The organism is Leifsonia sp. NPDC102414 (genome assembly GCF_044765685.1).
GTDB lineage: Bacteria > Actinomycetota > Actinomycetes > Actinomycetales > Microbacteriaceae > Leifsonia.
Genome location: NZ_JBIWKN010000006.1, coordinates 1 through 57671, shown reverse-complemented (window position 1 = coordinate 57671; position 57671 = coordinate 1). Strand labels below are relative to the sequence as shown.

48 protein-coding genes and 2 pseudogenes are annotated in these 57671 nt (G+C 65.0%); 25 read left to right on the top strand and 25 right to left on the bottom strand.

Annotated features, from left to right (window positions below; genetic code table 11):
- Positions 1-296 precede the first annotated feature (296 nt).
- The gene (locus tag ACIRCZ_RS18745) at positions 297-653 is read left to right on the top strand and encodes a hypothetical protein (protein ID WP_402855908.1); all 357 of its coding nucleotides are present in this window, start codon (positions 297-299) and stop codon (positions 651-653) included.
- Between the two features lie 3013 nt (positions 654-3666).
- Here the strand turns inward: ACIRCZ_RS18745 and ACIRCZ_RS18740 are convergent.
- The 7 genes from ACIRCZ_RS18740 to ACIRCZ_RS18710 form a co-directional block, all read right to left on the bottom strand.
- Positions 3667-4029 carry a hypothetical protein gene (locus ACIRCZ_RS18740; RefSeq protein ID WP_402855905.1) on the bottom strand — a complete coding sequence of 121 codons (363 nt, stop codon included), beginning with the start codon at positions 4027-4029 and terminating at the stop codon, positions 3667-3669.
- Positions 4030-4295: 266 nt separating this feature from the next.
- Positions 4296-5189 carry a ParA family protein gene (locus ACIRCZ_RS18735; RefSeq protein ID WP_402855902.1) on the bottom strand — a complete coding sequence of 298 codons (894 nt, stop codon included), beginning with the start codon at positions 5187-5189 and terminating at the stop codon, positions 4296-4298.
- A gap of 2118 nt (positions 5190-7307) precedes the next feature.
- Entirely contained in the window at positions 7308-9293 is a 1986-nt protein-coding gene (locus ACIRCZ_RS18730) for a hypothetical protein (protein WP_402855899.1), read from the bottom strand.
- An 890-nt stretch (positions 9294-10183) separates the two neighbouring features.
- Positions 10184-10456, bottom strand: a complete 273-nt coding sequence (locus tag ACIRCZ_RS18725) for a hypothetical protein (protein ID WP_402855896.1) — start codon at positions 10454-10456, stop codon at positions 10184-10186.
- A gap of 240 nt (positions 10457-10696) precedes the next feature.
- Positions 10697-11809, bottom strand: a complete 1113-nt coding sequence (locus ACIRCZ_RS18720; protein WP_402855893.1) for an alpha/beta hydrolase family protein — start codon at positions 11807-11809, stop codon at positions 10697-10699.
- Positions 11806-12783, bottom strand: a complete 978-nt coding sequence (locus tag ACIRCZ_RS18715) for a hypothetical protein (protein WP_402855888.1) — start codon at positions 12781-12783, stop codon at positions 11806-11808. The genes ACIRCZ_RS18720 and ACIRCZ_RS18715 overlap by 4 nt, the downstream gene beginning before the upstream one ends.
- Positions 12784-13426: 643 nt before the next feature.
- The gene (locus ACIRCZ_RS18710) at positions 13427-14023 is read right to left on the bottom strand and encodes a hypothetical protein (RefSeq protein ID WP_402855885.1); all 597 of its coding nucleotides are present in this window, start codon (positions 14021-14023) and stop codon (positions 13427-13429) included.
- A gap of 140 nt (positions 14024-14163) precedes the next feature.
- On the opposite strand from ACIRCZ_RS18710, the gene ACIRCZ_RS18705 reads away from it, so the two are divergent.
- The 3 genes from ACIRCZ_RS18705 to ACIRCZ_RS18695 all read left to right on the top strand — a co-directional run bounded on the left by ACIRCZ_RS18705 (position 14164) and on the right by ACIRCZ_RS18695 (position 19110).
- The gene (locus tag ACIRCZ_RS18705; RefSeq protein ID WP_402855882.1) at positions 14164-15240 is read left to right on the top strand and encodes a hypothetical protein; all 1077 of its coding nucleotides are present in this window, start codon (positions 14164-14166) and stop codon (positions 15238-15240) included.
- Positions 15237-16106 carry a hypothetical protein gene (locus tag ACIRCZ_RS18700; RefSeq protein WP_402855878.1) on the top strand — a complete coding sequence of 290 codons (870 nt, stop codon included), beginning with the start codon at positions 15237-15239 and terminating at the stop codon, positions 16104-16106. The genes ACIRCZ_RS18705 and ACIRCZ_RS18700 overlap by 4 nt, the downstream gene beginning before the upstream one ends.
- A 283-nt stretch (positions 16107-16389) precedes the next feature.
- Entirely contained in the window at positions 16390-19110 is a 2721-nt protein-coding gene (locus ACIRCZ_RS18695) for a hypothetical protein (RefSeq protein ID WP_402855875.1), read from the top strand.
- A 68-nt stretch (positions 19111-19178) separates the two neighbouring features.
- Here the strand turns inward: ACIRCZ_RS18695 and ACIRCZ_RS18690 are convergent, their stop codons facing one another.
- The 5 genes from ACIRCZ_RS18690 to ACIRCZ_RS18670 form a co-directional block, all read right to left on the bottom strand.
- The gene (locus tag ACIRCZ_RS18690; RefSeq protein WP_402855872.1) at positions 19179-20456 is read right to left on the bottom strand and encodes a hypothetical protein; all 1278 of its coding nucleotides are present in this window, start codon (positions 20454-20456) and stop codon (positions 19179-19181) included.
- A gap of 36 nt (positions 20457-20492) precedes the next feature.
- Positions 20493-20714: a hypothetical protein gene (locus tag ACIRCZ_RS18685; protein WP_402855869.1), complete on the bottom strand. Its 222-nt coding sequence runs from the start codon at positions 20712-20714 to the stop codon at positions 20493-20495.
- Positions 20715-20986: 272 nt separating this feature from the next.
- Positions 20987-21154: a hypothetical protein gene (locus tag ACIRCZ_RS18680; protein WP_402855866.1), complete on the bottom strand. Its 168-nt coding sequence runs from the start codon at positions 21152-21154 to the stop codon at positions 20987-20989.
- 11 nt (positions 21155-21165) lie between these two features.
- Positions 21166-21381, bottom strand: coding sequence for a hypothetical protein (locus ACIRCZ_RS18675; RefSeq protein ID WP_402855863.1), 216 nt, complete (start codon positions 21379-21381; stop codon positions 21166-21168).
- 471 nt (positions 21382-21852) lie between these two features.
- Positions 21853-22197, bottom strand: a complete 345-nt coding sequence (locus tag ACIRCZ_RS18670; RefSeq protein ID WP_402855860.1) for a hypothetical protein — start codon at positions 22195-22197, stop codon at positions 21853-21855.
- A gap of 242 nt (positions 22198-22439) precedes the next feature.
- On the opposite strand from ACIRCZ_RS18670, the gene ACIRCZ_RS18665 reads away from it, so the two are divergent.
- The 11 genes from ACIRCZ_RS18665 (at position 22440) to ACIRCZ_RS18615 (ending at position 33774) form a co-directional block, all read left to right on the top strand.
- Positions 22440-23642, top strand: coding sequence for an IS110 family transposase (locus ACIRCZ_RS18665; protein WP_402855857.1), 1203 nt, complete (start codon positions 22440-22442; stop codon positions 23640-23642).
- 434 nt (positions 23643-24076) lie between these two features.
- Complete coding sequence (locus ACIRCZ_RS18660; protein WP_402855854.1) at positions 24077-25381, top strand: hypothetical protein; 1305 nt, start codon at positions 24077-24079, stop codon at positions 25379-25381.
- 37 nt (positions 25382-25418) lie between these two features.
- Positions 25419-25955 (top strand): hypothetical protein, encoded by a 537-nt coding sequence (locus tag ACIRCZ_RS18655; RefSeq protein ID WP_402855851.1) that lies wholly within the window; start codon positions 25419-25421, stop codon positions 25953-25955.
- A gap of 31 nt (positions 25956-25986) precedes the next feature.
- Positions 25987-26508, top strand: a complete 522-nt coding sequence (locus ACIRCZ_RS18650) for a hypothetical protein (RefSeq protein ID WP_402855848.1) — start codon at positions 25987-25989, stop codon at positions 26506-26508.
- Positions 26505-26996 (top strand): hypothetical protein, encoded by a 492-nt coding sequence (locus ACIRCZ_RS18645; RefSeq protein WP_402855845.1) that lies wholly within the window; start codon positions 26505-26507, stop codon positions 26994-26996. The genes ACIRCZ_RS18650 and ACIRCZ_RS18645 overlap by 4 nt, the downstream gene beginning before the upstream one ends.
- Positions 26993-27547 carry a hypothetical protein gene (locus tag ACIRCZ_RS18640; RefSeq protein ID WP_402855842.1) on the top strand — a complete coding sequence of 185 codons (555 nt, stop codon included), beginning with the start codon at positions 26993-26995 and terminating at the stop codon, positions 27545-27547. The genes ACIRCZ_RS18645 and ACIRCZ_RS18640 overlap by 4 nt, the downstream gene beginning before the upstream one ends.
- A gap of 23 nt (positions 27548-27570) precedes the next feature.
- A complete protein-coding gene (locus tag ACIRCZ_RS18635; RefSeq protein ID WP_402855839.1) occupies positions 27571-28377 on the top strand; it encodes a hypothetical protein in 807 nt (268 codons plus the stop codon).
- An 8-nt stretch (positions 28378-28385) separates the two neighbouring features.
- Positions 28386-29822 (top strand): hypothetical protein, encoded by a 1437-nt coding sequence (locus ACIRCZ_RS18630; RefSeq protein ID WP_402855836.1) that lies wholly within the window; start codon positions 28386-28388, stop codon positions 29820-29822.
- Entirely contained in the window at positions 29819-31327 is a 1509-nt protein-coding gene (locus ACIRCZ_RS18625) for an SCO6880 family protein (RefSeq protein WP_402855833.1), read from the top strand. Before ACIRCZ_RS18630 ends, ACIRCZ_RS18625 begins: the two co-directional genes overlap by 4 nt.
- Before the next feature lie 174 nt (positions 31328-31501).
- Positions 31502-32968, top strand: coding sequence for a hypothetical protein (locus ACIRCZ_RS18620; RefSeq protein WP_402855830.1), 1467 nt, complete (start codon positions 31502-31504; stop codon positions 32966-32968).
- A complete protein-coding gene (locus ACIRCZ_RS18615) occupies positions 32965-33774 on the top strand; it encodes a hypothetical protein (protein ID WP_402855827.1) in 810 nt (269 codons plus the stop codon). Before ACIRCZ_RS18620 ends, ACIRCZ_RS18615 begins: the two co-directional genes overlap by 4 nt.
- Here the strand turns inward: ACIRCZ_RS18615 and ACIRCZ_RS18610 are convergent.
- Entirely contained in the window at positions 33704-34474 is a 771-nt protein-coding gene (locus ACIRCZ_RS18610; RefSeq protein WP_402855824.1) for a hypothetical protein, read from the bottom strand. The two genes, ACIRCZ_RS18615 and ACIRCZ_RS18610, sit on opposite strands and share 71 nt — an antisense overlap.
- Before the next feature lie 195 nt (positions 34475-34669).
- Here ACIRCZ_RS18610 and ACIRCZ_RS18605 point away from each other — a divergent pair, with 195 nt between their 5' ends.
- From ACIRCZ_RS18605 to ACIRCZ_RS18590, 4 genes are all read left to right on the top strand, one after another.
- Positions 34670-35008, top strand: a complete 339-nt coding sequence (locus tag ACIRCZ_RS18605) for a hypothetical protein (RefSeq protein ID WP_402855821.1) — start codon at positions 34670-34672, stop codon at positions 35006-35008.
- A complete protein-coding gene (locus ACIRCZ_RS18600; RefSeq protein WP_402855818.1) occupies positions 35005-36708 on the top strand; it encodes a type IV secretory system conjugative DNA transfer family protein in 1704 nt (567 codons plus the stop codon). The genes ACIRCZ_RS18605 and ACIRCZ_RS18600 overlap by 4 nt, the downstream gene beginning before the upstream one ends.
- Positions 36705-37388 carry a hypothetical protein gene (locus tag ACIRCZ_RS18595; RefSeq protein ID WP_402855815.1) on the top strand — a complete coding sequence of 228 codons (684 nt, stop codon included), beginning with the start codon at positions 36705-36707 and terminating at the stop codon, positions 37386-37388. The genes ACIRCZ_RS18600 and ACIRCZ_RS18595 overlap by 4 nt, the downstream gene beginning before the upstream one ends.
- Before the next feature lie 730 nt (positions 37389-38118).
- A complete protein-coding gene (locus tag ACIRCZ_RS18590; RefSeq protein WP_402855812.1) occupies positions 38119-40143 on the top strand; it encodes a NucA/NucB deoxyribonuclease domain-containing protein in 2025 nt (674 codons plus the stop codon).
- Positions 40144-41054: 911 nt separating this feature from the next.
- Here ACIRCZ_RS18590 and mobF read toward each other — a convergent pair.
- Positions 41055-45026: a MobF family relaxase gene (gene mobF, locus ACIRCZ_RS18585; RefSeq protein WP_402855809.1), complete on the bottom strand. Its 3972-nt coding sequence runs from the start codon at positions 45024-45026 to the stop codon at positions 41055-41057.
- Between the two features lie 676 nt (positions 45027-45702).
- On the opposite strand from mobF, the gene ACIRCZ_RS18580 reads away from it, so the two are divergent.
- Positions 45703-46197, top strand: a complete 495-nt coding sequence (locus tag ACIRCZ_RS18580) for a hypothetical protein (RefSeq protein ID WP_402855806.1) — start codon at positions 45703-45705, stop codon at positions 46195-46197.
- A 63-nt stretch (positions 46198-46260) separates the two neighbouring features.
- Here ACIRCZ_RS18580 and ACIRCZ_RS18575 read toward each other — a convergent pair whose 3' ends face one another.
- The 10 genes and pseudogenes from ACIRCZ_RS18575 to ACIRCZ_RS18530 all read right to left on the bottom strand — a co-directional run bounded on the left by ACIRCZ_RS18575 (position 46261) and on the right by ACIRCZ_RS18530 (position 53603).
- Positions 46261-46746, bottom strand: coding sequence for a hypothetical protein (locus ACIRCZ_RS18575; RefSeq protein WP_402855803.1), 486 nt, complete (start codon positions 46744-46746; stop codon positions 46261-46263).
- Positions 46746-47846 carry a M23 family metallopeptidase gene (locus tag ACIRCZ_RS18570; RefSeq protein ID WP_402855800.1) on the bottom strand — a complete coding sequence of 367 codons (1101 nt, stop codon included), beginning with the start codon at positions 47844-47846 and terminating at the stop codon, positions 46746-46748. The genes ACIRCZ_RS18575 and ACIRCZ_RS18570 overlap by 1 nt, the downstream gene beginning before the upstream one ends.
- A gap of 52 nt (positions 47847-47898) precedes the next feature.
- Positions 47899-48201, bottom strand: coding sequence for a helix-turn-helix domain-containing protein (locus ACIRCZ_RS18565; RefSeq protein WP_402855797.1), 303 nt, complete (start codon positions 48199-48201; stop codon positions 47899-47901).
- A gap of 199 nt (positions 48202-48400) precedes the next feature.
- Positions 48401-48916 carry a hypothetical protein gene (locus tag ACIRCZ_RS18560; protein ID WP_402855794.1) on the bottom strand — a complete coding sequence of 172 codons (516 nt, stop codon included), beginning with the start codon at positions 48914-48916 and terminating at the stop codon, positions 48401-48403.
- Positions 48917-49431: 515 nt separating this feature from the next.
- Positions 49432-49701 carry a hypothetical protein gene (locus ACIRCZ_RS18555; RefSeq protein ID WP_402855791.1) on the bottom strand — a complete coding sequence of 90 codons (270 nt, stop codon included), beginning with the start codon at positions 49699-49701 and terminating at the stop codon, positions 49432-49434.
- Positions 49702-49824: 123 nt separating this feature from the next.
- A pseudogene (locus tag ACIRCZ_RS18550) lies at positions 49825-50157 on the bottom strand (DUF3560 domain-containing protein); the annotation flags it as partial.
- Between the two features lie 317 nt (positions 50158-50474).
- Positions 50475-50678 carry a hypothetical protein gene (locus ACIRCZ_RS18545; protein ID WP_402855788.1) on the bottom strand — a complete coding sequence of 68 codons (204 nt, stop codon included), beginning with the start codon at positions 50676-50678 and terminating at the stop codon, positions 50475-50477.
- A 695-nt stretch (positions 50679-51373) separates the two neighbouring features.
- Positions 51374-51550 (bottom strand): hypothetical protein, encoded by a 177-nt coding sequence (locus ACIRCZ_RS18540; RefSeq protein WP_402855785.1) that lies wholly within the window; start codon positions 51548-51550, stop codon positions 51374-51376.
- Between the two features lie 59 nt (positions 51551-51609).
- Positions 51610-53112, bottom strand: a complete 1503-nt coding sequence (locus tag ACIRCZ_RS18535; protein ID WP_402855782.1) for a ParB/RepB/Spo0J family partition protein — start codon at positions 53110-53112, stop codon at positions 51610-51612.
- A gap of 95 nt (positions 53113-53207) precedes the next feature.
- Positions 53208-53603: a DUF3846 domain-containing protein gene (locus ACIRCZ_RS18530; RefSeq protein WP_402855779.1), complete on the bottom strand. Its 396-nt coding sequence runs from the start codon at positions 53601-53603 to the stop codon at positions 53208-53210.
- Positions 53604-54070: 467 nt separating this feature from the next.
- Between ACIRCZ_RS18530 and ACIRCZ_RS18525 the strand changes: the two genes are divergently transcribed.
- Positions 54071-54310, top strand: a complete 240-nt coding sequence (locus tag ACIRCZ_RS18525) for a hypothetical protein (protein ID WP_402855776.1) — start codon at positions 54071-54073, stop codon at positions 54308-54310.
- 349 nt (positions 54311-54659) lie between these two features.
- Here the strand turns inward: ACIRCZ_RS18525 and ACIRCZ_RS18520 are convergent, their stop codons facing one another.
- On the bottom strand, positions 54660-54917 hold the full coding sequence (locus ACIRCZ_RS18520) for a hypothetical protein (protein ID WP_402855773.1): 258 nt from the start codon (positions 54915-54917) through the stop codon (positions 54660-54662).
- 97 nt (positions 54918-55014) lie between these two features.
- Between ACIRCZ_RS18520 and ACIRCZ_RS18515 the strand changes: the two genes are divergently transcribed.
- From ACIRCZ_RS18515 to ACIRCZ_RS18500, 4 genes and pseudogenes are all read left to right on the top strand, one after another.
- On the top strand, positions 55015-55869 hold the full coding sequence (locus ACIRCZ_RS18515; RefSeq protein ID WP_402855770.1) for a hypothetical protein: 855 nt from the start codon (positions 55015-55017) through the stop codon (positions 55867-55869).
- A gap of 10 nt (positions 55870-55879) precedes the next feature.
- Positions 55880-56113: a hypothetical protein gene (locus tag ACIRCZ_RS18510; RefSeq protein WP_402855767.1), complete on the top strand. Its 234-nt coding sequence runs from the start codon at positions 55880-55882 to the stop codon at positions 56111-56113.
- A gap of 959 nt (positions 56114-57072) precedes the next feature.
- A pseudogene (locus tag ACIRCZ_RS18505) lies at positions 57073-57537 on the top strand (SOS response-associated peptidase family protein).
- A gap of 10 nt (positions 57538-57547) precedes the next feature.
- A partial coding sequence (locus ACIRCZ_RS18500) for an SOS response-associated peptidase family protein (protein ID WP_402856064.1) occupies positions 57548-57671 on the top strand: 124 nt, incomplete at its 3' end.

Genomic DNA, 57671 nt, shown 5'->3' with positions numbered 1-57671 from the left:
CGCTGCAAAGTAGAGGCCAGTGGCCACTCGAGTTCTGCGATGAACTCGCACGGGCAAGCCACACATGCGAGCTGGCGGTGGGCACTCAACCCCGCAGCTAATGGGTATGAAGGGCACCAGGTCACGGACGCACAGGCCAAATTCGTTCGCGATAGCGACTACCCATCGACATTCGTTGATGACTTCGCAGACTTCCTGTGGGCAATTCGCGCTCACATCATCCAGGGACCCGACGTCAGCGATTCTGATCGGGCGAACCTCTCACAAGCACGCATCGACCAAATCCTCAGTAGGTCATGAGCAGTCGTCGCTGGGCACGTCTGTTGGGCGCCGCCATGATCATCCTCGGCCTCACAGGAGTCGCGGTCTGGTGGGTGTACGCATTCATCCACGTTTGGCCGTTCATGGAGGGTTCCGCAACATACAAAGCGGTCACACCACCCGGCGCCATACCCAACGGCTACCACAGCAACATGTTGCCTACCGAGCTCTCCTGCCAATACCTCAACCTGGGTAGCGTCGTCGCAACACCTCAAGGAACTGTGATCACCCTAACAAGCCTGTTCATCGCCTCATTGCTCTCAACGCTGGCCGGGATCGCGATCACAATTGCCAGCTTCGTCCCTCAACCCACGCAAGCCCCACCAGGATGAGGAGCCGACCCATGACCGCCTCGCCAGGCGATCCCGCTGATCTAATTGCCGGGCTGATCGATTACATCAAGAACAACCCCCAACACTTGGCACCGTACGATTTCGGTACGACGTATTTCGGGACAATCGCAGGTGACAGCCTTTCCTTTGGGTGGGACGACCTCACCCAGGACATCGATGCTCTAAACCTCGGAGCAGAACTCCTAAGGGCCGACCCTCCCCCAGTATCTCGAGCGCTATCCGTCAGTACTACACACCAAACGGACAATCCGCTTCGCGATACGACCTTGCCCTCATTAGGCGATTCAATAGCGATCGTCAGGCCCTTGCCGATGCTCTCCATGAGGCGCTGGCGTATACGGTCCAGGACGCGGAGTTCGGCCTGCTACGGACCGGCCTGTTGACCAAGGCGGGCATCAGCATCACGGACACGAGCGACGACGAGCGTGCCGAGCTTTCCCGAGCGCTTATCCACCAAATCACTATCCAGCTTTGAGGACATCCATCCGCCGAAGGTCAACCGGCATAGGCCTGATTCTTTGCAGCGTCGCGTTCCTCGCCATCTGGTGGGCGTCATCGACGTTGGCGCTGTATCCGTTCTCGCTCCATCCCGCCACCCTGGCACAGACATGCGGATCGCCATTGGGGGTCGCCACCGGGCAGGTGACCATTTCGCGGCAGCTCTTCCCCACGCAGCTTGTATGCAGCTCAGCGAGCCCCCCTCTCTCATATGCGGCCACCTCATCGTTTGACATGGTGCTGCTGTCCAACTGGCTCCTCACCAGCATCGGCGCCCTCATCACCGGAGTAACCCTCCTGGCACGTACCGGCAAGCAAGCCGCATCGTCCGAGCTCGCGAAGCGGAGATCGACCACCCTGTTGGCTGTGACCGCGGGAACGTGTCTGGCGCTTTGGCTAGCACTTAGCTTCACCGTTGCATGGAAGGACGATGCAGCGAAAGACTGGGCCGCAACGTGCGAGTCGATACATCCATCCGTTTTTCCTACGGGGCTTGAGTGCTCTACAGGTAGCAACGATCGCTCATACACACTCACGCCGTCGTGGTTGGTGCTCCTTGTCACGGATACGCTGGCGGTCGCAGCCATCTGTGCCATTGCATCAGCTATCCGTGCCAGCTGGCCGGCTCTCCGCCGCTGGATCCTCACCCCGCCCGGGGACAGCAGGGACGACTGAGCTCGTGGGAACAGCTTGCTCATCAGCCCCACCCAGAACGAATGAACAGCCGCCACCCCCGTACATCATCCTGCCGATGGAAGGAGCCGCCGCCTGTCGCGGTGTAGCGCTAGCCCGGGGCATCGTGCACGGGTACTACTCCGGCGTTAACAGCGTTCACTGAATTCACCTGCTGGGCGCAGTGACTAGCGGCCACCGATGACACAGGACACAACAAATGGTGCAGCAACACCGAACTGTTTCTGGAAGACGTCAAACAGGAAACCCTGTCTACTCCTTCCGAGCAGAAGCAGCGTGGGCGGCCGACGGCGACCACAAACTAATCACCGCGCTCCCCAGCAGCCGACAAGTCTGCTGATCTCGATGGGTTCGGGCGGCGCGACGAAATCTGGCTCGTTCCGCCCGAGCACATCGCTCAAGCTGGACGAAACCTTTGTGACAACCCTTGCGAAATCCCATACCTCGCGCTGCACCCACATAACCAACACTTCGCCCTCACGCTCCCCCCGCAACCGGGCCTCGTCACTGTCCCAGCCAGCGTCCCACGGCGTGTGATTCCAATCCCGCACCCACGCCTCAAGCGTCGCTATCAGCTCAGCGCACAACCCATACTCGGCGGTCTCAACCGTATCCTGACCCACCTCCCACAACGGCCACGGATATCCGTACTCAGGAAAGAATCGGATTCTTTCCCAGTAACCCCGCACGTTCACATGCCGCCCTTTGGATCGTGGCATCCACAGTCGAATACTCCGACACCCACAACTCCACCTGCGTCACCGGATCAACAACCCACACCCCACTCACATCCACACAACAACCATACGCACACGACACAATCCACATTCCGTCCAAGCACAACTCGACACGCTATTCACGACCACAGAAGAAGACCGCATACATACCGCCCACACACGTGCACCCTTCCTACCAGCGCTACCGCACTTGGCTGTGCAGGGTGCCCCCTGAAAGGGGACTATCGGCGACACATTGGATAGAACGATGGTTCCACCAAGAGGTTTCATCATCGGAACGGAGTGCGATGACGCTGACCGGCCCCGATCACAGGGCCAGAACCACCCTCGCAGACACGGCCGCGCCGCGCCTGCTCGAGGAGTTGAGGCAGCGACACGAAGAACTCGGCATCCGTTCTGTGGATGCCTCCCGGATGGCCCAACTAGAAACCTGGACCATCCAAACCGCCCTGCACGGTTCGGGTCCTGCAGGCCACCCAACAAGGGTGGGCGCTGGTGCAGGCCTTAAGGCGTCGGGCCCCATCAAGGGTCTGCACCAGCGCGCCCACACTACCTCCCCCGAAACCCCCGCCGCTCCCCCAATCCGGGTCCCCCTGCCTCCCATCGGCTGGAGCGTTGGCGGATTCACCGCCAGCATCGGCACCATCACGGCGCTAGCCTCCCCCACCACCTACTACGCGGCCGCCGGCGCAACCCTCGTCCTCGCAGCATCCATGGCGCCGCTACTCAACCGACGCATCGCCACACGAATGGACCGTGCAATCCACCACATCCTTGCCGACTCGCCCGTTGGAGCCCCTAAGCAGGAAGGCCCTTGAGCGGTCAGTTACCTAGGGGCCACACCCGGGTCACACCCTGTTCTGTGATCTCGAACACCACTCCCCCGTTGTACCTCGGACGACTGCGACATTCCCTCGCGCCGCTAGCAACTCGTTCTTAGGACAACCCGCCTGGCTTTCAGGAGTCGAATTCAAACCTCCCGCACCGCAGATACCGCCGCTGGTCCACGTTCGACCTCCGCACGACAACGTGTGGAGTTCATGCTGCAGCGACGCTACAACAAACTAGTCTCGGCGATGCAGCTGAACGTTGCGGTCCTCAAAGAAGAGCTCGAAGACCTTCGCGACAAGCGCCGAGCGGGATGGTGCTCCCACAACTTCTTCCTTTCCACTGAGCCATTCGACCTGAGCGGCATTGAGGCGAAGGTTGATCTGCAGTCCCTCTCCGCCCCGCTGCACGGTCGTCGCGACCGGCATGCCCGACTTCGAGATTCGTGGTTGCACTGCGAATGCGTCGATCAGTTTGGCATCGTCGATGTTGTCAAACGCCTCTACGAGGATGTCGGCATATGTGAGGCCGGTGGACCGCTTGTAGATACGCAAGCTCTCCAGAAGGGTCGGACGGAGGTAGACGGCCTTATTGCCCACTCCCCCAGTCGATTCCGAACTCGCTGCCTTCTGAGTGCGAGCCGGCTTGCGTGATGTGGTGGCACTCGACTGGGTAACACTCGGGCTGTCCGACTGTGGCCGGACCGCGTCGAAAGTCACATCTCGCTTCGGTCGTTTGCTCTCCACACTGCCTGCTCCACGTCTAGGTGTGAGGAGTGATGCCAGGCCCTCGGAACGCGGTGGCTTGGAGTCTTTCCGTGTCGGGCTGAACGCGTCTGCCAGGCTCTCTCGCTTCGATCCCTCGGTCATGCTGCGTCAACCTCTGCCTGAATGCGGGCAACGGCGCGGATGATCTCTCGCGTCAACTCCTGGTAGTCCTCTGCAAGCCCGGTCGCGTCGCGCGTGTACATGCCGTCCACGGGTTTCTCCCCTGCCCGCAACGCCACAAGTCGCTGCTTCCGATCGGCATCAGCGGCGTCTTCCAGCTCGTGCGCCAACAACCCTCGCGCCCTTGCATCCTTGGCCGGGCTCTTCGCATGGCGGATGCGCCGCTGGAAGACTGGGGCCACTCCCCCAAGCATTTCCTCGAGATCTCGCCTTACACCTCGTTCAAGACGCATCGCGCGGTGCTCCATGTCGAACAGGACCACACCGGCGAGCTGGAGTTCGGGATTCCGATCACGTACCGCGAGGAACCGCTTGGCCACTGCCATCACCCCATCGAGACTCCCGTCGTCTGACTGGGTCGGTATTACGACACTTGTCGCCACGACCAGTACGCCCTCGCTGATGATGCGGTCACCTGGCGGGGTGTCAATGAGGATCAAGTCGTACTCCCCCGCGATGTCGTCGAGCTTCGCGTGGAGCCGATCGGCAAAGTCGCCAGCTCCTCGCTGGCTCCATGCAAACGACATGGCAGGAATATCGCCTACCTGCTCTCCCCCAACGACCACATCTAAGTTCGGCCTCACATTCCGGAGGATTGGAAGCGGCGCGTCTGTTACGAACGCGTTGAAGAGCGCGGCCCCATCCCCCATTGGATAGCCGAGGTCCTTGCTGGTGTTGTTCTGGGGATCAAGGTCAACGATCAATACACGAGCACCGTCGGCGGCAGCTAGGCCACCCACATTGCAGATGATCGAAGTCTTTCCAACTCCGCCTTTACCGTTCTCAATTGCGCACGCTCTCGCAATACTCATTGCAATCTCCCTTGCACTGTTCCTAGCAGCGGTTGCAGCGAGTCACCTCGCAACAAGCCAAGCTATTTCTATCGTTTACTTGCTTGCTAATTTAGTAGCGACACGCCGTGCGTTGGGAATAGCCATACGCCATGCTCAAATTACCGCACCATATATCGCTAGAACGCTAGCTATATCACTTGCTATACTTATAGCTACACACGTTGCGGAGGGCTCATTAATCCTTACGCTGTGAAGGGCGTGGATATGCCGCGAGAGCCCGGAATGTAGATGCGGAGCGAACTACGATGAACGGCAGACAGACAAAAGGCACAGCGAGAACAGCACCGCGTAGCAGTTCCGGCCACAAGCCAACGTCTCTCAGCACTAAACTCGCAGGTGCGTTAACGGCGGGGAGTCATGGTGCGGTCGGTCGAAACTCGTACCTCAGGTTGACTGGAAGGACCCGTGAGGAGGATGTGACACATTGAGTGGTTTGGGTGTACTGGACGTATGAACACGAACTCGTCGTCACCTTCCGTTATTCATTGGTCCATTCCCGGTGCGATCCAGGTCGATATCACTCCCGCCGTTACCCGCGCCCTCTCACGATCCGGGCGGTAGAGGGCGAGGCCGCCGAGGTTCAGAACCTATCGTCGCGGTCCGCGCCCGTGTGCGGGGGAGTGAACAGTGGGCGCGGGTGTGACGTTCACCGCCCGCTTGTTGGGGAGATCGGCGCACGCTGTCACGCTCGTCGGGTAGCCCATGCTGCGACGCTGTTGTAGTCCTCGAGTTGTATTCGAGTCGGAACCTGCGGCGGATGTGGCTATCCGTGAACTGACCTTGACTGGAACACATGAACCAGACACACAAGTCGTCTCAGCTCACAGAAGCTGCTGGGCGCGATCTCACCGCTTGGATCCGCGCCTGTGCCAAAGCCTCCGAAACCTTGTGACTCACGCTGCCCACAGCGGGCTGGCAACTGGAACGTCACTCGCCATGGCGCAGGCAGCAGCTCACAATGCCGAGCTGCTGCGTCGAACGATCGGGAAAGGCCCCGACGAACGGACCTCGAGCGATTCGGAATGAAGTTGCTTCCGCTGCGGTGTCTCCTTCGCCTTGCCGTGGTTAGTGATCGCACTGGCCGCTCCCGTCGGGATCGCACTCGGGGCAGGGGCAATCTGTCGCAAAAGGAAGCTGTGCCCCCACTGCGCTGCAGGTCGACTGTGACCCTCCAAAATGAGCGACCAGCGCGTTGCTGAACCACCCATCGTGATCTTCTCGGGCGATGCGCCTATCGGGGTGGGTTGTCAGGTCCGATTTCCTGGACTGTCCACCAGCATCCGCGTGGGCTGGCCGCAATAGTCTGACGCTGCTTCTCGGTGCGGCGAGGTGTGACGGGCGCGGCGTAACGACCAGCGGGTACGTAGAACACCTCGAACGAGACCCGCGGTTCTGCTGGAATCGCGATCAAAGGCTGGACCGCGACGTGACGGCCACGAGGCCTCCGCGGGGGAGTGGGACGTTTCATTCACCGGTTCCCTTCACTCGTAGCCATCTTCCCCTGTGCACGGCATTTCGGCTAACGGCCGTCCTCGAGCTCTGTGGGCGGCGAGGCGAGGGTGGTGCCGCCCCTCCCTGCACCGGGTGTGGGGTCGGCACCACCGTGGTGCGGTGATCGCTTGCAACAGAGTGACGCACCGGCGCTAGCCAATCAGGCCGGGCTCGGCGCGTCGGGCCGGGTTTCCGTCTGTTCCCCGATTTCACCCGCGAAAGCGCGGATGCGCGATCTTCGCAACTGGGGTTGAGGGCAAGCTCCTTCGCCTGTGGGTGCCCGCGGGCGAGAGCGTTGCTAGTGCTAGCCACGTTCGCCTGCGCACAGCGTTTCTCGCGACAGCCGCGCTCGTCGAGTTTGACGTGGTGGCGCCAACTGCCCCTACGAAAAGACTGCGACGCCACCACGATGGGTGCTGACCATTGAAAACCCCACACCCACCAACGAGTGGACAGCCTGTCAGGTGCTGGCGCCTATGCATCGCAGCAATTGGCAGCTAATTTCACCCTTCATCTCCCACACCTGACCGGGCGCACCTCCGATGAAGACTGGCGCTGTCCATCGCCGAGTCATCAGCGTTCGCTCTACGCTGCTACGTAATCGGCGGGAGTCCACCGTGAGCCTGGCTCGAGTAGGCCGGCGTCGACGTCAAGACGCGCTCGACGATGGTCCGCGCGAGCTCGAGGGTCATCGCCGATCCTCGGGTACATCGGCCACTCACGTTCTCCGCCGCGAGCTGGTGCTTCGGCCCAGGTGAGGGGCCGGTCGGTGATGTGTCTGCGTTTGGGCCTGCGCCGTGGGGGAGAGGTCATCCGTTCGTACTCGCTGCGCCACCATCGCCAGAGTTCTCGGTCCACTTCGTGGCCGGCCATGCGCTCCTCGAGCACGCCGACCACGCCCAGCCGGCCCGCGGCCGAGCGTCGAAGATCCCGGCGCCCACTCGTCCAGCCTTCCGATGTAAATCGGATGAGCTTCACGCGTCTCAGCCGAGACAACAGCTTGGTCGCATGCTCGTGAGTCATCTGGAACGTGCGCGCGACGCCGTCGACCGTCCAGATGGCGCCGGCCCGCATCAGCGCCCACAACTGGCCAGCCTGATGACCCAATCCGCGGTAGCTGAAGACATCATGCTGCACGCCGCTCAAGAACCCTTCAAGCTCCTCGAGAAGCGCGGCCCGGCGCGCATACAACAACCGCGGCTCTGCCAGATCTGACGGGGGGCGGGGTGTGATGTTTAGGGGTTGTGTCGCACCAAGATCTGGAGTTGTGGAAAAGTCGCGGGTCGGGGTGAGGGACCAGGTCGCGGCGTTGAGTCCTTTAGCGTCCTGGATGCGCTGCACCAGGCCGTCGTCTTCGAGGGCGAGGAGTGCTCGGGCGGCGGTGGAGTGGTCGATGTTGCACAGCTCGGCCAGGGTGCGTGTGGCGGCCGCCACGGCATTCTTGCCGGTGCGCAGGGTCAGGTAGGCGAGCCCGGTGAGGACGGTGCGCCGGGTCGGGGCGCCGTAGTGGCCGCCCCACCGGCCGGGGTTGATCCGGAATCCGTCGAGGAGGTCCTCGGCGATCGCCACCTGCCGGTGCAGGGTGGCCCAGTCCTTCGGCTCGGCCGACGGCGCCGCACGGCGTACGCGGACGTGCTTCTGCACCTTCTCCCACGCGTCCTCGAGCCGGGTGCGGGTCTCGGCCGCGGTGCGCGGCCGCCGTTCGCCGCGGTCGCCTGCCCGGCGGGTGCGGAAGTGCTCCAGGCTCGGCGCCGTCGCGGCCGCGGCCGCCGCTTCCTCGAAGGTGAATCCATTCGAGGCGAGGATCAGCAGGGCGTGCCAGGCGGTGCGGGACGGGTCATCGCCGCCGCGGTGAACCTGCAGGGCAGCCTCAGCCTTGGGGGAGAGGTGCCGGCGGCCGATGAACGCCACCGGGCGCCTCTCACCGGCGAGAACCGTGTCCGCCGGATCCAGCGCCGGCGCCCGCTCGAGGAGCGCCGCCACGAGGGCTCGGAGATCTTCGACGGTCGTCGACGGCATCACCAGGGAGTCGACCGTGCCACGCAACACCCGGGAGAACGACCCGTTGCGATGCGGCGACAACGGCGGACGTGCGCCGCCGCGGCGCGGATTGGAGAGCATGCCGCGGTCCAATGCCGGCAGGACCGCCTTCGCCGCCCGGCCGAGCTCGTCGATCAGGCCCGCCGGCGCCGGCTCCGCCAACCCCACCCACACGTGCCGGCCTCCCTTGGACGAGGACTCGCACACCACGTGCGCGATCGACAGCTGACCCAGCAAGATCGACAGCGCATCCGCATGATCCTGCGCCTGCTCCACCCCATCCGCATCGCCAGGGACCACGTCAAAGTCGAACGGCACCAACCAGTACCGGCCCTCCAGATCCGCCAAGTGCACCAGCCACGGCGACATCGGCACCACCGGGCCCACACCGTGCGCGAGCGTGTACGAGTTGATCGCTTCCCCGTAGGCATCCCGCTCCGCCTTGTGCACCTCCGGGCGCGGCGAAATCAGCCGCGTCAGCTGCCATGCAGCCTCCCAACGCGATGAAACAGACGTCTGCTCGATCATCACGGGCGATTCACCTCCAACTCGAAAATGGGCACAACAAGACCGCCGACACTCAATCGGCGTTCGATCGATGCGATGTGCCGGGCCCATCAAGGGGCTCCGACCGGTGCGGGTGAGGGCGTGCGTCTGGCGCCGGCCACGGTCTCTGCGCTACTCGGGGATTGCCGGCCTCCCCATCGTTGAGAGCTGCACGCACCCACCGCCGACGAAGTCGACGACGGATGCAAGTTGGCGGCGGCTGACAGTAAGGCACGACGGTGTGTGGCTGCAGCGGGTCAGTAGCGGGGGAGAGGGAGCGCGTCAGCTCAACGCCGGTGGGATACGCGACGGAGCTAGGGGCCGGCGGAATAGCGACACGCGGACTACGTGCGAGCGTGCGCGAACCAGAAATCTGGGTTACGATGCTGCCAACTCCTCTCAGTGAGAACGACGAAGCCACCGGCGTGTTACCGGTACTGACTCCTCTAGGTGAGGGAAGAAGCTCGAACCTCATTGCTGCCAGGCGGAGAGGGTTTGAGCTCCAGAGTGAATTTCTGGGACGGGCCGCCGAAAGGCGGCCCTTTCTCATTAAGCGCTGCTCATCAGCGACTCCCCTCCGTGGTTGAGGAGGGCGCTCGTCAGCGATCGCCGGCGAGAAATCTGGAGGGCGTGGGAAGTGGTAGATCCGTGGGCAACGGTCGCGCGACACGCCGACGGCACGTTTAGATACGTGCGCAAGCAGGCGTTGGGGGTTACCATGTGATCACTCCTAGTTCTTCCCGGTTCTAGGTAAAACAGAGCCCCAGGTTCTTCCTGGTTCTCCTTCAAATCGCTTCTCACCGTCCCGGTCGCCAAACTAGTCAGGTGTGAAGCATCAAGCTTCGGCCCGTCACCCAGGTGGCGGGCCATTTGATTTACGCCGCTGAGGATCTGGCCTCCCCGAGTAGTTCGAGCTCTCTCGACAGAACAGGCAATGATCCATTCGTCGCGCGGATCTGGTTGAGAAGCGTCTCGAGGTAGTAGGACTCGTTGATTCCGGATTGGGCGGAAGCCAGCTTGACCTCTTGCACCAGGGTGGGAGTGAGGCGAAACTGCTTGGGAGTGGTTACGATGCCCGTTCGCCGTTCCTGCTTCTTGTCGTGCGACGCGGGACTCGCTTGCGCTGAATGCCTGTTCGTCTTCGCCATGTTCACATACTTCCGAGTTAACACATGCGTTGCGGGAGCCACGCCGATCAGAGGCGAACCAATCTCGAAACGGGAATGTGGTCACGGGCGTGATCGACTCACTCGGCCCTCCGTCACAGTCCTCTGAGACTGGGGGATCTAAGCGATTCATCGCGTGCCGACCTCAAGCAGATCGCAGGCGCGGCCAACCGGGTGTGCGGAAAACATGCCAAAAGCATACCCGAATAGGTTTTATTCAGCCTATTTTGGTAGATTATTCCACCAGTCGATGATGGCAGTGTTGAACGCAGTCGGGTCGACATTGTATTCGGCGCAATGCGGCGCTGGCGGCAGCACAATGAGTGTTGCGTCTGGCGCTTGCGCGCTCACAAAGCGTTCGGAGAACCTCAGCGGGATATCCCCGTCGCCCGGCGAATGGAGCACTAAGGCGGGGACACCAAGCCGCTTGCTGATGCTCCAGTCGAGGCTTCGCATGTCAATCGGCTGAGGAGCTCCAGCAAGCTGTCGAAGCGCCGGCGCACGGAGCGCCAGCATCGTCATCGCGCCGAATATGCCGGGCAAGCCAGCACGTCGGACAGCGTGTCGAAGGATGTTGGGCCAAGTCGTCGCAGGGCCAACTAGGACAAGCCCGGCAATGAGGGCCCCGCGCGTTTCGCACTCCGAGGCAAGGAGCGCTGCGGTTGCCCCCATCGACCATCCGAAGAGCACGACTCGGCGGGCTCCATGAGTAACCGCGAATTCGACAGCAGCCAGAACGTCATCGGACTCGCGGATGCCGAGCGTCGCAGAAGGCCGCCGTCCAGCCTGGGCGTGATGGCCGGTGAACGAAATCACCAGAGAGGTCATTCCGAGAGCGGAGGCTGCGGGCACCGATCGCAGGGCACCCTCTCGTGACGACCGGAGGCCATGAATGTGGATAGCCCAGGTGTCAGGCTCCCCGCGAACCGCAGGATGGATAACCCACGCTTGAGCTGTGCCATGTGGGGTACAAATCGAAACGTCGTCCAGTTTGCCGAGATCGCTAGCATCCAGTATTTCGCCTGTCCATGCGGCTGCGGAAGCTTCATCGCGGAAGACACCAACACGGCAGACCACTTTGCGGGTGACGGTTTGCAACGTGGACTCAAGTATCGGTCCAACGATCGCCTTCGCGCCGTCGGCCAGGACGAGCGCGAAAATGCCGGGAGCCAACGTCCTCGCGGTAGCCCGCACTGTAATTGAATCTCCGGTATCCCAAAGAATCGGGGTCGCGGAGCGCTTCCGATCCCCAATGACACGACGCGCAAGTAGCACTGCAATCGCGCTGACAATGACAACAAGGCCGACCGAGGGCAAAATGATCAGTACGATCACGAAGCCGCCATAGCGTTTACGACCGTGACACGCACCGCACCAAGTTCCAGCAAGTCGCCGAACTCGCGCTCAAGGTATTCCTCTGCCTTGTTGAGTTTCGCGATCTCAGCCGGCGTATAGGCAACCGCCTGGCCTACGTGGGCATCGCGAACGACCGTGGCAAGTTCAGCCAGGTCCGGTCCCTCCACTGTCGTTGGTCGAGTCAAAGGCGAGAGCCGGTGCGCCTCGCAGATCAGGACGAGCTCGCCATAGTACTTACGCAGGTGGTGCCGGCGGCGCCAACGAGTCGTCGTGAAATAGGCAACCGTAGCGATGATGGCCAGTGCGCCAGGGTAGAACAACGGATCGAAGAGGGCTCTCCCGATTCCTATCATGGGGGCCAACGCCGGAATATGGCTACTGCACAGATCGAAGAGCTCTGCCAAGCAAGCCGCTATGACCAGCGAACAGCCGATCCTGAACCAACGATATGGTCGTGCCCGGTGCCCTCGAATTGCCACGAGCAGAAGAATCGAGATGAGCAGCATCTCGATCATGTAGATCGCCGCAAATAGCCAGACATCCTGTCGGCCCTGATTGTTCTCTACGAAGTAGTAGTCAGTACGGCCCGGATTTTCGATCATGACAAAACTCATGACCAGAGCCGCTTGCATCGCCACCGTTAGCAGCCAACGAAATACAACCTTTGAAGGGATAGGCGGTCTTGGTGCGCTCAAATCGATGGCATTCCAGACGAGCAGCGTGAAGGCAGCCACCGTAAGCATGTGCTGAATCAGTTTCAGAACATTCGCGCCACCAAGCGGGGCATCGAGAGTCTCTTGCGGCCAAATTGCGCCTTGCGTGAGGATCGCCAGTGCGCCGAGCCCGCACGCTAGCCAGGGATAGATGCCCCTGCGGGAGAAGAAGGCACGCTGTCCGCCACTCAAGTCAAGTAGCAGACGGAAGCGAAGAAGGAACGTCAGGGTCAACGCCACGAGCGCAACGTCTTGCAACACTCTCATCCGACTGCCCAGGCGAGCTCGTCTCGAGAGCTTGCCGGCCTCAGAAGGTGCGCTTCACCGATTCGCGCGACTTCTTCCGCCTCGCTTTCATTGAGCAGAGAGCGGACCGGCCGCTCGCACATGGCTGACGCAGCTACGGCCGCTGTCGGGCGGCCTCGCAACAGATCGAAATAGTAGCTCGAGTCGTTGAAGACAGGCTCGCTGAATGCAACGCATTCGCGATGGCCGCACAGAAGGTGTCCCAGCTCGTGGAGAATGCACCGATTCCGATAAGTCAGGGGATCGGTCTCGCGCACAAGTATCCGCGCTTGCTTCGGCGTTACAACAAGGACTCCCGTAAGCGCACCCCATCGGGAGTCCCCGACGCGCTCAACAGTTAGGGACAGGTCAAGTTCACGCGAGACAAGTCGCAATAGCGCCGGAAGCGTGGAGCCCGACGGCTGCGAAGTGATGAGGTTCCGCGCCTTCGCTATCACGTCCCACCGAAGCTGGGAACGCATGTCTTCAACGTCCGAGTACCCCAATTGCCCACCTCATGATCTAGCAGTAAAATCTAAGGTGATACTATAGATTACTTATTGGAATACATAGGGAGCGTTGTCGATGCGGCCGAAGCTCACGAACGACCGCGAATCGCCTCGGCGACCGCCCGTAGCGCCTCCGGCGATACGGCGCCGAGGGCGCGAGACGACATCGAATTGGCGCCCACTTCGCGAAGCGCTGCCTTGAACTCCAGCTCAGCCTCAACGCGATCAGCGACATCGTCGAACCTGGTTTCGAGTAAATACCGCGGATCTACCTTAAAGAACTCTGCAATCGCGACGAGAGTTACCTCCGACACGAGATCCGGACCGCCCCCGGAGCAAAGGCCGTTCCAGACTTCCTCGGTAACGCTGACTCCCACTCGGCGAAGCTCGCGATCCAGAACAACGTAGCTGAACGACTTGTCCGCGCTCTCGACGAGTTGACCGAGACGTTGCGCAAGCTTTTGGCCGTCAAACTTAGCCTGGCTCGCGTGGCCCTGTGGGTGGTCCGCGGTGAGCACATCGACGCTCACGTTCAACGTCGTTGCGAGTCGTCCGAGATCGTCGGTCGTAAACGGTTTCTCGAGGCGTAGGCGCGTGTAGTAGTAATTGCCCGAGAACCCCGAGGCATTGAACACGTCCGCGTTTGAAAGATTGGCCTCGTCGCGAAGACGCTCAAGGTTTGCCACCACTCGACGCGAGAATTCCCCCGGCTCTCCAGTGCCCACTCGTGCGCGTCCCACACCCCCAGCGTACCGGTCAAGGCCAGCTTGTGACACACTCGCGACCCATATAGACATGTCAGACCCTATTTAGGTAGGCTAATGGCATGACGAACCTATCCGCGTTCGACGCTGTGGAGTCGAGATCGATGGGACGAGGCGAGGCGGGCGGATCAATGATTGAGGACTTTCCAACGGCCGCGAGTTCCCGTTGGACGGTGCGTGCGCTGTCGGATCTGCGGATGCAGCATCCCGTCGCCGATGAAGCGATCGACGACGCCGCCGAGAAGGCCGCATTGCTGATCCCTCCAGCGATAACGCCGTCGGGTGTCGTGCTCGCGGGGGAGCGGCAGTTGAAGATCGCAATGGCGTTGGGTTGGTCACACCTCGGGGTTAGAGAGTTCGCCGAGGCGGACGATCCTGCCGTGATCGCTCAGATCGCGATGGATCGCGCACTCGAGTCCGGCTCGCTCCCGACGTTGTTGGACGAGTTGGCGTACGTGGAGGAGGTCGTGCGGCCGGCGTTCGAGGCGCGACGTGAGGTCTCGAGGCAGCAGAACGCTGCGAACGCTCGGAGCGCCAAGGCGCAGTGCACCCTCGGTAAGAGCAACGCGAGCGTTGAAGTGGCGGATTCCGCCAGTTCAACACTCGCACGCGCGCAAACGGTGTCCGAGAAGAGCATGCCTCTTGAACTGGCGGAATCCGCCACTTCAACGGTCGGGGCTGGGTCGTGGCGCGATGTTGTGGCGGCGAACTTGGTTGGCGCGAGCCGTGACCAGATCGAGAAGATGCAGAAGATGCAACGCCTGGCGGCCGATCCGGACCTTTCGGAGGTTGGCCGTCGCCGTATCCAGAAGGAGATCGAAGCAGCTAACACCGACCGCAAGGTGACCCCACATCTCCTGGCGGCTCAGAAGATCCATTTGGCAGACACGGCATCGGAAGAGGATCGGCAGGCGGCGCTCCGATTCCGGACGCTGCGAGAGTTCGATGATGCGGTGTCGGCCCTGGACCGGTTCATTGCACAACACGGAGCGGCGGAGTTCGCGGAGTTAGTTCGCTCGTCGGCGTTGGATGTGGAGGCATTCGAAGACGCGCAGGTGCCTGCCGCGTACAGGGCTCTGGCGTGGGTGGATGAAGTTGCCGAGCTCGTCCGCGCGATGAAACGAGCTGCGACAGCATGAACGTTCACCCGACCGACGATGCTGACGAGTTTCTGATCCGTGAGTACGCCCGCCGTCTCAGCGTCGATCCACGTGTGTTCTTCCAGAACAAGGAAGACTTGGAGGGCATTCGCGAGCTGGTCAGTCGCCGATTGGCACCGCAAACGCGCGCATACGCCGCGAGCAAAGGCATCCCGTTCGTCGGAGTCAACGATGTCGGCAAAGTCGATGACGACGCGATCGTGCACATTCTGACGCTGCTCTCCAGGCAAGCGCTGGCCGAAGCGGTCAGTGAAGCTACAACCTCCCCGTTCGGGGTGGCATACACGGATATCGTTCGCAGCCTGAACAAGCAGACCGATCGCACTTACCAGGAGTGCTATGTGGATGGCAATGGGAAGCGCCATAAGCGCACCCTGTGGGTCGATCATGTCGACATCGACACGCCAGGACTATCAATCCCGTCGCCATCGGCGACCTACGACCTTGAGATGACTCTGACCGAGGCGATCGACCGCGCGGCAACTCTCTTGGAGGAGCTGAGCCCCGACCGGGTCGTCGACCATGTCTTCCCCGCGGTGAACTGGCTCACCATGAACTGGCCTCCGCGGCGCAGCTACGAACACCTCACCCTGAGTGCCGCAACCGATGCCTTCCCGCAGCTGCACGGCCTGGAAGTTAAAGCGATCGCAGCCGCGACCTGGGGCGCACGAAACCGATCTACGGAAACGTCCCTTATCGCGGCCTACCTCCGGATCCCCGGCTTCAGCCCCGCCACCAGCAGCGAGCACCGACGCGTTCTGCACCGTTACCGGTGCGAATTGTTCCAACCAGGACTAGCCACAACAGCACCCACCCCGCAGAAACGACAGCTGATGCCAGCGTGACCGACGACATCCGCTCGGACGAGACGTACTGCTTCTAGAAACCACGACACCAACGCAGCCCGGCACGCATTCACGACTGCGCGCCGGGCTTCTTCTATGTGGTGAGTGCACGGGCAGATCGCCGTGCATGAACACAACGAAGGAGTCCTCTTTGGACGAGTCAACACAGTCCGGTGCTGCAGCACCAGGCAAGAACACTCGCCGTGGCCGCGAGCGATCCACCGCTGCGCACCCACGACGAGACAGCTACCTGCCACCACCAACCCAGACGAAGAAACCCACGATGCTCCAGCGGCTGGGGAACCCGAGCGCCCGCCACCTCGGCAAACGACGCAACCGCCTCGTCGCTGCGGGACTCAGCTTCGGCCTCGTCATCGGAGCCGGCGGCGTCATCGGCACCGTCTCCGCTGTCGCCCCGATCAGTTCCGTGCAGACCGCGGACGCGGCAACGGAAACGCCGCTGATGGTGCACGGCGCCTCCACCTTTGGCGGCGATCTCGGGTTCTACGATGCCGGCAACAACCAGTACGGGATCTGCGCCGACTCGGCGCGCGCGTGGCCATCGGGAACGACCGGCCCAGCCAGCGTCAATACGTCGTTCACCTCCGACTCCGGCTACAACATGTCCGACGTCGAGCTCACTGGCGCGAACGCAACCCTGTCCGCGCTGATTCCTCAGGCGGTCTCGACGAACAACCCGACGCTTGCTGCGGCGTTGAACGCGTTCGTGTACGCGTTCACCGGCTCGAACCTCGGCGGTGGCGTCGAGCGCGGAACCTTCGAGGAGGGCGCCGGCTACATCAGCAACAGCCACCCCGAGATCCTCGCCGCGTACAGCGATGTCTGGAACTACTACCTCGCCCGCAACACGCCCACCAGCGGCGCTACAACCAGCACCCCGCTGACGTTCCAGGTGGACGCGAACAACTACACCGGAACGATGACAGTTCCAGCCGACGTTCTCGGCTCGGTCGACGTGCTGCTGACGAACGGCGTATTCCCTGCCACAGGGACGAACACGATCACCGGTCTCGCTGCTGGGGCCGTTGTGCAGGTACGTGGAGTGGCGCCCGACGACAACACACCGGACTGGGAGATCTCAGCGGTAGCGACCGTGCATGGTCAGGGCGGTGCGAAGGCGGAGCTCACCCAGTGGGAGACCGGGTCGCAGCAGCGCCTGATCGCGGGTACCGGCGCGACCAACTCCGCCGACTACCAGATCAGCGGCCACGACCCAGTCACCCGGACGTCGAAGTTTGCTCCGGTTCTCGGCACGGCTGTCACGACGAAGTTCTACAAGGTCGGTGACAAGCCACAGGACGACGTCACCTTCTCGACCGTCCCGTTCGACCACCAGGACCATAGCCGCAACAACCCGTGGTACCAGTCGAGCTCGGGGGCATACTTCCCAGTCACCGCGACCGGAACCCTGTATGGGCCGTCCCCTGTGCCCTTTGCGGAATCGGACACGGTGCCGGCAGGTGCGCTGGTCGCAGGCCACGCCACAGTGACCACGGACAAGAAGACCGGCCCGACGGTGAAGTACACCGCTACCAGTGACACCGCTGTGGTGGAGGCGGGCTACTACACGTGGGTGTGGGGCATCGATGGCTCGGCTCAGCCAGCGAGCACGCAGCTGTTCCTCCCGGACGCGTATTCGTTCACGGATCGGTTTGGTCAGGTTGCTGAGACGAGTGTGGTCGCGACCGGGCTCTCGTTCTCGACCAAGCTGTCGGACACGAGCAAGGCGATCACGGGAACGGTCACTGACACGATCACCCCGACCATTCACAACGGTGCCTGGCTGCAGGACGGCGGAGCACGCGTTCCGGCGAAGCTGACCGGTCAGGTGTATTGGATGCCGACGAAGCCGGTTCAGTCCCCCACCCCGAACGCGGGCGCGGAACTGATCGGCACGGTCTCTCAGACCCTCGGCGGGCCGACCGCGGCGACGTCGCCCTCGTTCAGCGTCGGGAACCGTCCCGGCTACGTGACGGTGCAGTGGTCGCTGAAGCAGTCCGACCAGCCGGCGAAGTATGCCGGCTACTTCACCGAGTTCACGGACGACTTCGGTGTTCCTGCCGAGACTGTCCAGGTCGTCGGCCCGACCGTCACGACCAAAGCACAACCGCTGTCCGGTCCCGGCTCGACTGTCCAGGACACCGCCACCATCACCGGCCCGATCCCGGACGGCGGCGTCGACACCAGCTTCGCCGGCTACCTGCAGCCTGAGGACAGCACGTCACCGGTCTGCACCGAGGAGAACCGGATCTACCTGTCGACCAAGCCCGTCCACGCGGACAAGCCAGGCGACTACCCGTCGGAGAAGTTCCCCGTGCTTGACGGGCAGCTCGGCACCGTGTTCTGGGTGGAGACCACCACCCTGCCCGGCACCGACACGGTCATCAGCACTGGCAAGTGCGGACAGCCCGGCGAGACCACCCTTCTCATCCCGCCGACAGTGACGACCGTTCCGCCCACGGGACTGGTCGAGGGAGACACCGCCACCGACACCGCCATCGTCAACGGCCCCATCAGCGACGGTTCCACCCTCGAGTTCGACATCTACGGGAAGAAGCCCGGCGAGACCGTCCTGGTCTGCGACGACGACCACAAGGTCGGCGAAACAACCACCCCGATCCCGGTAACCCCGGGCATGGCGGAACACGCCGAGTACACCTCCCCAGAATCCGGCCCCCTCCCCGCAGGCGACTACGGATACGTTGAGACGCTGCGAGACAAGGACAAGAACGCGATCGTCACCGGCGGCTGCCACGACGAACCCTTCACCGTCAGCACCAAGCCAGTCGTCGTGACCCCGCCGAACCCACCGGCACTCGCGAACACCGGTAGCGACACCACCGGCATCATCTGGGCCGGCGGCGCAGCAGCCATCGCCGTGATCGCGCTCGGCGTGATCATCACCATCACTCGTCGACGACGCACAACCACCATCGCACCCGTCGACACCACCGGAACAACCGAGGACATCAACCTCACCTAACCCCAAGAGGAAACGAAAAGGGCGCCGCCCCCACGATCACGTGGAGACGGCGCCCTTCTTCATGCCCGCTACATGCAGGCATACACAACAAGGCCCCATCCGTCAGAAGTGGTGAAGGTGCTGTACGTGTACGGATACGGCACATTGATGATGATGGTGCCGCCGGAGCTGGTGGACTGCGAGTAGGTCTTCCCACCGTCGCAGCCTCGCTGATAGTTGCCGTTCGCAACCACGCGCGGGGTGTGGTCGATGACCCTCCCGCCGCCTGGCGTGCCTCCGCCTCCAGCGGAGGGTGCGCCGCCGCCGGTGGATCCTCCACCTGTGCTTCCGCCGCCAGTCACGGGGGCACCTGCACCGTTACCGCCGCCGTTGTTGGTGCGGGGGGTGGTTTTGGTTTGTCCGGTGGAGGGGTCGGCGTAGGTGGTCGCTCCGGCACGGGCGGCCGCGTCCGCTGCGGCTTGTTCTGCTGCGGCGGCCGCGGCTGCTTGTTCTGCCGCGGCTTGGGCGTTGTGCGCGGTGGTCACGGCGGCCGCCTTGGTCAGGAACTCGAGCAGCAGCGTCGAGGGGGTGCCGGTTCCCGCGTCCTTGATCGCAGCGGCCGCGGATGCGGTCAGAGCGTCCTTGGACGGCTGGTCGGCTTTGGCCAGGGCGGTGACGATCCCGGCCGCGTGCCGGTCCAGGCCAGGGGTCGCGTCGACGGTTGCGGTGCCTTTCAGCCCGGTGATGAGCGCGGTGAGCTGCGCGTTTGTGCGGGGGATCTGGCCGGTAGCGCCGCGGGCGGCCTTCGTGGTGGTCTCGGTCACGGTCGTCTGTCGGTTCACGTATGCGGTGAGGCGGCTGGTCTCTGCCTGCAGGTCAGTCGTGGTGGAGGTGCTGGTCCCGGCCGGTCGCGGATCGGTCGCCGTGGTGCCGGCGGTGAACCCGGCGTACATGCCCAGAACGCCGACCTGTTTCTGCAGCACTCGCAGCTGGCCCGGCGGGAGGTACTGGCCGGCCTGTGCTTGGTCGTGGATGGTCTTCACCTGGCCGTGGAGGTCGGTCACTTTCGTGTGTGCGACGGTGAAGTCCTTCTGCGCCTTCACGTCAGACTTGTAGAGGGCGACCGCTTCGGTGCGGGCGTTCTGGTATTCGGCGTCCGCAGCTGCGTGCTGCATGACCCCGATCAGGCGGGGAACGACGAGCGCGCCCGCGATCACGACGAGTGCGGCCACACTGCCGGCGATGCTCAACCGGATCGTCTTCCGGCTTCCCCGCCCCCACACGCTCAGCAGGCCTCGGTCGTCTTCGATTGGGGGATAGGTGTCCGGCTCCGGCGCCGGGGGAGTGCTGTTGTCAGTGCTGTTCATGGTGCTGTCCGTTCTGGGGTGTGACTGTGGGTGTGACTAGTGGGTGGCTGCTCGGCGGCCAGCGCGTTTCGCTCGGCGGCCGGAGGGCTTCGCTCGTCGACGGCCGCGGTGAGCGATCGGGTGGTGGATGGTGCCGGCTTGCCGCTTCTTTCGTTGCCGCGATTCCCAGATCCAGCCGTAGGTCAGAAGCAGGATCAGCAGCACGAGCAGACCCGCCATGAAGGCGACAATCGTGTCGGTCTGGCCGAATGTTTGCATGTTGATTTCCTCCTCGTGAGCGCACAGTCACGCGGCTCCTATCGGAAGGGACTCATCAGGAGCTGGGTCATTACCCCAAAGCGGTCGAGTAGTCCCCATAGCAGCAGCTGCGTTCCCTGCGCCGCCGGCACACACGCCCCATAGGCCACGGCCCGCACCGTCCGCGCGGACCGGAGGGTCAGTCACCATCAGCAGAGCCGCCGTGACGACCGCTGCGACCGCAGCGACACCACCGCTGAGCGCGTTCGCCCGGGACGTCCGGAACCGGGCACTCACACGTTCACCCGGAAGGACGCTGCCGTCCGATCGGCGAGGCGCTCCCGGTCGGCCGGGTCCCGGATGAACGCCAGCGCCGTGTCATCCCGACGGGCCGCGGCCCGCAGCTCCGTCACTCCCAGCCAGAGGATCAGGCTGGCAATACCGATCAGGCCGACAAGCACCGTCCAATGCATCACTTCGCCACCGTCCCGCGTTCACTAACCCGAAGACCAGCAGCCTCCGCCCGTTCCCGACGACGCGGCGACATCCCGCGCTCGGGCCGAAAAATAGCGCGCAACAGCCGGGCAGCCGCCTCCTCATCCAGAATCCCGGCCCGCCCATCACCCAACGGCACAACAAACAGATCCGGCATCGACACCGGAACAGACGTAATAGCGATCGTCGACATACAGCTCCTCCTTCATCTCGGTTCCTTCCCTCACAAGAAGGGAATGTTCGCGCAGTGGTGGACTCAACAATTTTCGTATCCCATTAACTATTAATGTATACCGATAATGCGCAGGGCGTCAATATCGGGGATACGGTAATGTGGTGAGCATGGCGAACAAACCGGGTCGGCCACCGGCCGATAACCCGTTGGGGCGAGCACGGCCTGTGCGCTTCACCGCGGCCGAGGAGGAGCTCGTTGTCCGGGCGGCAGCTCACGCAGGGATGAAACTCTCACCATGGATCCGCAGTCGCACGATTGCAGCCGCGCACGCTGAGCTGGGGGAGAGCCCTACCGACGAGACCCCTCCGACTCCGTGATCCCGATCAGCTAGCGGGCGAGTAGCCCCAGAAACAACGAAGCGACCCGAAGCCACTGGCTTCGGGTCGCTTCTGCGTGTGTGGTCAGTTCGTGGCTGTGTGTATCGTGCGATCAGAGGCCACCTCCACGCTCACTCACCCGCACAGGCCGCAGGATGGCGACTTCTTGGACAGTGCGGATCTCGGGGTGCCGGATCGTCGACCACTGCACCGTCCGGTACCCGGCGGCGAGCAGCTCGTTCTGTTCCTCGTACCATTCGGCCAACCCTTCGGCCTGGGCACGCCGACCCGACTCGCGTTCCGGGTCCGGCGGAAGTAGCCGGGACGCGATCACTTTCTGCCCCTCGGCCAGCAGGCCGATGACCAGGTCGGTGAGCTCCTGATCGGACAACTCCGCGAGCTCACCGTTCTGCGCCGCTGGGGAAATGGGCTCGGAGTCTGATGTTGCGGCGCTCACTGGCAGGAATCCTTACCGTTGAGACGCGGGTCCGGGGCATTTGTAAGCTTCGGAACGCGCCAGGGTTTCCGGGTATGGCTGGCATGGAATCTGCCTTCCGATGGCTTAGTGCGATTGGCCACCCGGGAGCCCACAACGGCACGACCGCTAATTGAGAAACGCGAATCAATCGCTGCGTAAGGACATGCCGGCTTGGTCGTTGATGGCGCGCACCGCATCCATGAACAAGAAGGGATATCTGCGTGCCACGACTGTGGGCCGGAATCGATGCCGGAAAGACACACCATCACTGCTTCGTCATAGACGAGCACGGAACCAAGCGCCTCTCGCGACGCTTTGCCAACACTGAGGTCGACATCCTCACTCTGCTGGGCGACGTCGCTGCCGTCGCCGACGGTGAGCAACTCCTCTGGGCTACGGACCTCAACCACGGCGGCGCCGGACTCATGAAAGCCGTCCTCGCCGACCACGGCCAGACGCTCTTCTACATCCCCGGGCGCGTGGTTCACCATGCCTCGCAGACCTACCGCGGTGAAGCTAAGACCGACGCCAAGGACGCGTCGATCATCGCCGACCAAGCACGCGTTCGTCGTGACCTTGAAGCTATTCGTGTCCCAGATGATGTCACCGCCGAGCTGAAGATCCTCAGCCACCGTCGAGCGGATCTCGTTCACGACCGGACCCGCACCATCAACCGACTCCGCGCCATGCTGCTGCACTACTTCCCTGGCATGGAGGGCGCGTTCGACTATGCCGCGACAAAAGGCCCGTTGATCCTCCTGACCCGCTACCAGACCGCCACCGCGATGCGCGCATCCGGCCAAGTCCGAATGACGGGCTGGTTGAAAAGGCAGGGCGTCCGTATGCCCGCCCCGATGGCCGCGAAAGCGCTCGAGGCTGCAAATGCTCAGCTGACCGTCGTACATGGCGAAGCCGCCGCCGCGGCGCTGGTGGCGAAGATCGCCGCCGACCTGCTGCGCCTCCGCGAAGAGCTCATGCAACTCGACGCGCAGATCGAAGCGCGACTGGACGAGCATCCATTCGCTCATCAGCTCATGTCCATCCCCGGCTTCGGAAAACGACTCGCCGCCGACTTCCTCGCCTCTACCGGCACGGACCTGACCGCGTTCGGCACGGCCGCCCGGTTCGCCAGCTTCGCCGGCCTCGCGCCCGCCCCACGCGACTCCGGGAAGATCAACGGCAACCACCACCGGCCGCGCCGCTACGACCGGCGCCTCATGAACGCGTGTTTCCTCGCCGCGTTTATCGCCTCCACCAACTGCCCGGCTTCGGCCGCCTACTACGCCCGTAAAAGGAAGGAAGGGAAGACGCACAAACAAGCCATCATCTCTCTCGCCCGTCGACGGATGAACGTGATCTGGGCCATGCTCCGCGACGGCACAACCTTCAACCCCGCCGCACCCCAACCCACCTTGACAACCTGATTGAGAATCGCACTGCAGGTCGTCCATCGGATCGACCGGTGGCTCCGGGTACGCCGATCCAAACTGGGCGACGGTTCTTGGATAGGTGCGGACTGGCGTGCGTTCGGGTGTGGTCATGGTGTCGTCCTTCCTGTCTGATTCATCGGGCAGAAGGGGACGGGAGCGCATTCGGTGTTGCGCGTGTGCTCCCTTCTGTGTGGTGAGGGCAGTCGTGCCGGACCTCATCCCCGGCACGGCTGACCCTCACCAGACCTGACGCCTGATGAGGAGGCCGGATGATGCAGCCCGCGCGCTGTCTTGAATGCGATGGACAGCTCACCGCTGACGCAGTGTGCTGCGGGGTTTGCGGAGAACCTGTGCAGCACCATCACGACGAACCAGCTGCACCGCCGGCAGATGACAAGACGCCCGCTGACCCTGCGATGGAAGAGACGGTGCAGCGTACGACGGTGCGCGCCATGGTCGCAGCGACCGAGGACAGCCCCGAGGACGCTGCGGATGCGGCTTCCCTCACCCCCGAGACGCAGATGGAAGTGACACGGCCGGCGGCAACCAAGCCGATTGCGGTGGCTCCTGCATCCAGGGCGCTCGTGCACGTGCCGCAGCCCGCGATGAAGAGCAGGCGGGTACGGGGTCGCTGGTTGATTCCGGTGTCGGTTGCGGTGGCGTGCGTGCTCGCGTGCGGTGTTGCCGGGGTCGCGGCCGCGATGACCGGTCTGCCGGACGCGGCAGTCAAGCACGCCCAGTCGTCGACCCCGCGACCGGGCGCCTGGCGGACGTTGCCGGGCTGGTCGACGTCGCCGGCATGGTCGAGCAGCTTCCACGTCGACGAGGTGGCGGTCGCGGTCGACGGCACCGGACTACTGGCGCGCACTGGGACGACGATCCGGCTGGTCAACACTGCTGGGGACACTGTCTTCACGCGCACGCTCGCTGGCGCTTCCGGTGTGCTTGCCGGCCAGGTCGGGGAGACGCCGGTGTTGGTTGCGGTCGGGGAGACGGGCTTGCTGGTTTGGGCGGGGAAGGACATCAGCCCGCGCACGGTCCCGATCGACACGAATGCGAAGGTCATCGTCCGCGGAGGCGGGGTCCTCGTCACCACACCCACTCAGGTGTCGGTCCTCACTGTGGATGGCCTCGCCCCGTATGGGTCGCCGCGGCCGGGAACGGTGCCGCTGGCGGCGCTGCCGGATGGTGCGATGCAGTGGGCATCCGCCCGTGGAGCCGTGTTGACGGCGTCCGCCGCCGGCACCCTGATCAGCACCACCGCCCTCACCCCGCCTGTCGAGCACGCGACCGTGACACGGTGGCTGGCCGGCAGGCCCACCATCATCGTCGTGGTCTGGTCGCTGCCGGACGGGACAACCGTTCTCGGCGCACACGACAGCTCCGGAAACCTCACCGGCACGCATCCGCTCACCGAAACATCCGTCATGGCGCCGCTCGTGGTTACCGCGGACCGGTCGACGGCGATGATCGGCGACACGATCATCACCCTGGACGACGGGACCGTGAGCGCGACCACGGACACGGATTTTGTTGCGTCGACCGCGATCGGTGACACCTTCTACGGCGCTACCGGCACCACCCCCACCCTCTTCCATACCGCCACCGGTACCGCTGAGAAGACAGCCGCGACCCCGACGATCACCCCCGTCGGCACGATCGCCGCGAGAGCGCTGGTCGCTACCGGCGCCGGACGGGTCCTTGTCTTCCCCTCAACTTCAGCACCCCGCTGAACCGCCCAGCACGGGCACCGTCAGGAAAGGAACACCGATGACCATCCCTCTCAAAGCGGCCCTCACCGCCGCCGCGATCGCCGCACTCACCTTCACAGGCCCGGCGCTCACCGCAACCGCCGACACTCCACCACCGCAGGAAAGCGCGCACCTGCAGTCGACCCTCGCCGACGACGATGCCGGCGACGACGACATCAGCCCCAGTGATCCCCTCCCGGACCCCACCGCGCCAGTCGACCCAATCGACCCCGCCGACCCAGTCGATCCGACCGACCCCGCTGACCCGATCGACGTCGAGATCCCCAATGTGGACCTCCCTGGCCCGGACCACAACGACCTAGCGGTCGACACGGGCATGTTCCCGCCCGGAACCGGGGACCCGGCCGATACCGGGTCCGGCACCACTGGTGGCCGCTCGGGCGGTGGCACGGGTGGACCCGAGTTGGCTCGCACCGGGCTGAACGACGCCTCGCTGATCGCTGCTGGGGCGGCGCTCCTCGCCGCCGGGTTCGGCGCGATCGGGGTGGGGGCACGGCTCCGCGGCCGCGGCCGACACACCGCCACCATCCGCTAGTTCTCTCACCCGCCGTCAATCAGGAGCACTCATGACCAGCATTCACACCAGGCGACCGGCGACCGACAGCGCTGGGTTCTCGGCCGCCGACCTCGAGCACGCGTCCCGTGTTGGACTCTCGGTGACAGGTGGCGGGTGGGCGCAGAGCCTGCCGGCCGGTTGTGGGGTGCCGTCCTGGTTGACGTCGGCCGTCAACGGCCGGATGCAGCACGAGCCCACCAGTGAAGGGCCGGTGCTGTTTCGCACGCACCAGCTCGTCGACGAATGGTTCGCCCTGCAGGACGCCCACCCCGCCGAGCTGTCCGTGACCGTCCACAATCATCCGAACACGGACAGGGTGCGCGGACTGATCCGCGCGATCCGCGACCGCGGCGGCGTCGCGGATGCGGACGTGTGGGTCTTCGGCGACGGCACCACCTACACCGCCCGATTCCACTTGATTTACGGCATCTTCCCCATCCCAACACCGGTAGCCGGCTGGCCGGCCGGGTTCTGGGTGGGGCGGGACCTGCGCACCCTCGGTTTCGAACCGCGACCGGTGGCGGAACGATGACCCGGGCGTGTGTGCACTGCGGGCACGAGCTCACTGACCGGGATGTCCGGTTCTGCTCGATCGGCTGCGGACGTCCGTTGCCGACCTTCTACGCCGCGCACGGGGGAGCAGGGGCATCCCTCCTCGCTGGACTGTTCGGCGTCGACGGCGGCCACTGGTCAACCATCGACCCGGCCGCCGTCCCTCGCCGACACCTGCCGGTCCTGGTCGGCCGCACCCACCTGGTCGGTCTCGAAGCGATCCAACAAGCGCTCGGCAGCCTTGGCGGCCTCTTCGAACTGGTCGTGTTCAACCGGGACAGCCCTGGCCGAATGCCCAAACCGTTGACCGACCGCGCCTACATCATCACCGGCACCGCCAACGCCACCATCACCTGCCCCTTCGTCGCCGCCTGGCGGGCCGACCCCACCGATACCACGGCGAAAGACGCCACCGCATTCATCACCCGCTTCCGCAACCACTACGCCAACTCTTTGGAGAACTCATGAACACCATCACGCTGCTCACCGACCTGCACGCGACGGGGCTGCTGCCAACCATCGAGGGCAAGGAGATCCCCGGCGTCTCCGACACCATCAACACGATCCTCGGCTGGATTCTCTGGCTGGTGTCGGTGGCGTCCCTGTTCGGGCTGTTGTTCATCGGCTTCGCCGGGTTCGAGTCCTACAAGAACAGCCAAGGCGAACAGTTCATGGAAAAGGCGAAATGGTGGCTGATCGGTGCGATCATCGGCTCCAACGCGCCCCGAATCGTGGAGATCTTCTTCCCGTCCCTGAAGCTCACCATCACCCCGCAAGCGATCCCCGGCGTCGGGGACACCGTCAACAACATCATCGGCTACACCATTTGGGTTCTCGGAATCGCCGCCGTGCTCTGCATCCTCGGCCTCGCCCTCGGCGCCGTCCTCGCGTACCGGCACAACGGCATGGAGCACTTCGTCGAGAAATTCAAATGGTTCATCGCCGGTGCCATCGTCGCCTCCTTCGCCACCACCATCGCCGGCGCCTTCTTCCCCGCAGCCGCAGGGCTCGGCGCCTAACCGCCAAGAGAGGAGGACCACTGATGGGCACATCGAAGAAGAATCGTCAGCATAAGCACGAGGCCGGGCAGCGGCCGTGGCGGGACGTGTCCACGTTCGCCGGCGGTCCCGGCCAGAAGTGGACCCGGTGGGCGTCCTGGGGCGTCGTCGGCGGTTTGCTGCTGGTCTGCGCGGCGATCTGGGTAGCCTTCCCCGACCGTGCACCGACGCCGGCTGCAGGACCGGCACCAGCCACGACCACAAAACCGTCCGCACCGGCATCTGCATCGGTGTGCCCGGCGACGGTCGAGTCGACGGAGATTCCGCAGGCCGGCCCAGCCGACATCAGTTGGACGGCACTGTATGGGAACGCCTGGCCTACCTCCGCCGCGATCGGGCCGACGAAGACCGTCGACGGGATCGCGCAGTGCTTCCAGCACTCCCCGGCAGGGGCCGCTCTGGCGGCGGTGAACATCATTCAGTCCACCCGCACGGTCGACACCGTCACCGCGCAGAAGATCCTCGCCACCCAGTTCGTGCAGAACGCAGGTCTCGAAACCGCGACGGCGGAACTGACGAAGACGTACGCCACGCAACCGCCGGAGGGACGGGTATGGGGCCGGGTCGTCGGGTTCAAGGTCGAGTCGTACCGGCCTGATCAGGCGGTGCTGCTCCTGGTGGAGTACTGGCCGCAGCGCGGCCAGTACACCGGCTACGACGTCACCGTCGCCTGGGTTGACGGCGACTGGAAAGTGCAGCTGACCAGTGACGGCCAAACCTCCCGCAACGGCGACATCACCGTCGACCCGACCGGGTTCACCCGCTGGGAAACCCCGGCAACCACCCGATGAGCTCCACCATGACCATCCCGGTCGTCGCGCCGGCGGAGAACGTCAACCTGAACTGTGGATGGTTCGACGGCGCGTGCAGAGTGGCGCAGATCGGCGCGAACATCCAAACCGGTGTCCAGGACGCAGTCACCGATGGCAGCAACGCGGTCCTGAACGGGATCGCCTCGGCGTTCCTGGTGTCGTGGCAGCAGTTCGAGTTGTCCTTTCTGACGTCCTGGACGCAGATGCCGAATCTGGTCGATCTGAACAACCCCGACGGGACCGCCCAATGGCTGTCCGGGGTGCTGCTCGTGTTCACCGGCCTGTTCACCCTGATCGGAATGCTGATCACCTCGGTGTACTTGATGGTCACGCTCCGTGGCGATCGCGCCCGCCAATACGGAGTGTCCCTGGTTGCCGTGCTGATCGTCAGCAACGCCGGCCCCGCCATCATTTACGTCCTCGACCTAGCCGTGCATGGCATCACCAACTGGATCCTGCAGCAAGGCGACATCACCGCCAACGCCTCAGCCACCGAGGCGGTCGCTTTCGCGTCGATGCCGGGCGTGTACTTGATCGCCGCGTTCATCGCCATTATCGGGGTGCTCATCCAGTGGGGCATCATGCTCGTTCGGGCCACCCTCATCCCGCTGTTCGTGGGCGTGTGGCCGCTGTCCGCAGCGGTCGCCACCCTGGGCGGCAAAGCGCCCGCCATGTTCCAGAAGATCACCGCCTGGCTGATCGCATTCCTGATCTACCCGGTCGCCGCCGCGATCGTCTACGTCACCGCGTTCCGGCTGAAGTCCGGGTACGACGGCATCGGCGGCTCCATCGCCGGGATGATCCTCGAAGTTCTCGCCATCTTCGCTCTGCCCGCGATCTTCCGCATCATCGCACCGCACACCGAAGCGCTCGGCAAGGCCTACGGCGGCGCGATCGCGTTGAAAGCCGCGATCACCGTCGCTGAGACCGCGGTCGCTGTCGGTGCAGCAGTCCTCACCGCCGGCGCCGCTGTGGCAGCGTTCGGTGCTGCGAAAGCCGGTGGTGCCGGGGCGGCCGCGCAGAGCTCCGCCGCGACTGCGCCGAACGGGGCCGCCGCATCCAGCGGCGCCGGTGCGGCGGTCGGCGGAGACACGGGCACGGTGACCGGTGCTGACAGCCAGACAGCCCCCGGCGCGACTACCGGCACGCCCTCCGGCGCCCCCGCGGCCAGCGGCAGCACCACCACCACGACTCCACCGGCTACGTCAGGGTCTGCACCGGCAGGGGCGCAACAACACCCGGCAGCGAACACGAATTCTCCCGCTGACCGAGACGACCCCGGGCCGAGACGACGCAGCGACGGGGGTCTGGAAAAGATCTACGCCCGCCAGCAGGCCGCGCAAGCCATCTCGGGCGGCGTCGGCCGTACCGCCCGCGAAAGCCTCGACGACCTCGACGAAACCATCGGAGGAAAACACTCATGACACGACGACTCACCTACGGGGGCTGGTTCGAGAAGAAGTCGCCGGGCCTGTTCAAACTGACCCTGTTCGGCACCGCCGGTCTCTTCGTCGGGATTCTGCTGATCCTCGTCGTCCAAGCCCGCACCCAGTCCTGGATTGCCACGCTCGTGCTGGTGGCAGCTCTGACCGTGTTCGAAGCGCTCTACGGGTGGAAGTACGACGGGAAAACCCTCGCCCGCCGCCGGTCGGAGAAGCACAACCAGAAGAAGCGGGCAAAAGCGGGTGAGACCGACTACATCACCGGGGTGATGAACTCTCTCGCCGGCAACTATGGCGGCCACCCCCTGCCGGGCGTGCTTGCCGACACCGAGATCCTGCACGGTCGCGACGGACGCAACGGCGACTTCGCTGTCATCCACTACCGCTCCCGCGGTCTGTTCGCCGTGACCCTGCGCTGCTACCCGGACGGTGTCGGCACCACCGACCAAGACGACGTCGACCTGATGGTGGCGAAGTTCGCCGCCTGGCTGCACGACCGGGTCAGCCCCGACGACGGGCTCGTCGGCGCAACCGTCACCATCGACACTGCCCCGGCCACCGGCGTGGATCTTGAGGAGAACGTCGCCGGCGCCCGCCACCCGAACGCACCCGCAACCGCCTCCCAGATAATGGACGTCCTCGTCGACGTGCTCCCCGCGAACACGTCCGACTTGACCGGGTATGTGACGTTGGTGTGGAAACGGTCCGCGATGGGCATCGAAACCGGGAACAACGACGACGTCGTCGTCGAGCTCGCCAAACGCCTGCCCGACCACGTCGACGCCCTCGCCGCCGCCGGGGCAGGAGACCCGGAACCCATGCTCGAGGCCGATCTCGTCGAAACTGCACGCCTGGCCTACGACCCCGCCCATCAAGACGCATTCGACCGGCTCCGCGCCCGTAACCAGGCCATCGAACTCGGCTGGGACGACGCCGGACCGGCGTTCCTCGCCGAAACCCGCGAAACCCTGCAACACGACGGGGGAGCATCCTTCACCCTCGAAATGCGCACACCACCGCGCGGCATCGTCTACGAAAACCACCTCCTCCGACTCCTCCGACCGAACCCGGTGTTCCTGCGGAAACGAGTCACGATCTTCTACCAGCCGGTCACGATCGAGAAGGGCCAAACAACTGCAGAGTCCGCGGTGAAAGCCGAAGACTTCACCCAAGCGCAGAAGAAGGGCCGCCGCACTGCCACGAACCGGCGCGACGGCCGCGTCGCCGCCGCGCTCGATGACCAACTCGCCGAAGGCGCCTCCCTGGTGCCCTTCGCCATGATGGCCACCGCCACCTACGCCACCCCCAGTAACCCGGCCCTCGCCACCGACATCGAACGCCGCGCCCGCAACACCCTCAAATCGTTGCTGACCTCCTCCCGGATGCGGGTCCGCGAAGTCAAAGGACTCCAAGCCCCCGCCTTCCACATGACCCTCCCGTTCGGGATCATCCCGTGGGAATTCACCGACAACCCCCTCTGGAAGTAGGACCAGCCGATGACGACACCCTCCACCTCCCGCCTCCGACCGCGCCGACACGAGCCGATCGACCCTGCTGCGCTTCCACGTCACACACGGCGAGCACACCGTTACCGGCCGCCGCGGCGGCTGCCGCTGACCCGGCGCGGCTACGCCGGCGTCGGCGGCGGCCGATGGCGGCTGATGCCCGCCCCCGCCACGTTCGTCGCAGCCAGCGTGCAGGTGTGCGGGCTCTGGCCGTTCATCGTTGGCTCCTCCCGCCCCGACACCGGCGTCCCGCTCGGCGTCGACATGACCAACTCGTCCCTCGTCTACGGAGACCCGATCTCCTGGTTCAAGGCCGGATTCATCTCCAACCCGTCTGCAATGATCTTCGGCCTCCCCGGCCTCGGCAAGTCCACCCTCGTCACCCGGTGGATCATCGGCCTCGCCGACCAGGGCATCCCCTCGATGGTCCTCGGCGACGTGAAGGGCGAATACGCGAAAACGATCCGCGCGCTCGGCGGCCTGGTCATCGAAGCAACCCCCGGCGAGTTCTCGATCAATCCGCTCGCCCTCGGTGCCCTGCATGACGCCGCCGAGCAGATCGAACAGGTCGAGCAGGTGCACGCCGGCGTCGACGACAACGGCACCGACCTCTACAAGCCCGGCCACCAAGTCGCGGGGGAGCTGCGTGCGCTGGCGCTGCAGCAGGCGGCGACCCTGGTGATCGCGTTGTGCCGTCTCACCCGCGGCGGCGACCTGGCCGACTTCGAGGAGACGTTGATCACCACCGCCGTGGCGATCGCGCACGACAGCTACACCAAACCGTCGCTGCACGAGCTCGACCAGATCCTCACCCGCGGGCACCCGGCGCTGGAACGCGCGGCCGTCACCTACACGACCGGCCAATACCAGAAAGCGACCAGGCGGCTGCTGCGCACACTGCGGTCGATTCTGCACGGGCCGATGGGCGCAATCTTCGGCGGCCGCACCACCACGGCGATCCCGGCCGGGATCCCCGGCGGGGTCTGCGTCGACATTTCCACGATGGCCAGAGCGGACAACAAGGTCCTCGCCGCTTTGATGATCGCCGTGTGGGCGCACGGCTTCGCCGCCGTCGACGCCCTCTGGGACCTGTCCCAGGCAGGCCTGGCCGAATGGGTGACCCCGCTGATCGTCCAAGACGAACTCTGGAAACCGATGGGCCTCGCTCCCGGCCTGGCCGAGATGATCGACCAACTCGCCCGCACCAACCGTTCCGCCGGCGTCGGCGAGGTGAAGATCACCCACTCCCCGAAAGATGCCGACGCCCTGCCGACCCGCACAGACCGGGTACTCGCCCTGTCGTTCGCGGAGAAGGCCGGGATGCTCGTCCTGTTCGGGCTGGCCAAGACCGACCTGCACGCCCTCGACGTCACCGCGATCAGCCTCTCCGACGTCGAGCACCAGGCCGTCGCCGGCTGGCGCACCCCCCGCTCATTCCGCTCCAGGAGACGAAACAACGGGCGTCCGAAAGCGCCGCCCGGCGCCGGGAACGCACTGATCAAGGTCGCCGAAGCTCCCGGCATCCCCGTGCACGTCGTCGTCACCCCGGAAGAGCTCGAGCTGCACGACACGAACCAACGGTGGCGCACCAACGCCCGCGAACAACGAGGAGACAACCGATGAACACCGAGGGCACCGGCCGCGCAACTGCACCGGACATTGCTCGCCGCCAGAATGACCGGGAACTCACTATTGGCGAGGCCGCAGGTAAGGTCCGACATGTCGATTGGAACGGAATCCCTGGTGTCGTCACCGAGTTCCTGGTTGACACGGGACAGGCTCGGCCGGACTACGTTGTTGATCTCAGAACCTCCGGTCTGGCCCGGCTGAACCGTGTACCTGCCACGTCCTCAAGTCACCCTGCATGGCCGTCGACGCTTACGGTCGCCGTCACGGGGCCCCACCTCCAGGATGTCCTTGATGCCTGCCAACAGGTGATGTCATCCGCCGGGATCGCCGAGATCTGTCAATTCGAAGCGACCACAGCTCTGTACCATCCAGACGACACCGACACCGGACCGTCGCTGCGTCTTGTCTGCGGACCGGTGGTCGATGTCGCCACCGTCTCAGCCGAGAGGTCGTTCGACAACCTTGTCGGGTCTCGCTTGGCGTGGGGGACATACCTCAGCGAACGGGTAGCTGTCATCCCAGCTCCAAAGCACGGAGAGGTCGAGCCCATGGTTGCTGGGGCGACCCTCATCGTCCGATCTAACAAGGACGGCACGTGGGAGGCACAGACAACCTCATGCGCTGCAAATCACGCCCACCAGGCCGGCAAGGGGTTCGCCACACTCGCTGACGTACTGACCTGGTTCCAGACCGTCGACGACGAGACGTTCGCCGAATACGATCCGCGAGCTATCCGGCCGTTGTTTCATCTGCAGAAGGGAGCTGCCGATGGTTCACGCCTTGTGGTCGCGGTGCGGTGATCATTCCCTCGCTACCGTCGGCCAGGACATGGCTCCAATCCGGTGCCGTCAGCAGCACGAAGCTCGCGTCCGTGCGATAGACGCGATGGGACCAAATGGCCAGCGGGGTTTGCCATGTGATGTGCTGCAGATGGTCGTGATTCTCCTCCGAGTAGGGCAGATGCAACTGAATCTCTTCCCTGGCGCTGTCCTCAAAATCGGTGTCCAACTTCAGCTTGATCCACCGTTCTGCCGCCGCGCGGACGACCTGAATCGAGTCGCGAGCGAATCCTTCGACAAAGTATGCAGCGACATCCAGGCCCTGGACCTGCGCATTCATCTGGGTCAGAGTGCGCCGATAGGCGTAACGATCGGGGCCAGTCCACAACTCGTTCCAGAAGTACCTTGCACGGCTACCGGGCACGCTGAACTTGCGCTCACGAAAAGCGGCCGGGTTCGCCTCGTACTCGCGGGCGGTGCGTACCAGTGCCCGCAGCCCGTGCACGTCGGGTCCATACTGATGCTCGGTCCGTACGGCGCCAGTTTGGGTAGCGGGGGTCTCGCGCGGATCAGGTTCGGGGCCTTGCAAACCGAAGATGCGGCTGATGTGCCGGCGGGTGCCATCGTCGACATGGACGGTACCTTGCGCAGGCGGCACGACCTCATGCGGCAGTGTCAGATCGTGAACGTCGCCTCGGACAACCCCGAACGAACCGTTCACGGTGTGTTGGTTCCCATTTCTGCTCCGCGAGAACGCACCCCTGACCCTGTCATACCGGACAGAGCATCCCACGGTTGTGCAACTCCACGGTCCGGTGAGCCCCGCCGGGGCTACCACGTTGGCGTCCAACACATTGCCGTCTTCATCACGCGCAAACCGCTGATGCCGCATCGTCGAGACCATAGATTCCTTTCCGTGATGACCGACCGGTTTGTTCACCCTTCCCGACACCCTATCCGCCTGTTCGGGCTGGCGAAAACGGACCTGCACGCGCTCGACGCCACCGCGATCAGCCTCTCCGACGTCGAGCACCAGGCCGTCGCGGGCTGGCGTACGCTCCGCTCGTTCCGCGCCCGCCGACGTAACAGCGGCCGACCGAAAACACCACCCGGCGCCGGGAACGCACTGATCAAGGTCGCCAAAGCTCCCGGCATCCCCGTACACGTCGTCGCCACCCCGGAAGAGCTCGAGCTGCACGACACGAACCAACGGTGGCGCACCAACGCCCGCGAACAACGAGGAGACAACCGTTGAACATCCCCCGCACCTTCTTCCTGCTGGCCCGCCGGGCTGTCGCGCTTCTGGTGCTCGGGTCCGGTGTTCTCGTCGGAATCCCGATCGCCGTGAACCTGGCGAACCTGTTCGCGGCCACCGGGTACGCCTACCCGTTGTGGCTGCCGACCCTGCTGCCGCGGTTCATCACTGGCACCCCGGTCCCGGCCGGGACCGGTGTCTGGGTCGGTGTGTTCCTGCTGCTGACGTTGCTGGGGGTGGCGGCCGTGTTCGTCGGCTGGCGTGGCCGGGACGGGTTAGCGTCGGGTCGTGCGCTGAACCGGTACGTGCGCCGGAAGTCGCACCCGGGCCGCGCACCACTGACCGCCCGGCACAGCCAGCCCCTTGGCCGCATCGGCCGGTTTTGGCGGGTCTGGTTCCGGGACATGTACGAGGAGATCCGGATCATGTTCGCTCCGTCCGGGTCAGGTAAGACGGTCCGGTTCGTCGTTCGAGAGATTCTGCGGGCGGTCGGGCCGGTGGTGACGACGTCGACGAAACCAGATGTGCTGCGGCTGACCGCAGGGATCCGTATGAAGTTGTTCCCGAATTCTCGTGTGGTGGTGTTCGACCCGGAAGGACTCACGTACTGGCCATGGAAGGTGCGGTGGGACATCGTCGCCGGATGCGAAGACCCGCAAGAAGCGATCCGTCGCGCCACGGCCATCGTCGCCGCCCGGCCCCTGCAGGGCGACTCGTCATCGTCGAACAGCGGCTTCTTCCACAAGGCAGTGATCATCGTGCTGCAGTGCATGCTTCACGCGGCCGCCGTCGAAGGCCTCACCATGCGGGAGGTGATGACCTGGATGTCGGACTTCTCCGACGACACCCCGTACACGATCCTCACCGACAACCCGAAAGCACGACGCTCGTGGGAGCGGCTGCTGATGAAATACTGCCGCGGCAAGGCGGACGAGACCGTGTCCTCGACCGACATGTCCGCGTCGGGAATCCTCAACGCGTTCGCCGTCGAGTCCATCCTCGAGGCCGTGTGCCCATCAGATGACCCGGACGAGATGCTCAACAGCGACACCTTCCACGCCACGACAGACACGCTCTATCTGATCTGCAAGGGCGAAGACTCACCCGCCTCCACCGTGTTCACCGCGCTCGTCGAGTCGATGCTGAACGCCGCATCCATCGCCGCGACCCGCAGCGAGCGGGGATTCCTGTTCCCGCCGCTGTCGCCGATCCTCGACGAAGCCGACAACGTGTGCCCGATCCCGTCGCTGAAACGGTTCGTCTCCACCGGCCGCGGTGAGGGAATCTTCCTCACCACGATCTACCAGGACTTCCCGCAGCTGGTCGCTCGCTACGGCGAACCATCGGCGCGCACGGTGATCAATAACGCGACCGAGTTGCTGATCCTCGGCGGCCTGAAAGACATCGCCTTCCTCCGGGACATGTCCGAGCTCGCCGGCGATCGGCGCATCCGTCACGCGGATGCCTCCGGTGGGCAATGGGAGCGACGTATCCGACCCGACGACCTGCACGAGCTGCGCGATGGAGACGCGTTGCTGTTCTACCGTTCCCGCCGGGCCGCCCGCATCCACCTGCCCGCCTACTGGGAGACAGAGGACGCCGACCTGTACGAGTACGGCAAACGTCGCGTGCGGGACCTGGAACGCGCCGGCCGAGAAGCGGCCGGAGCAACCGATGAAACGGAGGACATGGCAGCATGAGCGACAACACCCCGGACGATGAATACGACGCCTACTTCGACGGCGAGCACGACGACACAGAGCCGTACGTGGACCCGGGCACGGGTCAGATCGTTGACCCGGACGACCCATTCGCGATCATGGCCGGACACCTGAAGACCTTGTCCGAAGCGGTCAAGGCGCAGTCCGAACGCCAGGACAAGTTCGAAGAGCAAATGAACGCGCTCCCTGATGGGAAGTGGGCATGGGCGTCTCTGAAAACGGAGGAAAAGGGGAAGCTCTGGCGTGAGCTCTACGCGTGGGTGGCCTGGCTCGACGACCGCTACCTACGCCACATCGGCGCCGACAAGGTGCGCCTCGTCCCCAACTGGTACCGGCACCCGGTGGCGGTCGAACTGCTCACCGCACTGATGGTCGCCCACCAATCCGCGTACCAACGGAAAGCGTCGAAACCGTCGTTCACGCTCGTTGAATGGCACGAACGCTGCCTGTTCCCCACCTTCACCAGGCTCGAGCAGTTGGGCCTTTTTCCGACCGCCACCGACAGCGAAACCTGGGACGGTCCGACCGTGCGCCCGAACCGGCGCGACGACGATCGGTTCAACGCATTTGTGAACGACGCGCTCTCGCCAGCACCGACGCCGCCCAGCCCAACCAGAGACGCTGACGACGCATCCGGAGTGGATGCTCGCGGCGATTAGGCCGGGCTGGACCGGACGTGACGATGCCGACGGCCACACGGTCGTCGGCATCGTCACGTTTCCTCTTCTCGGGTGTTACCCCTGAGCAGCCGTTGGACCTCTCGCCCCGTGCACACAGCTTCCCGGCGGCGTAGGGGTCGCCGTAGCTTCGCTAGGCGGTCACGAGGTTCATGTTGCGACTGTCGACATGTGACTCGAAGAGGGTTATGGACAGCGCTCGTTCCGGCCCCCTAGGTTCGCCTTAATACGAGCCATTTCGAAAAGTCCGGGGGACAGCTTGAAACGAGTGGTCGGCATAATGGTGGCCGTTGCTGCGGTAGCGGGATTGGCATGGACATTGGGTGGGTCATCCCCTGCCTACGCCTCACAAGGGGCTTCGGTCACGGTAAACGCCCTGAGCCGAACAGCCTCTGGATCTCTGGCCTACGACGTGAATGCCAACTACTCGGACCTAGCGGCAAGCGGCAATATATGCGCGGTGGACTTTCGAAGCTGCAACGTCTACGTGGAGGTCCAGTATGCGGGGGACGGTTCTGTCCACGCGCTCGGGTCTGCGAATCTCTACAGCACCAACGGCACTGGCTCCACGAGATTTTCATCGACTACTTCAGCTCCGAAGATCTCGGCGATAAGGGCGCGCGTCACAGTGGGACGCTCGGACCCACCCGACCTTGTGTCGGATTGGCTGCCAGTAGCTGACCCGTGGGAACCGCCATCCGTGGGGCTGACCGTGAACTCGATCAGTCGGACCACGAGCGGCGGTATCAGCTACAACATCACTGGGTCATATGCGCGGGTAGCGGCGAGTGGAAACGTATGTGCCGCGTATTTCCAAAACTGCGCCCTAATCCTCGAGGCGAAGTATGCTGCCGACGACACGGTCCACACGATCGGTTCTGCGAATCTCTACAGCACCAACGGCACAGGCTCTAACCAGTTCTCAATGACCACATCGCTTCCGAAGATTTCGGCGGTGCGGACTCGGGTTACTGTCGGCCGCACCGATACGGCTGATTTGGTTTCGGATTGGGTACCGGTAGCTGACCCATGGGAACCTCCATCGGTCGGGGTTAGCGTGAACTCGATCAGCCGGACCACAAACGGGTCGATTTCGTTCGATCTCACCGGCACATATTCCCACTTGATGGAAGCGGGCGGTGTCTGCTCGGCGGTGTGGTCGTACTGCGTGATGTACTTCGACGCCAGGTACGCGGGGGACGGGAGCGTTCATTCGCTCGGCTCGAAGGATCTCTACAGCGGAACCGGCACGGGCAGCGCTCAGTTCACGTCGGTCACTTCTCTGCCGCAGGTCGCCGCGGTGCGAACGCGGATCACCGGTGGCGGTGGCCCAGACCTCGTAACCGATTGGATCTCAGTAGCCGACGGCTGGGCGCCACCGTCGGTGGGCCTAGCAATCGATTCGATGAGTCGGAACTCCTCCGGCACGCTTCTATACAGCATCACGGCGTCGTACGCCAGATTGATGGAGTACGGCGGGGTTTGCTCCGCTGTGTGGTCCTTCTGTGTGGTCTATCTCGACGCTCGATACTCGGGCGATGGCACGGTGCATTCGCTCGCCTCAAAGGATGTGTACGGCGGCCCAGGCACAGGGACAGCCCAGTTCTCGACACCAACGTCAGCATCGATTACGGCCGTGCGAGCACGAGTTAGTGGTGGGGGAGGCCCAGACCTCGCGTCTGCCTGGGTTCCGGTGAGTGAAAACATCCAAGGCGGACACGACCTAGATTCGGCGCTATCGATGGCTCTTGCCGCAATATCCGGGATGGAACCGATGGAAGCGTGCATTACCTTGTTTCCCGTCGGGTCCCATCAACAAGGGTCATCCGTGAACGACCAGCAGCTCGCCTGCCTGGAGGCCACGAATGAGGGCAAGACTGTTGCGCAATTCCTGAGCCCCTACCTCCGAACCCTTTCGGCGAGACAAATCACTAACATGCTCGTCGCGGCCGGGATCGCACAGGCGTCGTCGACCCAGGCCGCGAATCCCTCCCTCGACATCGACTACGACCTTCCCCTCCCGAGCGGATGCAGTTGGGTTGATCTGCACAACGTCGTTTGCTCGACCTCGTCCGGCACAGTGCAAATCGCGCCGAAGAGTGCGCCGCCTCGGCAAGACCCGGTCTGGGAATCCAACGTAGAAGGTCGCGCGCAGCAGAACCCAACCCCGCCCGACCCAGCGGACGACCCGCCGCCTGCGACGTCTCCTATCAGCGGCGCGTCCCCTGGCGACATCGACGTGATCCGCCAGGAGACCTGTGAGCAATATTTGGCGGCATACCAGGATGCCGCCGGCGTCTCCGACGACGCGTGCGATAAATCGCCGATCTTCTTCACCGGCAGTAGCTCGCCCGAGGGCACAAAGCACGACCGGGAAGCGATTGCTGCCAATCCGTCATGGTTCAAACTCACTTATGCAAGTGCTGCGGAGAAGGCTGCGGCAGGCAAGACAAGGAATTCATCCTGGTACGGAGCACCGGGATGCCCAGCGCCGGAGGCCGGTATGCAATGCGACGAGTATCCATACTTCGCGACCAATGAGGGCTACCCCGACGGTGCACCTTCCCTCAAAATGATTCCCTCCGCAGACAATGCAGCCCAAGGCGGCAAGTACAGCGCGTTCGTCAAGCAGTGCTTCGCGTCGGTACCTCCAACGGACCAAGCTGGAAGGAAATTCTTAGTCGTTCCTCTTCCGCCTGGAATACCAACTGCGCCCCCTGTCTGCGCCCGACCGTGAGGTTGTGATGATTCTCGACACCCCTGACGGACCGACTGCAAACCCATCGGGAGCGGACGCGCTTGCTTCACTTCTCGAGCAACTCAGCGCAACATTGGTGGACGCCGGAGTTCCGCTGAGCGAGATGATGGAACCAGGGCTGACTCCACCGCAGATAGCTCGTCTTCTGAGAGAAGCAGGGCTGGGCGCTCCCGACGAACTTGTCGTCTGGTTCGGATGGGCAAACGGTTGGCACCCTCCCACCACCTCTGGCCCATCTTCGGCGCCCATCCCTTTCTTAGAGAACTCCTCGCTGGAGGACGCACTCACGCTATACAAAGCGCTCGTCCAGGACCCCGGGATCAATTCAGATGCTGCCACCGACGTCCTCGACTTCACGGAGGGATGGCTGCCCCTCAGCCACGACAATTGGGGACGATTCGTTTTTTGCAACGGTCCTATAGCGGAGCCCCCGCTGGTCCGCCGCACCAATCCTGAATCATGGGATCCCGCGACAACGGACATGTTCCGAGGCCGATCACTGTGCACATTCATCACGTGGTCGATTCAGTCAATTGAAGATGGGGCGGCAGTCTGGAACCGGGCCGAGCACACCTGGACTATCGACCAAAGGAGGCTTCCCGCGTTGCAAGTCCGCTCAGGCCTGTAGACGGGCTGAACCTGATCAACTGCCCAGCTACGGGGTCGGCCAGACCAGACCGTATTGGAGATCGCCGCACTCCTCCCGGAGGGCGCGCTGTACGCCAGGTCTAGCTATCAGGTACACGGGTCGATGAAGTTGCCGCAGGTGAGGCTGCCTTGGCACCGCTCATCGGCGGCGATGCGGCGAGCCTCGTCCTACTGGATGGCGAACACCGCACCCAACGGCTCGGTCGATACCTGGTCGCGCCTTCAGCCTAGAAGGGGCCCGCCTAGAGTCGTGGCCCGCGGCCTCGGACAGGGGGTGACTCCCGGACGAAGCTTGCGTGCGGGGCGTCGCCGAGGGCGGCAGTGTCTTCGGGATCGGAGCGGCGTTTGATTACCTGTTCGACGGCAGCGTTGATGCTGGCGTCGAGGTCCGCGAGCTGCTTGGCCCGGGCGCGTCGCTGACGATCGGGGTCGAGAGTGTTGGCGACGGTCTCGGCGGGAGCGATCGGGCGGCGAGTTTCGACTATGTCGCGGAGCGCCTGAACACGGTCGATGTGTGTGGTGTCGAGGGTGCTGGTGTTGCCGCGAGCGTTGCTGATCGTGGTCGACTTATGCTGGGCGATCACCCGCACGGCGAGGTTCTTGCCGAGTTCATGATCGGTGCGCAACTCCTTGGGGATCGCGTCCGCAATGGTCGGGTCGACCTTGTAGCGAGTGCGGAACAGTTCGATCTCTGCGGCGAGCCGCATCCACCGTTTCTGGCGGCGTGCGTCGGCGGGGACCGGTCCGAGTTGCTTCGTCCAAGCAGGTTGTTCGGCGGCGAGTTCCGCGCCGCGTAGCGTCATCCGCTGGTCGATGTATTCGGCGCGGGCGGTGAGTTGTTCGCGCACTTCGTCGGGCAGGTCGGGGCTGTACACGGTGGCGCGGTCGACCGCCCATTCGTAGCAGCCGGTGTCCAGTCCCAGCTCCGGCAACGGCTCGACCATCTCGGCTTCTTCGAGCTCGGCGAGGTGGTTCTCGATGCGGTAGGAGAGGACGGCGGCCATGTCTTCGGCTCGGTCGAAGCTGCGTTCGCTGTAGGTGGTGGTGAGGACGTCGGCGGGGTCGAGTCCGTACCGTTCGGCCCGGGCGAGTCCGGCCGCGACGGCATCCCACGCTTCACCGCCGGTGAATGCGTTCGCCGCGTGGCCGAGAACACGGTGGGCAAGGTTGGCGAAGCGTTGCTCGTTGGCCTGGGCGACCAGGTCGGCGTGCTCGTCGACGAAGTTGCTGAAGTTCATGATGCGGTCGGATTCGACCTCGATCATCTCGTGCGCGGACAGGTTAGTGTCGACGTTGCCTGCGATTCGAGCGAGGACTTCGTCGGGGTGTTGGCCTTCTTCGACCTCGACGTAAAAGACGTTGAGGTCGGTGGCGCGGGAGCCGAGCACGTACGCGTTCGCGCGGGTAGTGTTCTTGGTGAGGATGACCCGGCCGGTGCCGTCGACCCAGAGGCCGTCGTCGCCCTTGCCGCCGTAGGTGTCGCCCTGGAGGCCGTTGCCTGTGAACGCATAGCCGAGTTCGGTGTGCTCGGTGACGTAGTCGGCGGGGAGGGTGATGGTGCCGCCGTGGTGCAGGTGACGGACGTCGAGCGACCCGTCACGGTGCACGGCGGTGACGGTGTAAAGGTCGCCGTTGTCGACCCGGTCGCGGCCGCCGTTCATGAGCAGGTCTTGGGTGTTGAGTCGGGTGAGGACGCGGTCGCCGACGTGCGCCTGGTGTCCGTCGGACAGGCGTGCGCCGCGGCGGCCGCGGACGGTGCCGTTACCCATATGGTGGGCTTGGGCGCGGGCGTTGAGCTCGTCGACGTAGTCCCGGGTCGGGGCACCCATGACCGCTTCCTTCCCCGCGGCGAGGTCGGCCAGATAGTCCTCGAACAGCACTTGGGCGATGCGGTCTTTCGTTCCGGCGATGATGCGGCCGTTGTCCTTGTACCAGGCGAACGGGTCGACGGCGGGTGAGGATTCGCGGAGGATCTTCGACGCGTCGCGTTCGGCGTGGTCGGTGAATCGGTAGATGTTCTCCAGCTCGACGGCGCCGACGTCTTTCGCGATCCAGCGGAGTATGCCGCCACCGCCGACGGCCGCGTTCTGGGCGTGGTCGCCGAGGCCGCGGACGTATCCGCCGGCGTCGAGGATGAGTTTCACGGCGGGGTCGAGGACGCCGGTAGTGCCCATGAATCCTTCGTCGATGACGAACACGTCGCCGGGTCGGATGGCGTACTTGTCGGACACAGTGCGGCCTTCGCGGGCCGCTTCCCGGTGCGCGGTCAGCAACGCGTGAACAGTGTACGCGGGTACGCGCACGTCGCGGGCGAACACCTTCGCCGCTTGCTTCGACGGGGCCAGTCCGATCAAGCGACCGCCGGCTTCGTGGACCGCGGCCGCGGCTAGGCGCATTGTGCGTGTTTTTCCTGCGCCGGCCGGCCCGACGCCGACGACGAGCTGCGTCCGAGTGGTCACAAAGGAGCGAGCGAGCGCGACCTTCTCGGCGTCGTTGCCCGGGTTCGCCGCGACTGCGGCGGCGAACTGGGCTTCGGTGACAGGTACAGGTTGGGCGTGTTCGGTGCGAGCGGCGGTGAGGAGTCGGTGCTCGGCGTCGAGGACACGGGTGGAGGTGAACACGGCGGATCGGTCGACCGCGAAGTCAGTGCAGTGGCCTTCGGTGAGGGGTTGGAAGCGACCGTGGACCGGGTCGGGGGTGACCTTGATCGCGTTCTCGCCGAGCGCGTGGGTGAGGAGGAACGTGTGGGCTTCATCCCGTCCGAGCGTGCGGGTGACCCCGTTCTCGGTGACGGTGTACGGGCGGGCGCGGTGGTGGTGGAAGAACCGGCTGACCTCAGCGTGGACGTGGTTGTACCGCCACGTCGAGCGGGCTTCCTCGACGGTCATCATGATCTGATCGACCGCCTGGTTCAGGTCGATCGGCACACCGGGTTCGATGGTCGGCAGGTCGCCGCCGGCGAGGTTGGTGAAGACGATGGTGGCGTCTTCACCTGCCTGGATGGCGGCCTGCGTGGTGACGTCCTTCTTCAGCTGCCGCACCGTGCGGGGCGCGGCCTTCTCGGGGCGGGTGTCACGCCACGCTTGCGCGTCGATGCCGCGACGGGCGGCGGTGTCGGGGGCGTGCCCGTGCTCGTAAATGTATTGCTTGGTCAGGGTTTCGGTCGCGGTTTTGATGCTCCTGCCGCGGGAGGAGAACACGTCGATGAGCTTCGTGGGGATGGATGCGAGTTCCGTCACCGGCCGCTTCCCGCGGGTCACGACGCGCTCGACGGAGTGATGTCCAGCCTCGTGGAGGCGGTCGAACAGGCGCATGTCGTAATGCTCGGATGCGGCGACGGTCATCTTCAGCATGAGGTTGGAGTCGAGGGTTCGCCACTTCCCGTCGACGCCTTGGACCTTGTTCGCCACGACGAGGTGGTCGTGGATGTGAGGGTCGCCGGTGCGGGACTCGAAGTGCCGGAACCGGGTGGCGATCAGCCCGCCTTTCACGCGCAGCTGACGGACGCCGTTGACGCCGGCGCGGGTGGCGACCGCTTCGCGCTCGAGCCACTCGATGGTGTCCGCGATCGCTCCCTCGTGGGCGTCCAGGATCGCTTTGGTGGTCTCGTCGGGGGCGAGCATGGCGGCCAGGGTGACGGACTTCGGCGGGGAGAAGGTGAGGTCGAATCCGGCGACCGCGTTCTGTCCCGGCTTCATCGCCGCGTTCACGTACCGGGCGAGCTCTTCGCTGTCGATCGGTTGCCGGTTGTAGGCGTCACGGAACGCGATCGCGCCTTCCTGCATCCGGATCTGCCGGATCTCGGCCCGCTCCGGCTTGCGCCCCATCGCGCGGGTGAATTCGTCGATCTGATAGGACACCGCCTGCCGCAGCGACGTGTCTTTCGCGTCGTACTTGTAGTACGCCCGCCCGAGTTTGATCGCCTCGGCAATGTCCTTCTCGCTGCGACCTTCGGTCACCATGCGGGCGGTGATCGCGTCGGCGTCGGGGTGCAGGCCTTCTCCATAGAGCGCCTTCATCTGCGCCTCGGTCACCTGCCCCGACACGCCCAGGTTGCCGATTCCGCCGCCGACCCACACACCCGGGGCGTTGCCTTCGGCGGTGTAGTAGTCCGCCAGCGGTGTTCCCGGCTGCCGGTGCACGTCACCGGGGGCGATGTCGTTCAGGTAGTACTCGTACCCGGCTCCCGCCGACAGTGGCTGCGCGCCCATCATCGGCACACCACCGCCTGACGCGCGCGAAACCCGCCCGCACGATTAACCGGGCGACCGCCGCGGAACGGCCGCCCAGCGCACACAGAACACACGACAGAAGGCATTTTGCGTGCGGTGTGCATATCGACACTTTACCTCGTTCATTACTAATGCCAACTGTGCTTCCTTCTCCGTGGGGCCTCTTCGGCAGCTTGCTGCTCGAAAACGCCGTCGTTCAGACGGCGCTCAACAGAGAAGAGAACTACGACGACGCATGTCTGTCGTAGTCGGGAGAAGAAGTAAGACCTGCGTGCAGGTCGTCTTCCTATCCCGCACAAGACAGCCCCGCAGGGGCGCCCGTCGTCGGGCGCACCGCAGGGTCCTTCGCGCGCCCGCCGGGCCGGTAGCCGTTAGGCCCGGCGGGCTCCCCGCTTCGCGGACACAGACGTGAGGCGACGTGTTGGGGGTGCGTGCGGGGGCTCGCCCCCGCACGTCGCGGCCCGGTGGGCTCGCGACGCGCGCCGATGCGTCGGCGGACGCTGCGCGAATGTTGGTGGCGGTCAGATAGCACTGGGGGAGCGCGAGGGGTTCGCCCCTCGCCGGAGCCGCAGGCGTCGGAAGCCACGCAATGCGATCGACTGCCGCAATTCACCCACAGTGCATACTGGGTTGTGCGTGCAAGCGAAAGGAGCACAGTATGGCGGAGAAGTCGACGGCGTCGCGGCAGGTGTCCGCGCGCGAACGGGCGCGGACGAAAGCGGCCGAGTATCGGCAGCGGGAGAACAGGCTGGAGGCGTTGGCGGTGGAGTACTTCACCGCCGCGGATCTGATGGAGAAGGTCTACGCGCAGCGCGACCGCGAGGTTGAGGCGGCCGAGGCGAAGGCGGAGCGCACGGCTGCGGATGCGGTCGCGGCCAGCGACCAGGTGGTGCGGACGATGCTCGACGCGGGCGTGCAGCGGGGAGAGGTCATCGACCGGCTCGGCTGCACGCCCGCGGACATGCGGCGCGCGACCGCGGCGCAGCCCGATCGCCCGCCGGCACAGCCCATCAGCATCGGCGACGCGGCCGCGGATGCGCCGCAGACCGACCCCGACGCGCGCGTCGCGGGCGGCGCACGCGGCGCAGGCGGCGACGCTCTCGGCGACGCGTACGCGACCGAGCAGGAAGAAGCGCACGCGTTCGCATCCTAGGAACCCACATGGTTGAGCCCTCCCTGACACGCGTCGAGGAGGGCTCAACTGTGTGCGCCGGGGTTAGAAGAGGGTCGGTTGGTCGGGGTCGATGTCGGCGAGGATCGCACCGATCGCCCCGCGGTCGAAGCCGCGCTCGAGCAGCTGCGCGCGCAGCGCGCGGGAGTGCGCGTAAAGGACCGCGCGGCCGAGGCCCCGCATCCGGTGCACGCTGCCGCCGTTCGCTACCCGGCCTTTGCTGCTGCGGTCGCGCATATTGCTGGCGCGCGTGCCGAGCGCCAGATGCGATCGCGCCGGCTCGGCGTCGACGTGGACGCAGATCGGCACGTCGCAGTCATGCATGAGCACGTCCCCAGGGGTGATCTCTCGATCGGTGACGTGCTCGTAGAGGTAGCGGTGCGGGCGGACGGCGCGCTGGCGGCCGTCCCGGCTGATCCAGAACCGGCCGTAGCCGTCGTCACCGATCGCGCCGACCCAGAACCAGCAGTCCTCCGGCAACGGCCCCTTGATGACGTGGGAGAAGAACCGATCGAGCTCCGCCGCGCGCATCAGTAGTCCCGCGTGCACCAGTCGGCCGGGCACAGGGTGATGCCTAACAGGTCCATGAACGTCTCCGGGTCCACGTAGCCGGGCGCGTTCGGGTCCGTGGGCAGCGCGGCGACCTGAGGGTTCTTGTTGCCGGTGATGTTGATCCCGAGATGCAGGTGGCAGCCGGTGGACGGGCCGGCGGAGCCGACCTTCGCGATCTGCTCACCACGAGTGATCTGGTCGCCGACGTGCACCAGCCGATCCTGCGGGTACGAGTGCAGGTAGAGGACGGTGAAGCCATCCGGCGACTGCACGCCGAGCGTGTACGAGCTCGACTCGACAACCGCACCCGGCAGCACCGCGTAGATCGGATCGCCGCACTGCCCCACAAAGTCGTCGCCCTTGTGCCAGGTCGAACCGCCGTCGCCCGGCGCCGGCCGTGGGCCGAAGTCATCAGTCATCACGTACGGGGTGTTCAACGGGTACGCGGCCTGTTCGCTAGTGCACGTTGTCGGGCCGGCGGCTGCGTACTTCTGCGCGAGCTCGTTCGTGGCGTCGACCGCGTCTTGCCACCACCTCGTGTAGTGGTTCGGGTCCGCGTTCACCTGGACCGTGTGTGCCGCCAGGGACGGCTCCATGCTCTCCCACCCAGGCACGGTGACCAGGCGTTTGAAGAAGAGCGTCGCGCTGATCTCCGGGTCCATCCGGTCAGTGGTCGATCCCCACGAGGATTGCTGTTGGAACAGGCCGATCGAGTCAGCAACGCTGCCTTCCGGGTTGAGCGCGTTGTCGCCGTGGCCGATGTTGTTCAGCGACGACTCGCCCATCGCGGTCATCACCCCGAGCTGCTCCGCTTTCACGCTCAGCTTCAACGCTGCCGCGGCGTTCATGATGTGTCCCGCGTTCGCCAGCTGGCCGGCGTTGTAGCCGCCGACGGTTGCCGTCGCAGGAATCGCCGCGACGTTCACCGTTCCCGCCCCGCCCCCGCACAGCGCCGACGCCGACGTCGACCCGGCAAGGGTGAGCGCAAGGATCAACGACAAGGGGAGACCGAGCACGCCGGCCAAGACCGCCGCGACCGCCTTCACAGGGTCGTCCCGGGGCAGTGGGTGAACAGGCACAAGCGTAAGCAACACATGGCCGCACCCTAACCGGTATGCACTCAGCGTGCAATTAGATGCGCGGGTGACTGAGAATTCTGCCGACCAGTGTGAGCAAAGCGTTGGTAATTGCCGCGCGATCCGCTGACCAATAGATGATCCCGCCCGTACCGCGCGGATGGGTCGCACGCCGCTCGACGAGCAGCCCAGCATTCGTGAGCTCGGTCAGGTGTTTGCCGACACCGTTGCGGGTCAGATCGAGCTCTTCCATCAACTCGGCCGCAGTCACCTGGTGCCGAGCGAGCGTGACCCGCAAGATTTCCGCGCGGATCGGTTGCACACCAAGCAGCGCGTACACATCATCGTTCTCGTCCACAGCCACCATCGAATCGTAACCGGCCCTCCACGGCACCCACCCCACCAATCCTCTACCTCTGGCGCGTCGGAATCGTGTGATCTGAGTGCAGCGCAAGCAGCGCAGGCGTCCTACCTGCCGTACGCGTTTCCATGCATGGAATGCGCGAGCCGCGCGACCTGAGTGGTGCAGGCGTCGGTCGTTGGCATGGTGGGGTCCGTCAGCAGGTGGTGTAGGTGGTGGTGCCGGGGATGCGCACGGGCACGTCCCACCCGGTCACGTGGTGGCCGGTCGGAACGTAGTTGGCGTGCCTTTCCGCGACGTCGATCAGGTGGGCGATGCGGGCGCCCGTGGTGGTGGCGGTGCCGTCGAGAGCGATCAGCATCCGCTCGAGGTCGTGGCCGGCGGTCTCGATCTGCTCGAGCAGCTGCACGCGCCCAGTGTGGGCGGCGCGGACGCCGTGGATGTAGAGCTGCAGCCCGGCGTCAGTGAGTCCGGTCAGGTTCACCTTCCGGGCGGGGATGGCGAGCTCGTTGCCGCCGAACCCGGCCGGTGCGGGGTGGAACGGCAGGCGTCCGGGCTGGTCGCTGTCGACGTCGATGTCGACGTAGGCGCGGTGGTAGTTGTACGCGGCGGCCGCGCGCAGCTTGTCGAGGACGACGTAGAGGTGGGCGAACGTTTCGCGGGTGTCGTTGAGTCCTGCGGTCAGGATCTCTGTGGGCGTGTACCGGGACATCGTTCGCTCCTCTCGTCGGTCTCGTCAGTGGGTAGAAGGGGTGGGGTGCGCAGCGGCTACTGGCAGGACTCGCACTGCAGCAGGTCCATTGGGTCTGTCGGGACCTCATACCCGCCGACGGTCTGCGTTCCGGCCTGCGCGTTGGTGGTGTTCTCGAACATGGGATGCTCCTTCTGGGTCGTGATGAACTGCCGTTGCTAGTCCTGGGCAGTTACTTGATACGGGGACCAGATGGTGCAGTGGAGGAGGGGTCAACCCGGACACCGAGTGGAGCGAAAAATCTTCGGCGAAATAAGGGAGCTTGCGACCGCGTCGAAGAATTTTCGTGGAGCGAGAGGGGCCGGGTTTACCCCGGGGGAGCTGCGCCATATGATGCTCGATCAAGTGACTGCCAGCGTGGGGGAGTGCGAGGGGGCCGAAGGGGCACCTTCGCGGCCGGCCGGTTGCCGGCCCCCGCGCCTCGATGCCCGAGGCCGGGCTACAGAACAATCTGATCTGTAGCCCGGTCCGGCGTGCTACCCGGCCTCTGCGGCCTCGTCGGGTTCGGGTTGGTGCGCGGTGACTTCGCCGGAGGTGTATCGCATTGGCCAGGGCATGTGCGGGGTGTGCACGTCGAGAGTCTTCGCCTTCACCTTGACCACGCGTTCCCACTCGCGGTCCTTGATCTGCACCCGGTCGCCCACCTTGATTGTGTTCCGGCTGGCGTCGACGGTGAGGCCGTCGGCGATCTGCTGCGCGCGCACGGCCTGCCAGTACGTTGCCTTGTCGTGAAGCTCGGCGTGCATCAGGGTGAGCCGTTCCCGGTACTCGGCCTGCTGCTCGGTGTCCGTCGCGGGATCTCCGAGGCTGGCGAGGCGGCGGGCGCGGTCGCGGATGTCGGTGTGGAGTTTGTCGATCCGGTTCGCTACGGTCAGCGGCCGGTTGCGGCGGTCGGTCGCGTCGGCCGCGATGCGGGCACGGCGGGCGGCTTCAGCAGCGTCCCGATCGGCCTGAATGCTGCGCCCGATCGCGCGGTCTGCTTTGTCGATCGCGTTGCGGTGGCGGCGTTCGGAGTGGTGGCCGACCTTGATTGGCTCACCACCCGGCGGCAGGGCATTGAACGCGGCGATCTGTGCGGCCTCCGCCGCTTCGGCGGCGGCCGCTTTCCGGTCGGCCTTCTGGTCGAGAGCGTCCGCTCGCGCGGCCGCCCGGTGGGCTTTGTCGGCTTCGACCTCGGCGGCGGGCCGGAAGTCGTTCGAGATGTCGAGTGTGACGGTGAACCCTGCCGCTTCGAGCGCGGCGGCGGTGCGGCGGATCTCGTAGGTCTTGGCCAGGTTGTCGCGACTGTGGGGGGAGGTACCAGGCGGTGATGCTGCGGCCCCACCGCCACCTCTGTGCTTTCAGGATGTCGGCGGTGCCGTCGCCGCGGGCGGTGCCGTGGATGATGGTGCCTTCTTCGTGGTTGTGCGTGATGGTCAGTGCGGTCATGGTGTTCTTTCGTCGGTAGGGTGGTTGGCGACCGGTCCCGGAACCGAGGCAGCTCTAATGCTTCGGTCCCGGGCCGTTCGTGTATGCGGGGTCAGTGGGTGAGTCTCAGGTCGGCCGCTGCGGTCAGCGACAGGGTCACGAACCCGGCGATGAACCCGGCCCCGAGCTGTGTGATCACCGGCAGCAGGGCGGCCGAGTGTGTGGTCGCGGCCACGCCGATCGTGACCGCCAGGGCGAGCACCGTGACGGTCAGGTAGACAGCGTGGACGCGGTAGATGGTTTGGAACAAGCGCACCAGGCGCGCCTGTCCTGTCAGCCGTGCCGTGGTCGGGTCCACCTGTGTCGGGCGAGCGGGCGGGCGGGGTGAGGGTGGTCATGAGTTGGTTCTCCCTGGATCGTTCTTTTGCCATTTCCGGGGGATCTCGCCGATGCGCGGCCGTCGCCCCGGGCGGGGGTTCCGCCTCTCAGCCTGCCTGCGGGAGTGTGGGCGCACAGGTGCGGAGCACCTTCCCCGGGCATCCGTGGGTGCGGGTGGCGGGTTCGTCGGTCGAGGCGACGGGCGTGCATAAGCTCGTCAGGCGGAAATGGCAAAGAAGAGGTGCGAGCTTGCGAACTCCATGCGGGCGCTCCGTCGACCGCCGCCAGCCTCCGGCCGGCCCACCGCGTGCGCGCGGTGCGGAGGCCGTTGTCCACCTGGGTGCAGGACAGACCGGAGGAGATCTCTGTGCTGTGCACAGGTGGTCAACGGCCGACCAACCCGGCCGCCTGCGGGGGTGTGGCTGTCTTTCCCCACTGGGTGCAGGTCGCGGCGGCGCCCGCCCGTGAACTGTGCCCATTGGGGGCAACCACCCGGCCGGCATGTGGTGACCACAGCGGCTGGGGAGCTGTGAGGGGGCCGCAGGCCCCGCTCACATTCCGGCCCGGTCGGGACGGGATGCCGCACGCGGGGAGGGCGACCCGGTTTGCGGGTCGCCCTCCCGTTGAGCCTGGCTAGTCGGGACGGTGAGGGTTGTAGGTATCTGGGTCGGCGTCTCCGGGGTGTTGCCTTCCGCTCGCGGCGACCAGGTTCGCAATGTCTTCGAGATAGTCGGCGGGGCTGGACCACTCTGGGCTGGTACCGAGCAGGTGCGCGAGCCGGTCGAGAGCGGCGGTGTCGCTGAGTGCCATGATCTGTTTCCGTTCAGGTCCAGGGGCGGCGACCGATGGTCGCCGCCCCTGTGTGAGGTTTAAGCGGCGTCCGCGCTGGTCGTGTCGGCCTCGGCGTCGGTCGCCTCGTTGTCTGTTTCGGAGTATCCGGCTGCGATCTTCTCGACGGGGGAGAGCTTGTATCCCCACGCTTCCAGCGCCAGGAGGTAGCTGGAGACCGTCTGGCTGGGGTGTCGCCACCCGTTCACGTCCTCGGCGCAGGCTTCCCGCGCGGCGAGCACCACGGCGAGGGACACGTGACCGGCCTTGGTCGGGGTGGCGTCGACCAGCTTCGCCGCGTCGCCTCGGTAGTGGCTGTCTTTCTGGCCGAGGAACGAACCAACCAGGTCGGCCGCCTGATAGCCGGTGATCGTCGCCGCGTGGGTGGTCAACGACAGTGCGACGAACACGCCCGCATCCTTCGGCAGTGCCTTGCGGGCCAGGAGGCCGGTGATCCAGTCGCGGCGAACCTTGACCGCCGTGCGCCACGCCTTGTTGTTGCGGAGCACGCGGGCACGTTCGGTTCGCGCCGCTTCCGCTGCGGCGTCCTCCCGCGCTTGACGCTCCTGGTCGGATTCGTCTGGCAGCGTGGCCCTGGTCGTGCGGGCGTAGCGGTCGCGGTGCAGGGCGGACTGGGCACACACCTGATCGGCACGGTAGTCGTCCTCACCTGCGCCCCACACCGACAGGTAGATGCCGCGGCCCTCACAGCTGGTGTGGGTTTCCTCTGTCAGTGCGGGCCGCTCGGTCATGTCCTCGGCGGCGTCCGTAAGCCCGGACAGGTAGCTGAACCCGCCCCACTTGGTGAACACCTGATATCCGTCAGCGGCGAACTTCTCCACCAACGCGGCCTCCGCCTGCGCGGTGGCGCGGCTGTCACGGATTTCCTGCGCCACATAGGCAAGATCGTCCTCGTCGTCCACGTTCAGGATTGTGTCGCATGCAGCCTCGTCCCCGTCGAACTCCGCGATCAGCAGCAACCGGTCCAGCGACACCTGCCCGTAGTCCTTCGCCGCCTGGGTGGCAGTGGTCGACTTCGCCACGGTCAACGTGGCCTTCACCTTGTCTTTGCTGTGGCCGGTGGCACGGGCGATCTGCTCCACCTTGATGCCATCGAGCGCCAACTGCTCGTACGCGGCGATCCGGTCTGCCTGGGACAGGTCGGCGCGGTTGAACGTGCGCAACTGGTCCAGGATGCGCGCGGAACCGGCGACGGTGGCCGGGGTGAGGCCGAACAGGCCGAGCATGGTCGCCACGCCTGCTTCCTTCGCAGCGAGGGTGCGGCGCTGCCCGTCCCACACGTACACGGTGCCGTCGTCACCACGGCGGGCGTACACAGGCTCCTTGACACCTTCGGCGCGGATCGAGTCCACGAATTCGGGCGAGTACGTGGACTCAGTACGGATATTCGGGTCCAGTTCGGCGGTGGCCACGTCGATAACCTCGATGGTGACGTGCCCGGACGCGACCAGCGCGGACAGGTCCGCGGTCGGCTGCTCGGTCGCCGCGGTCTTCGTGGTGCGGGTTTTGGCGGTGTTCGCCATGATGTTCCTTCTTTCGGTAGGGTGGTGGGTAACCGGTCCGGAACCGAGGCAATTCGACTGCTTCGGTCCCGGACCTTTGTTATGGGATGGGGTGGTTAGACGAGCGCCATCCGGGGGCGCAGGGCCTCCGGGTTGTTGCCGCCCGTGGTGAACGTCCGCCACCACGCGATCACGGACGCCTGCTGATCCAGCGTCAGCGACACCGTGTTACCGGTAGCGGGGTCGACGCCGAGGATCAGACCGTTTCCCCGGATCGGGGTGCTGGGCTGGTGCCTGCCGACGATGCGGGTCAGCTCGTCGTTGACGGGTGCGCCGTTGTAGAGGAATTCCTCGTCCACCCACACGTCGATGCTCTCCGGCAGGCTGACGCACTCGAAGCGTTCGCAGTCGATGTGGCCGCGCATCCATTCCTGCCGCTGCCCCTCCGACCTGAAACTGCACCACACGTTCGCGATTCCCCCGTGCGGGTCGATCACAATCCCTGAAAGCATTCGCTCTCCTTCCTGTTGCCGATTGTTTTTCGGTGCCACCTTGGCGAGACCTAACCGATCGGCGGAGGGAGTGGAGGCCATAAGCAGAGCCCGAACGGAGCCGAAATATTTGCCCGGTGGAGTGAGCACAGCGAATGGATCCGGGCTGATATTTCCGCGCAGTGACAGGCGGCGCGTTGGCCGCAGCGACCGGAGTCGATAGGTTCGGGCTGCCAAGATGGCGGCGAAATCGCCCGTAGGGCACAACACAGTCCCGCGCTTGCGCGGGTCCACTTAGTCAGAACAATCCGCCGGCACGGCGGTCCTCACCGCTCACCCGCTCGAGGCCGGTCTACAGAAGCCGGGGTTTCGTCATCGTGTCCGGGTGCCCTCGATGGGCGCCCTCGATGGGCGCCCGAACACGCCGCCGCGCACAGGACGGCAATCGTTGGACGGTGCCGGTAGACGGCGGGCTTTAGAGTGAGCGCATGACGCGGATGTTCCGTGCAGTGCTGCTCCACGACGACGCCGTACGCGACCATGCCGTGCTCGTGCCGACCGCCGGATCCACCGCACCGATCGTGCTGCGAATCCCGGCCCTGTACGCGGGCGCGGCCGCGTACGACGTGTACGAGCTCGACGACGACGACGGCTGGCCTGACCAGGCCATCTACGACCACACCGGCCTCATCCCACGGACCACCACCGACACCGACGAACGCCCGTAGAAGGGACCGAGCCGCCGTCCTGGACGGTTAGCGTCGGCGGACGCTGGATGCCCACACCCACACATACACGGCACGCTGCTCACCGTCCGGGGTAAAGCGTAGCAACACCGCCCAACCAGGAGTCGATGCGATCGCGATCGCGTCGACGAGCTGCACATCCATATACGCGACCTCCACCGGAACATGCGCCCGCACCGGCACCGGCCGGTCCTCGTCCCTGCGCCGCCCAGTCGCGACCACGACCGCGTCCGGGAGGCTGACCGGTTGCGGTTGGCGGGCGTCAGATTCCGTCTGGGCGCTGAGCTGCCCGCTATACAGGTCGTACCGTTTCGACGTCCCCACGATCGGATCAGGCCGAGTCGGTGTCGACGACACACCACGTGTCACCTGTGCCGGGCTGCACCTGCAGGGCGCGCACCTCGGCCGGATCTGCTTCGGCGACGACGACCAACGCCCACCCGGTCGACCGCGCTTCCTCAAGCGGCGAGTGTTGGTGGAGCTCCACGGCGGCGACGACGCGGAATCGTCGGCCCGCCCAGACGAGACGGGCAGGAGCGCCAGCATCGGTCCAGACATGGACGATGTCAGCGGCAGGCGCGATGCTCATGACGGCCTCCGAACGGGTTCGAAGAGCTCACACCATTGCACCACGCTTTCGAACATATGTTCGATGCTCTGGACGGGAGGAAGCGAAGAGTGTGCGGGTGTTGAGGCCGGGGGAGACGGTGTGGCTGGTGCTCGATGACGCCCTGCAGATCCGGTTCCAGATCGAATACCGGCTGGCGGTGCGCCCGGACACGCACGAGTCGCTGATGATGTACAGGGTCGACCACTGGGTCCTCAAACGGGAGCAGCGGTGGCCACTCGGCTACTACGACGAGCTCAACCAGGCGATCGACGCGTGCGCGACGGCGTTGGGGATGCCGAACTTCATCACCCCGGCGACCGCACCAGACGGGTCGATCGTGACCCGGCCGAGCAGCGCGCCCGCTGGCGTGCAGGGTTGGACCCGCGCAGCGGGAAACCCCCGACTATCGCGGCGAGCGGCTGATGGGTGCCGTCCAGGCGGTGGTCGACGGCGCTGCTGCAGGCGGGCGCTCGTTGGGCCTTCTCTCGCCGGCGGATGGTGTGCGGTGATCAGGATGCCGGACTTCGGCCTCGAGGCGGCGGCCGCGGGAATCGACCTTGACCGGCTCATCCTCGTCCCTCATCCGGGCGAGCGGCCTGCCCTGTCCGCCCTGGTGGAGACCACGACCGTGATCGCTGCGCACCCACGAAAGCTTCCCGCAGCGGGAGACTTCGCCAGACTGCAGGGCAGGATGCGTAGCCGTGACACCGCGCTCGTGGTCGACCGCGAGTGGCCGGGCGCACGCGCCACCCTGACCATCTCCGGCCGCCGCGTCCACGGTGTCGGCGCCGGATGGGGTCACCTGAGCGGGCACGAGCTCGACGTCCGCGGCCGCGGCGGCGGCGGCACCGGCACGCTTCGCCTCGTCGACGGGCAGCTCCAGGCCGCGGAGCTGGCAGCCGGCGTGCTGCCGATCGCTGCCGCCCGTTAGGCACCGAGCAGTGTTCTGCGCGAGCTGGCGTGCACTGGAGAGCGAGCAGCTGCCCGACGGGTTCGAGCTGACCCAGGTGCAGCACACCATGTCCGGCGGGATCATCACCGCAACAGCGACCATCCAAGCAACCGAAACGGACCAAATCCACGCCACCGGCCCCGACTACCAGACCACGAACACCACCCTGAAGCCCTTGGTCCCCGAAGGCTGGTGCCTCCTTCCCCGAGTCGTGACCGACTGATACCCGCCTGCAGCACCCAGCCAGCCCCGTTCGCCTCTCGACGCGGCGAGCTGCCTCACTCCTCGTCCGGGGGCGCGCTTGCGCGCCGCGGCCCGTAGGGGTGCGGGGACGACCCCGCGAGACGCCCAAGGCGGCTCCGCGGCCGGCTAATTAGACGTCGGCAGGAGACGGAAGTGGGCTATTTTGGGACTGATAGTTTCAGTTCTGGTGATCTGTAGGAGTGTCGATTGATTTCATTCACATTCGCGCTGCTCGGTGCCGTTTTTGTACTCTTGGTCCTCCTTGGACTTTGGGTCGCCCTGGCCCTTGTTCGGCCGGCTTTCGCTCGTCGGAACGCTCCAAAAGCAGATAAATTAGGCGATGAGGCCCCGGAACACTAGGGGCTGATTCAACACGGTTCATTTCGACTTTCCTGCCCAGCGAGAACACTAAGCGTCAGTGTGCGCTGGCTCTGCTGGCTTCACTGTGCATGGGCGGCCGCATATCGACCGCTGCGTGCTTCACGGAGCTGGAGTCCGCGCCGGGCTGACTCAGGCGTGGGCCGTCGGGGTGCGCCGCACGTGATCCCTCGCTGTCGCCGACAGCACCTCGACGATGCGCTCCACTCCCGCGTCGGCGCAGAGGGAGGAGCGGTAACGTCGATGTGGCGCTGCAGCGGACGGGGGAGTTCTCCACCCATCCAGCGCCAGGGCTCTGGCGTCTTGGTCGCGGTCTTTGAGAACGTCGGGTGCATGGCAGGACAACGCGCGAACCGAGGGCTCATCTACGCAACCACCAGGATGCTCGATGCTGAGGAACAGGGAGATTTCATCGAGGCAGTGCGGTGGGCGCAGCGACGAGATGCACTGCTGGCCAAACTCCGTGCACGCCGCGGCGAGGAACCACCATTCGATCGGCCGGCGGAATGATGCCGCCTGAGATCGCGGACGTGGTCGGAGGTGGCGCGTAGTCTGTCGGGCATGTGCGGACGGTTCGCGATGGACGACACGGTCAACGAGCTCATCACCGAGTTCGTCGAGACAACCGAGCGCAAGCCCGAGGACTGGAAGCCAGGGTGGCGGCCATCGTGGAATATCGCCCCGACACAGGATGTGCCGCTGTTCTTGGAGTCCGAGCGGGACGGGCAGCGCACGCTGCGGTTCGAGACGGCGTTCTAGACGATCGTGCCGCCGGGAGCGGCGGAGATGAGACCGAAATTCACCTTCAATGCCCGCGCCGACAAGCTCCTGTCGAACGGGCGGTGGAAGGCGTCGGTGAAGTCGCGCCGCGGGATCATCCTCGCCAACGGCTACTACGAATGGCACGCGGAGAAGGGGAACAAGATCCCGCACTTCATCCACTACCCGGACGGCCAGTTGATGGGCATGGCCGCCCTGTACTCCTGGTGGCGGGAACCCGAGCACCCGCAACAGCGACGACCATGAAGGCTGGCACCTGACCGCGACGATCGTCACCTCCGACGCCGTGCGGACCCTGGCCGACATCCACGACCGAAACCCGGTGATCCTGCCACAGGAGATGTGGCTGCACTGGATCGACCCAACCGTCATCGGCGACC

Bases quoted from the DNA above. Each gene is read 5' to 3' on its own strand.
- ACIRCZ_RS18625 (WP_402855833.1), top strand. From the start codon at position 29,819: ATGACACGACGACTCACCTACGGGGGCTGGTTCGAGAAGAAGTCGCCG.
- ACIRCZ_RS18630 (WP_402855836.1), top strand. From the start codon at position 28,386: ATGACCATCCCGGTCGTCGCGCCGGCGGAGAACGTCAACCTGAACTGT.
- mobF (WP_402855809.1), bottom strand. From the start codon at position 45,026: ATGATGGGCGCGCAGCCACTGTCGGCGGGAGCCGGGTACGAGTACTAC.
- ACIRCZ_RS18595 (WP_402855815.1), top strand. From the start codon at position 36,705: ATGAGCGACAACACCCCGGACGATGAATACGACGCCTACTTCGACGGC.
- ACIRCZ_RS18725 (WP_402855896.1), bottom strand. From the start codon at position 10,456: ATGGCGAAGACGAACAGGCATTCAGCGCAAGCGAGTCCCGCGTCGCAC.
- ACIRCZ_RS18705 (WP_402855882.1), top strand. From the start codon at position 14,164: ATGACGAACCTATCCGCGTTCGACGCTGTGGAGTCGAGATCGATGGGA.
- ACIRCZ_RS18555 (WP_402855791.1), bottom strand. From the start codon at position 49,701: ATGCACGCCGAGCTTCACGACAAGGCAACGTACTGGCAGGCCGTGCGC.
- ACIRCZ_RS18540 (WP_402855785.1), bottom strand. From the start codon at position 51,550: ATGGCACTCAGCGACACCGCCGCTCTCGACCGGCTCGCGCACCTGCTC.
- ACIRCZ_RS18640 (WP_402855842.1), top strand. From the start codon at position 26,993: ATGAACACCATCACGCTGCTCACCGACCTGCACGCGACGGGGCTGCTG.
- ACIRCZ_RS18520 (WP_402855773.1), bottom strand. From the start codon at position 54,917: ATGAGCATCGCGCCTGCCGCTGACATCGTCCATGTCTGGACCGATGCT.
- ACIRCZ_RS18675 (WP_402855863.1), bottom strand. From the start codon at position 21,381: ATGTCGACGATCGCTATTACGTCTGTTCCGGTGTCGATGCCGGATCTG.
- ACIRCZ_RS18700 (WP_402855878.1), top strand. From the start codon at position 15,237: ATGAACGTTCACCCGACCGACGATGCTGACGAGTTTCTGATCCGTGAG.
- ACIRCZ_RS18575 (WP_402855803.1), bottom strand. From the start codon at position 46,746: ATGCGCGCGGCGGAGCTCGATCGGTTCTTCTCCCACGTCATCAAGGGG.
- ACIRCZ_RS18645 (WP_402855845.1), top strand. From the start codon at position 26,505: ATGACCCGGGCGTGTGTGCACTGCGGGCACGAGCTCACTGACCGGGAT.
- ACIRCZ_RS18580 (WP_402855806.1), top strand. From the start codon at position 45,703: ATGGCGGAGAAGTCGACGGCGTCGCGGCAGGTGTCCGCGCGCGAACGG.
- ACIRCZ_RS18685 (WP_402855869.1), bottom strand. From the start codon at position 20,714: ATGCAAACATTCGGCCAGACCGACACGATTGTCGCCTTCATGGCGGGT.
- ACIRCZ_RS18635 (WP_402855839.1), top strand. From the start codon at position 27,571: ATGGGCACATCGAAGAAGAATCGTCAGCATAAGCACGAGGCCGGGCAG.
- ACIRCZ_RS18655 (WP_402855851.1), top strand. From the start codon at position 25,419: ATGACCATCCCTCTCAAAGCGGCCCTCACCGCCGCCGCGATCGCCGCA.
- ACIRCZ_RS18735 (WP_402855902.1), bottom strand. From the start codon at position 5,189: ATGAGTATTGCGAGAGCGTGCGCAATTGAGAACGGTAAAGGCGGAGTT.
- ACIRCZ_RS18695 (WP_402855875.1), top strand. From the start codon at position 16,390: ATGCTCCAGCGGCTGGGGAACCCGAGCGCCCGCCACCTCGGCAAACGA.
- ACIRCZ_RS18560 (WP_402855794.1), bottom strand. From the start codon at position 48,916: ATGTCCCGGTACACGCCCACAGAGATCCTGACCGCAGGACTCAACGAC.
- ACIRCZ_RS18745 (WP_402855908.1), top strand. From the start codon at position 297: ATGAGCAGTCGTCGCTGGGCACGTCTGTTGGGCGCCGCCATGATCATC.
- ACIRCZ_RS18620 (WP_402855830.1), top strand. From the start codon at position 31,502: ATGCCCGCCCCCGCCACGTTCGTCGCAGCCAGCGTGCAGGTGTGCGGG.
- ACIRCZ_RS18690 (WP_402855872.1), bottom strand. From the start codon at position 20,456: ATGAACAGCACTGACAACAGCACTCCCCCGGCGCCGGAGCCGGACACC.
- ACIRCZ_RS18615 (WP_402855827.1), top strand. From the start codon at position 32,965: ATGAACACCGAGGGCACCGGCCGCGCAACTGCACCGGACATTGCTCGC.
- ACIRCZ_RS18650 (WP_402855848.1), top strand. From the start codon at position 25,987: ATGACCAGCATTCACACCAGGCGACCGGCGACCGACAGCGCTGGGTTC.
- ACIRCZ_RS18525 (WP_402855776.1), top strand. From the start codon at position 54,071: ATGACGCGGATGTTCCGTGCAGTGCTGCTCCACGACGACGCCGTACGC.
- ACIRCZ_RS18535 (WP_402855782.1), bottom strand. From the start codon at position 53,112: ATGGCGAACACCGCCAAAACCCGCACCACGAAGACCGCGGCGACCGAG.
- ACIRCZ_RS18530 (WP_402855779.1), bottom strand. From the start codon at position 53,603: ATGCTTTCAGGGATTGTGATCGACCCGCACGGGGGAATCGCGAACGTG.